The following is a 43,423-nucleotide window of genomic DNA, read 5'->3' as shown; positions in this document are numbered from 1 at the left end:
GGGAGCGTCGTGTGCCGGGTGAAGCCGCGCCGGAAGGCAGTGGTGGACGGTTCACGAGTGAGAATGCAGGCATGAGTAGCGATACACACGTGGGAAACGTGTGCGCCGATTGACTAAGGGTTCCTGGGTCAAGCTGATCTGCCCAGGGTAAGTCGGGACCTAAGGCGAGGCCGACAGGCGTAGTCGATGGATAACCGGTTGATATTCCGGTACCCGCTGTGAAGCGTCAAACACCGAACCTATTGATGCTAAGGCCGTGAAGCCGTTCCGGACCCTTCGGGGAATGGAAAGTGGTGGAGCCGCCGAACCAAGGTGGTAGTAGGTGAGTGATGGGGTGACGCAGGAAGGTAGTCCAGCCCGGGCGGTGGTTGTCCCGGGGTAAGGGTGTAGGCCGTGCGGTAGGTAAATCCGTCGCACACAAGGCTGAGACCTGATGCCGAGCCGATTGTGGTGAAGTGGATGATCCTATGCTGTCGAGAAAAGCCTCTAGCGAGTTTCATGGCGGCCCGTACCCTAAACCGACTCAGGTGGTCAGGTAGAGAATACCGAGGCGTTCGGGTGAACTATGGTTAAGGAACTCGGCAAAATGCCCCCGTAACTTCGGGAGAAGGGGGGCCATCACTGGTGAGAGGACTTGCTCCTCGAGCTGGGGGTGGCCGCAGAGACCAGCGAGAAGCGACTGTTTACTAAAAACACAGGTCCGTGCGAAGCCGTAAGGCGATGTATACGGACTGACGCCTGCCCGGTGCTGGAACGTTAAGGGGACCGGTTAGTCCGACTTCGGTCGGGCGAAGCTGAGAACTTAAGCGCCAGTAAACGGCGGTGGTAACTATAACCATCCTAAGGTAGCGAAATTCCTTGTCGGGTAAGTTCCGACCTGCACGAATGGCGTAACGACTTCTCGACTGTCTCAACCATAGGCCCGGTGAAATTGCACTACGAGTAAAGATGCTCGTTTCGCGCAGCAGGACGGAAAGACCCCGGGACCTTTACTACAGTTTGATATTGGTGTTCGGTTCGGCTTGTGTAGGATAGCTGGGAGACTGTGAACTCCGGACGCCAGTTCGGGGGGAGTCGTCGTTGAAATACCAGTCTGGTCGTGCTGGATGTCTAACCTGGGTCCGTGATCCGGATCAGGGACAGTGTCTGATGGGTAGTTTAACTGGGGCGGTTGCCTCCTAAAGAGTAACGGAGGCGCCCAAAGGTTCCCTCAGCCTGGTTGGCAATCAGGTGTTGAGTGTAAGTGCACAAGGGAGCTTGACTGTGAGACCGACGGGTCGAGCAGGGACGAAAGTCGGGACTAGTGATCCGGCGGTGGCTTGTGGAAGCGCCGTCGCTCAACGGATAAAAGGTACCCCGGGGATAACAGGCTGATCTTCCCCAAGAGTCCATATCGACGGGATGGTTTGGCACCTCGATGTCGGCTCGTCGCATCCTGGGGCTGGAGTCGGTCCCAAGGGTTGGGCTGTTCGCCCATTAAAGCGGTACGCGAGCTGGGTTTAGAACGTCGTGAGACAGTTCGGTCCCTATCCGCTGCGCGCGCAGGAATATTGAGAAGGGCTGTCCCTAGTACGAGAGGACCGGGACGGACGAACCTCTGGTGTGCCAGTTGTTCTGCCAAGGGCATGGCTGGTTGGCTACGTTCGGGAGGGATAACCGCTGAAAGCATCTAAGCGGGAAGCCTGCTTCGAGATGAGTATTCCCACCCCCTTTGAGGGGTTAAGGCTCCCAGTAGACGACTGGGTTGATAGGCCGGATCTGGAAGCCCAGTAATGGGTGGAGGTGACCGGTACTAATAGGCCGAGGGCTTGTCCATATTTGCTCGCGTCCACTGTGTTAGTTCTGAGGCAACGACCGTTGTCGGCTTTGAGCTGGAACGCATAACAGAAAAGTGTGCTTGTTCGCTCGAAACCATTAGGGTTTCGGTGGCCATAGCGTGAGGGAAACGCCCGGTTACATTCCGAACCCGGAAGCTAAGCCTTACAGCGCCGATGGTACTGCAGGGGGGACCCTGTGGGAGAGTAGGACGCCGCCGAACAATATTTGGAGGACCCCTGGTCCCAGCGTTCAGCTGGGACCAGGGGTCCTTTTGTTTTTAGAATGCTTGCAGTACCGAAGACAGGAGTCACCATGTCCACCAACTCTCCCGACGACCGACCGGAGCGCGACCAGCGGCGACGGGACAGTGGTGACCGTGGCGGTTTCCGCCGCGACGACAACCGCGGTGCCGGCGACCGTGGCGGCAGTGAGCGCGGCGCCAATCGCGGTGGCGGCTACGGACGCCGTGACGACAGCCGCAGTGGTGGCTATGCCCGGCGGGATGACCGCCGTGACGACCGCCGGAGCGATGACCGCGGTGATCGTGGTGGTTTCCGCCGTGACGACAACCGCAGTGGCGACAGCCGTGGTGGGGACAGCCGTGGTGGGGACAGCCGTGGTGGGGACAACCGTGGTGGCGGCTACGGCCGGCGTGACGATCGCGACCGCGGCCCTCGTGGGGACGATCGTGGGCCTCGCCCCGCGTTCCGTCGCGACGACCGGCCGACCGGTCCGCGCCGCGACGACCGCGACCGCGACCGTGGGTTCCGACGCGATGGTGACCGGCCTGCCTTCCGCCGTGACGACCGAGGCGACCGTGGTGACCGAGGCGAGCGCATAGAGCGCCGCGACAACGACCGTGGTGGCTTCCGCCGCGACGACAACCGCGGCGGCGGGCACGCGGGCCGAGACGACCGCGGTGATCGTGGTGGTTTCCGCCGTGACGACAACCGCAGTGGCGACAACCGTGGTGGGGACAACCGTGGTGGCGGCTACGGCCGGCGTGACGATCGCGACCGCGGCCCTCGTGGGGACGATCGTGGGCCTCGCCCCGCGTTCCGTCGCGACGACCGGCCGACCGGTCCGCGCCGCGACGACCGCGACCGTGGGTTCCGACGCGATGGTGACCGGCCTGCCTTCCGCCGTGACGACCGAGGCGACCGTGGTGACCGAGGCGAGCGCATAGAGCGCCGCGACAACGACCGTGGTGGCTTCCGCCGCGACGACAACCGCGGCAGCTACGAGCGCCGTGACGATCGGCGGGATGACCGCCGGAGCGATGACCGCGGTGATCGTGGTGGCTTCCGCCGCGACAACGACCGGCGTGACAACGACCGGCGTGACGACAACCGAGGCGACCGCGGTGGCTTCCGGCGTGACGACAACCGGGACGACCGGGGCGGCTTCCGGCGTGACGACAACCGGAGCGACCGGGGCGGCTTCCGCCGGGACAACGACCGGCGTGACGACCGTGGCGGGCGCGGTGGGCCCCGTAGGGACGACCGTGGTGGGCGCCCCGGCGGGTTCCGTGGGCGGGACGACCGGCGCGGTGGCGACGATCGGCGCGGCGGCGGGCGTTTCCGCGACGAACGGGAGCGCGATCGTGAGCCGATCAAGCGGCTGCCGATCCCCGAGGATGTCACGGGCGACGAGATCGACAAGGACGTACGGCAGGAGCTCCAGAGCCTGCCGAAGGGGCTCGCGGAGGATGTCGCCAAGAACCTGGTGATGGTCGCCAGGCTCATCGACGAGGACCCCGAGGGTGCCTACGGCTACTCCAAGGTGGCCCTGCGGCTGGCGTCTCGTGTCGCCGCCGTACGAGAGGCGGCCGGGTTCGCGGCGTACGCCAACCAGAAGTACAGCGAGGCGCTCGCCGAGTTCCGGGCCGCACGGCGGATGACCGGGAACGTGGAGCTGTGGCCGGTCATGGCCGACTGCGAGCGTGGGCTCGGGCGGCCGGAGAAGGCGCTGGACATGGCCGGGGCGCCCGAGGTGCACAAGCTCGACAAGGCCGGACAGGTGGAGATGCGGCTCGTCGTCGCCGGTGCCCGGCGGGACATGGGGCAGCTGGACGCGGCCATCGTGACGCTGCAGAGTCCCGAGCTGGCTTCCAACTCGGTGCAGCCGTGGACCGCGCGGCTGCGGTACGCGTACGCCGACGCGCTGCTCGCGGCCGGTCGGGAGAGTGAGGCGCGGGAGTGGTTCGCCAAGGCCGTGGAGTCCGACAAGGACGGCAGCACGGACGCCTCCGACCGGCTCGCCGAGCTGGACGGGGTCGAGTTCGTGGACGCCTTCGACGAGTCTGAGGAGCAGGCCGACAGCGAGGCCGCCGAGAAGGTCGTAGAAGTGGACGACGAAGAGGGCGAAGTCGCCGAAGACGGCGACCTCAAGGACTGATACGCGCGGTCAGTGAAGCAGTGAAGCAGTGAACAAGGGGCGGGATCCCGGGATCCCGCCCCTTCGTGCGTCATACGTCCAGTGCGCGCAGGACCAGCCCCGACGCCGGCTTCGGGCCGAACGACGTCGACTTTCGGGGCATCGTGACGCCCTGGCGGGCGAGGTCGCGTACGACCTCCTCGCGGACCGGGTGCATCAGGACGGCTGTTCCGCCGTCGCGTTCCGCCTTCTCGACCGTCGCGGCCGTGTCGTGGATGTAGGCGATGCGGGCGGGGTCGTCCTCGGGGACGTGCCAGACGTGGGCGAGGAGTGTGGCGTGCAGGACCGTGGCGTCCAGGGTGCGCCAGGCGGTGGGGCGGTCCGTGGGGACCGTGCGGGACAGGAGGCCCGGGTCGGGGCGGTCCACGAGGTGGAAGGCGCCGTCTCCGGCGAGGAGGAAGGCGTTGCCCGCGCAGGCCGAGTCGGCGAGGGCGTCCAGGCCCTCGTCCAGGGCCACGTCGAGGCGCCGTACGCGGAAGAGGCCGTCGAGGAGCGCCAGAGACCGGGCCACCGGGATGCCGTGCAGCAGGCGATGGATGGCTCGGACGCGGAGAGGGTAGCGGGCCGTGTCGACGAGGAGGACAAGGCCGTGGTCCCAGGGGCTGGGTGAGGGGTGCTCCGCGCGTAGACGGCGGTAGGTCGCCCAGCGGTGGTGGCCGTCGGCGATGAGGGCCTGGTGCTGGGCCAGGTCCGAGCGGATGCCGGCCACTTCGGCAGGGTCGGTGATCGACCACAGGCGGTGGCGGTAGCCGTCCTCGGTGGTGGTGGCCAGGAGCGGGGGCTGGTCGACCACGCGTTCGATTGCGGTCGTCGTGACGGACTCCGCGCCGTTGCCGCGGTAGGTGAGGAGCAGGGGCTCCAGATTTGCCGAGGTGGCGCGCATCAGGGCCGCGCGGTCGGCGACGACGTGCGGCATGACGTCCTCGTGCGGCAGGACCACGCCCTCCGACGGCTCCGACAGGAGCAGGGTGCCGATGATCCCGCGCTGAAGCAGACCGGCTCCGTCGCGCTGTTCGTACACGTACAGGCCGGGCTCGGGGTCAGCGGTCAGGATGCCCTCGGAGAGCCAGCCGCGCAGGGTGCGGGCCGCCTGCTCGTTGCGTTCGGCGGGTGTCGTCGCCTGCGGGAGAATCAGCCGGACGATGTTGTACGGGTCGTTGGACTGGAGTTGGTGCAGCCCGTCGGGGCGGACCACGACGTCGTACGGCGGTGATGTCACGGCGGCCAGGCTGCCGACCCGGTCGGGGTCGTAGCGCAGGCCGCGGAACGGGGTGAGTTCCAGGCCTCGGCGCGCCGTTGCTTCCGGGTGACCTGCTGTGTTCATCCCGGCATCGTACGGGTGTCAGTGGCATGGGGGATGATCGGGGGAAAGCCGTCGAACGAGGAGCGATGCGGAATGAGCCAGGGCGCGAGGACGAGGCCCGAGGGCAGTGGGCAGGCGCTGAGCAAGGCGTACGACACCGCGCTGCTCGACCTCGACGGAGTGGTGTACGCGGGCGGGAACGCGATCGCGCACGCCGTCGACTCGCTCGCCACCGCGCGCGAGGGAGGTATGCACCTCGCCTACGTCACCAACAACGCGCTGCGCACGCCCGACACCGTGGCCGAGCACCTCACCGAACTGGGGATACCGACGGGCGCCGATGACGTCATCACCTCCGCCCAGGCGGTCGCGCGGCTGATCAGCGAGCAGGTGCCGGCCGGTTCCCGGGTGCTCGTCATCGGTGGCGAGGGGCTGCGGGTCGCGCTGCGCGAGCGGGGCCTTGAGCCCGTGGAGTCGGCGGACGACGATCCGGCGGCGGTCGTGCAGGGTTTCGGTGGGCCGGACCTGCCCTGGGGGCGGTTCGCAGAGGCCAGTTATGCCGTTGCGCGTGGGGTGCCCTGGTTCGCGTCCAACACCGACCTGACGATTCCGAGCGGGCGGGGGATCGCACCGGGCAACGGAGCCGCGGTGGAGGTCGTGCGGATAGCGACCGGTGCCGAGCCGCAGGTCGCGGGCAAGCCGTTGCCTCCCATGCACCGCGAGACGATCCTGCGGACCGGTGCGAATCGGCCGTTGGTGGTCGGGGACCGGCTGGACACGGACATCGAGGGCGCGTTCAACGGCGAGGTGGACTCGCTCCTCGTGCTCACCGGCGTCACCGACGGCGCCCAGTTGCTGGCCGCGCCGCCGCAGCACCGGCCGACCTATGTGGACGCCGATCTGCGGGGGATGCTCACCGGGCAGCCCGAGGTCACCGAGGCGGGAGAAGGCTTCCGGTGCGGTGGCTGGAGTGCGAGGGCCGACGAGGAGCGACTGGAACTCGACGGTGACGGCGAGGCCCTGGACGGGCTGCGGGCGCTGTGCGCGGCGGCCTGGACGGCGGCCGGAGACGGTGTGTGCGAGCTGGACGGGGGCAAGGCGCTCGCCAGGCTGGGGTTGTGAGTCGTAGGGGGCGGGCAGGCGTTCCTGTGAGTCCGGGGACGTTCGGCCCTCGGGATCGTGGCTGGTTGGCAGGGTAGGCTAACCTAACTGCGTGTTGGTCGACAGTCCTCCCGAACAGCGCGCGGAGACCGCCCCCGCGCCCCCAACCCGCCGGGCGATACGAGTCGTTGGACTCCTCGTGTCCGTCGTGATCCTGGTGTTCGTCGCCACGGCGAGCATCGCGGTCGGGGCGAAAGGGCTGTCCGTGGAACAGGTCTGGCACGGCCTGTTCCAGGACACGGGGACCTATGGCGACGTCGTGGTGGCCGACCGGCTGTCGCGGACCGTCCTCGGCCTGCTGGCCGGTGCCGCTCTCGGTCTGTCCGGAGCGGTGCTGCAGGCGCTCACCCGTAATCCGCTGGCCGACCCCGGGCTGCTCGGCATCAACGCGGGCGCGTCCGCCGCGGTCGTCACCGCGATCACCTTCTTCGGTGTCACCTCGCTCAGCGGCTACGTCTGGTTCGCCTTTCTCGGTGCGGCCGCGGTGGGCGCCCTGGTCTGGTTCCTGGGCGGGAGCCGTGGCGCCACCCCGGTCAGGCTCGCGCTGGCCGGTACGGCGATCAGCGCGGCGCTGTACGGCTATCTCCAGGCCGTGATGATCACCGACGACCAGGCGCTCAACAAGATGCGGTTCTGGACGGTCGGTTCGCTGTCCTCGGCGAACAACTCGACCATCCTGCAGGTGCTGCCGTTCCTCGCGGCCGGCTCGCTCCTCGCCCTCGCGCTGGCCCGGCCGCTCAACGCGATGGAGATGGGCGACGACACGGCCAAGGCACTCGGCGCCAACCTCAACCGCACCCGGGCGCTGGCCATGCTCTCCGCGACCGTGCTGTGCGGGGCCGCGACCGCCGCCTGCGGACCGATCGTGTTCGTCGGCCTGATGGTGCCGCACATCGTGCGCTCCTTCACCGGCCCCGACCTGCGCTGGATCCTGCCGTACGCGACCATCCTGTCGCCCGTGCTGCTGCTGGGCTCCGACGTCATCGGGCGTCTCGTCGCGCGGCCCGCGGAGCTCCAGGTCGGCATCGTCACCGCGCTCGTCGGCGGTCCGGTCTTCATCTTTCTCGTACGACGGCGGAGGACGGCGCAGCTGTGAGGACCAACCGAGCCATCAGGACCCCCGGCGGGCTTTCCCTGCGGCTGGACGTCCGGGCCACTGTCGTCGTCGGCCTGATCCTCCTGGCCGCGCTCACCGCGAGCGTCGTGCTGATCGGCACCGGCGACTTCCCGATCCCGGCCGGGGACGTGCTGAGGACGCTGCTCGGGAACGGCAACGCGGGGCAGGAGTTCATCATCAACGAGCTGCGGCTGCCGCGGGTCTTCGTCGGGCTCCTGGTCGGCGCCTCGCTCGGGCTCGGGGGCGCGCTCTTCCAGGCCATCTCCCGCAATCCGCTGGGCAGTCCGGACGTGCTCGGGCTCAGCCAGGGGGCGACGGCCGGGGCGCTCACGATGATCGTGCTGTTCTCCGGGAGCGCGACCCAGGTCACCCTGGGCGCGCTCGTGGGCGGACTCGTGACCGGGTTCGCCATCTATCTCCTCGCCTGGAAGCAGGGCGTGCACGGATACCGGCTGGTCCTGGTCGGTATCGGTGTCTCCGCGATCGTCACGGCGGTCAACGGCTATCTGCTGACCCGGTCCACCCTCACCGAGGCGGCCCAGGCGGTCGTCTGGATGACCGGCTCCCTCAGCGGCCGGGACTGGACGCAGGTCTGGCCGCTGCTGTGGCTGTGCGCCGTCCTCGTCCCGCTCGTCCTCGCCAACGCGCGCGGGCTGCGGATGATGGAGATGGGCGACGACGTGTCGAACGCCCTCGGGGTGCGTGTCGAACGCGTAAGGCTGCTGCTGTTGGTCGCCGCCGTCCTGCTCACCGCCGCCGCCACCGCGGCCGCCGGACCGGTCAGCTTCGTCGCGCTCACCGCTCCGCAGCTGGCCCGCCGTCTCACCCGCTCGCCCGGCCCCAACCTGGTGCCGTCCCTGTGCATGGGCGCCACCCTCCTGGTCACCGCCGACTGGGTCTCGCAGAAGGTCTTCGGCGCGGACCAGCTGCCCGTCGGCGTGGTCACCGGAGTCCTCGGCGGCGTCTATCTGCTGTGGCTCCTGGTCACCGAGCGCAGGGCGGGCCGGATATGAGCGCCGAGACCATCCTCACCAGCGGACTGAACAACCCAAGGAGCACCGTGAACCGCCTGTCCGCCGACACCGTCACCCTCGCCTACGACCAGCGGGTCATCGCCGAGCAGCTGTCGGTGGAGATACCCGACAACTCCTTCACGGTGATCGTCGGCCCCAACGCGTGCGGTAAGTCCACGCTTCTGCGGGCCCTCTCGCGGATGCTCAAGCCCAGCCAGGGCAAGGTGCTGCTCGACGGGCAGGTCATCCAGTCGATGCCGGCGAAGAAGGTCGCCCGCACTCTGGGTCTGCTCCCGCAGTCGTCGATCGCGCCGGACGGGATCACCGTCGCCGACCTGGTCGGCCGCGGCCGCTACCCCCACCAGGGCATCCTGCGCCAGTGGTCCACCGAGGACGAGCGGGTCGTACAGGAGTCCATGCGGCAGACCGGGGTCGCGGAACTCGCCGAGCGGTACGTCGACGAGCTGTCCGGCGGTCAGCGGCAGCGGGTGTGGATCGCGATGGCGCTCGCCCAGCAGACCCCGCTGCTGCTCCTCGACGAGCCGACGACCTACCTCGACATCCAGCACCAGATCGACGTCCTCGACCTCTGCGCCGAGTTGCACGAGGAGCAGGGCCGCACGCTGGTGGCGGTTCTGCACGACCTCAACCACGCCGCCCGGTACGCCACGCATCTCATCGCACTGAAGAGCGGGAAGATCATCGCCGAGGGGCGCCCGAACGACATCGTCACGGCCGAGCTGGTCGAGGAGGTCTTCGGGCTGCGCTGCCAGGTGATCGACGACCCGGAGACGGGGACGCCGTTGGTGGTGCCGGCAGCGCGCAAGGCACGCGCGCGCGTGGAGGCCGCTACAGAAGCTTCCTGAGCTGGAACAGGTCCCTCAGGCCCGCCTCCAGCTTCACCCGGCCCGAGCCCCAGGCCTTGGCGAAGTTCAGCTCGCCGTTCACCAGGGCCACCAGGTCGTCACCGGACATGGTGAGCCTGATCTGGGCCTTCTCCTTCGGAGGGCCCTGCAGGGTGTCGTGCACCACGATCCGGCCGCCGGTCATCCGGCCGACGAAGGTGACGTCGAGATCGGTGATACGGCAGCTCACCGAGCGGTCCATGGACGCCGCCGTGGCGGTGTCCCCCTCGGCGTTCCGCATGTTGTCGGAGAGCTTTTCGAGTGCTGCGCGGCACTCCTCGATCGTGGCCATCGCGATCGACGGTACCCCAGCGGTTCGGGGTAGCGTCTGGGCATGAGCGACGCAGTTCCAGAGCCTTCACAAGAGGTCCCGGTCGAAGCCGGGTACGACCCGGCTGCCCCCGCCCCTCTGAACGTCCCTCGCACCCCCACCGGCAACGCCGAGGTGGACGCGCAGCTGGAGCGGCTGGGCGACGCCGACCACCTCGCCACGGACGGACACATCGAGGTGTACGAGGATGTACACCGGGGGCTGCGCGACGCGCTCACCGCGCTCGACGCCCGCCCGGGACCTCCGGCGCCCTCACCGTCGTATGACCAGAGGGCGCCCTCACCCTCGTATGGCACTAGGAGCTGAACCGAACGTGGCAGGAGTCGCACGCAACCGTCTGGACGCGGAGCTGGTCCGCCGGAAGCTGGCGCGCTCGCGCGAGCATGCCGGCCAGCTGATCGCGGCCGGGCGGGTCACCGTCGGCAAGACCGTCGCGACCAAGTCCGCCACCCAGGTGGAGACCGCGGCCGCGATCGTGGTGCAGAGCGACGACAGCGATCCCGGCTACGTGTCCCGGGGTGGGCACAAGCTCGCGGGCGCCCTTCAGGTGTTCGTGCCGCAGGGGCTTGTGGTGGAGGGGCGGCGGGCACTGGACGCCGGGGCCTCCACCGGCGGTTTCACCGATGTGTTGCTGCGGGCGGGGGTGGCGCACGTGGTCGCCGTCGACGTCGGCTACGGACAACTCGCGTGGTCTCTTCAGAGCGATGAACGCGTCACCGTCAAGGACCGTACGAACGTACGCGAGTTGACGCTCGAAGCGATCGATGGGGAACCAGTGGATCTTGTCGTGGGGGATCTGTCCTTCATCCCGCTCGGACTGGTACTGCCCGCCCTGGTGCGGTGCGTGAAGCCGGACGCCGATCTGGTGATGATGGTGAAGCCGCAGTTCGAGGTGGGTAAGGAACGGCTGGGCAGTGGGGGAGTCGTACGCAGCACGCAGCTGCGGGCCGAGGCCGTGCGCGGTGTCGCCGCGAAGGCGGCGGAACTCGGGCTCGGGGTGAACGGGGTCACGGCCAGTCCGTTGCCCGGCCCCTCGGGAAATGTCGAATACTTTCTGTGGCTGCGTGCCGGGGCGCCCGTCCTGGACCCGGCCGATGTCGACCGTGCAGTTGCGGAGGGGCCGCGTTGAGCCAGAACCGAGCTCGTACTGTTTTCCTGCTCGCCCACACCGGGCGGCCCGCGGCCATTCGCAGTGCCGAGCTGGTCGTCAAGGGGCTGATGCAGTCGGAGATCGGCGTGCGCGTCCTGGAGTACGAGGCGGCCGACCTGCCGCTGCCGCCCGAGGTGGAACTCGTCAAGGAGGCGACTCCGCAGTGCCTCGAAGGGTGCGAGCTGCTCATCGTGCTCGGCGGCGACGGGACGCTGCTGCGCGGCGCCGAGTTCGCCCGGGCGTCCGGGGTGCCGATGCTGGGCGTCAACCTGGGCAGCGTGGGGTTCCTCGCGGAGGCCGAGCGGGACGATCTCGACAAGGTCGTCGATCGGGTGGTGACCAAGGCGTACGAGGTCGAGGAGCGGATGACCGTCGATGTCGTCGTTCACCGCAACGGGGACATCGTTCACACGGACTGGGCGCTGAACGAGGCGGCCGTGCAGAAGGCCGGCGCGGAGAAGTTGCTCGAGGTCGTGCTGGAGATCGACGGGCGGCCGGTGACGGGCTTCGGGTGTGACGGGATCGTGCTGTCCACGCCTACCGGGTCCACGGCCTACGCGTTCTCCGCGGGTGGGCCTGTGGTGTGGCCCGAGGTGGAGGCGCTGCTGATGGTGCCGATCTCCGCGCATGCGTTGTTCGCGAAGCCGTTGGTGACCTCGCCGAACTCGGTGCTGGCCGTGGAGTTGTTGCCTCACATTCCGCCGGGTGTCTTGTGGTGTGACGGGCGGCGGACCTTCGAGTTGCCGCCGGGGGCACGCGTCGAGGTACGGCGGGGGGCCGTGCCGGTGCGGTTGGCTCGGCTGCATCATGCGTCCTTCACCGACCGGCTCGTGGCGAAGTTCGCGTTGCCCGTTTCCGGATGGCGGGGGGCGCCGCACTAACCGTCCGTGGGGGCTGGTTGCGGAGCGTGCGCGGGTGCACGTTGTTCGTGGTTGCTCGCGCCCGCGCGGCGGAGCCGCAAATCGATACAGCCCCGCGCCCCTTGAAAACCTCCACTCGCCCGAGTGACAGGGGGCCTCGCATCTCGTCCTCCCGACCTCGTAAGGTCTTCACCGTGCTGGAAGAGATGCGGATACGATCGCTCGGAGTCATCGATGACGCCGTCGTCGAGTTGTCGCCCGGGTTCACCGCTGTCACCGGTGAGACGGGTGCGGGCAAGACCATGGTGGTCACCAGCCTGGGGCTGCTGCTCGGCGGGCGGGCCGACGCGGCGCTCGTGCGGATCGGGGCCGAGAAGGCGGTGGTGGAGGGACGGATCACTGTGTCCGCCGGCGACTCCGTCGTCGTACGGGCCGAGGAGGCCGGGGCGGAGCTCGACGACGGGGCGCTGTTGATCAGCCGTACCGTTTCCGCCGAAGGACGGTCCCGGGCGCACCTGGGTGGGCGGTCCGTGCCCGTGGGGGTGCTCGCCGAGCTCGCCGACGAGCTGGTCGCCGTGCACGGGCAGACCGATCAGCAGGGGCTGCTCAAGCTGACCCGGCAGCGGCAGGCGCTCGACCGGTACGCGGGTGATGCCGTCGCCGTGCCGCTGGCCAAGTACACCGAGGCCTACCGGCGGCTGCGGGCCGTCTCCGTCGAACTGGACGAGATCGTCACGCGTGCGCGTGAGCGGGCCCAGGAAGCCGACATGCTGCGGTACGGGCTCGACGAGATCGCCGGCGTGGAGCCTCGGGCAGGGGAGGACGTCGAGCTGGCCGAGGAGGCCGAGCGACTCGGGCACGCCGAGGCGCTGTCGTCGGCCGCCACGGCCGCCCATGCCGCCCTCGCCGGGAACCCCGAGGACCCCGAGGGCATCGATGCCGCGACGCTCGTGGCGGGCGCTCAGCGGGCTCTGGAAGCCGTACGGTCGCACGATCCCGCGCTGGCGGCGCTCGCCGACCGGATCGGGGAGATCGGGATCCTGCTGGGCGATGTGGCCGGGGAGCTGGCGGGGTACGCCGACGACCTGGACGCCGATCCGCTACGGCTGTCGGCCGTCGAGGAGCGGCGGGCCGCTCTCACCGCGCTGACGCGGAAGTACGGCGCGGACGTCGCCACCGTGCTCACCTGGGCCGAGCAGAGTGCCGCGAGGCTCACCGAACTGGACGGCGACGACGAGCGCATCGACGAGCTGACCGCCGAGCGCAACGCGCTCAGGACCGAACTGGGCGGGCTGGCACAGGCGCTGACAGATGCGCGTACGGATGCCGCGGAGAGGTTTGCCGCCGCGGTGACCGCAGAGCTGGCCTCGCTGGCGATGCCCCACGCGCGCGTGTCCTTCGCCATCCGGCAGACCGAGGACCCCGAGGGTGTCGAGGTCGGCGGTCGCGCGGTCGCGTACGGGCCTGCTGGTGTCGACGAGGTCGAGCTGCTGCTCGCCCCGCATCCGGGGGCGCCGGCGCGGCCCATCGCCAAGGGCGCGTCCGGCGGTGAGCTCTCGCGCGTGATGCTGGCCGTCGAGGTCGTGTTCGCGGGAACGGACCCTGTGCCGACATATCTCTTCGACGAGGTGGACGCCGGGGTCGGCGGCAAGGCGGCGGTCGAGATCGGGCGGCGGCTCGCGCGGCTCGCGAAGACCGCGCAGGTCGTGGTCGTGACCCATCTGCCTCAGGTCGCCGCCTTCGCCGACCGGCAGTTGCTGGTCGAGAAGACGAACGACGGGTCCGTCACCCGGTCCGGTGTGAAGGTCCTGGAGGGCGAGGAACGGGTTCGGGAGCTGTCCCGGATGCTCGCCGGACAGGAGGACTCGGAGACGGCCCGCGCGCATGCGGAGGAGTTGCTGGCCACGGCTCGGGCGGACGCGTGACGGGTACGTCCCTGGGACTCACCGCTGCTCTGACTCGCGTCGGCATGGCCGCCCTTCGGGCGACAGCGCCGGGTGGCCGGGAGCGGTGGGAGCGGACGAACTACGCCGGTCGGACGGTCGAGTTGTACGCCGGGCCTGCGACCGCGCTGGCCGCTGCGATCGGGGTCGGGCGGATTCGGCCCGCCGCGGGGCTGGCGGTGGCCGTCGCGGGGCTCTGCGGGGCGTACGACGACGTCGCGGGGGACCATCGGCGGGGGCTCCGGGCGCATATGGCCGCGCTGCGGGACGGTGAAGTGACCAGCGGGGCCGTCAAGTTGTTCGGGATATCGGCGGCAGGGCTGGTCGCGGGGGCGCTGATGAAGGAGCGGGTCGTCGACAAGGCCCTCGCGGGTGTGGTGATCGCCGGGGCCGCGCATGTCGTCAACCTCGTGGACGTACGGCCCGGTCGGGCGGCCGGTGCGGTGGTGGCGCTCGGGGTGCCGGGGATGGTGCGGTCGGAGCTGGCGGCCGTTGCCGTGGGCGCGGCGGGCGCCGTATTGCCGGACGACCTCGGTGAGCGCGTGATGATCGGGGATGCGGGGGCGCATGCGTTGGGGGCGGCCCTGGGGGCCGCGGTGGTCGAGGGCAACGGGCGGCTGGGGTTGGTTGCGCATGCGGCCGCGGTTGTGGCTGCTGCTGCATGTGGGGGTGCGGTGAGTCGTGTGACAGCTGCGGCCACCTTCAGGTCAGACGAGGCTTGCCGTCACTCTTGTGAGTGACCCCGACTCGCCGCACACGCCGTTCCCCCGTTCTCCGCATTCACGGAACACCCGTACGTCCTGGCATCCTTGGCAGAGAACCCATCACGCGTAGGAAGCGCGCGGTACACCCCTCCGCTCGACACCTTCTGTACGTTTCCTCGTGACCGTCCGACCCGAACCAGGAGCCCCGGCCACGTGACCCCCGTGAGCAGCCACTCACCACACGGCCAGTCGCCGCTGCGCACCGTGCAGGTGCTGGGCGGAGGCAATGCCGGCAGCAGCGCGCATGTGCGCTCCCTGACGGCGGGGCTCGTCGCGCGGGGCGTGCGGGTCACGGTGTGCGCCCCCGCCGAGGCGGATCGGGCCTACGACTTCTCCGGGGCCGGTGCCGAGCATGTGCACGTGCCGCGCAGCAGCGACCCCACTTCCGTGGCCGTGCTGCGGGCGGCATGCGCGGACGCCGATCTCGTGCACGCGCACGGGCTGCACGCCTCGTTCCGCGCGGTGCTGGCGCTCAGCGGGCGGCGCACCCCCCTCGTCGTCACCTGGCACGACCGGGCGTACGCCGAGGGCGCGCGGGCCCATTTCGTGCGGCTTCTCGAACGCCGGGTCGTGAGGGCCGCCTCCGTGGTGCTCGGGTCCACCTCGGCGCTCGTGGACCGGGCACGCAGGACCGGTGCCCGGGACGCGCGACTTGCCGCCGTCGCCCTGCCCGGGCCACGCGCAGTCGCCGAGCAGGAGGATCCCGACCGGCTGCGTCCCAAGGTGCGGGCCGAACTCGGCGCTACCGGGCGCCCGTTGCTGATGGCGGTCGGCTCCCTGGACCGGCATCGAGGCTACGAGACCCTGCTGGACGCCACACGCGCGTGGCGCCTTCTCGACCCCGTGCCGCTGGTCGTCATCGCGGGGGAGGGGCCGCTGCGGGCGGTCCTTCAGGGCCGTATCGAGGACGAGGGGCTGCCCGTGCGGCTGATCGGACGGCGCGACGACATCTCCGAACTGCTCGCCGCCGCCGATCTCGCGCTCCTGCCCAGCCGCTGGGAGGCGCGCTCGCTCCTGGCCCAGGAGGCCTTCCACGCGCGCGTGCCGCTCGTCGCGACCGAGGTCGGCGGCATTCCCGAACTCGTCGGCGACGCGGCCGAACTCGTCCCGTACGGCGACCCGGAGGCCCTCGCCGAGGCCGTCGTACGGCTGCTCGGGGATCCCGAGCGCCGGGAGCTGCTCAAGGAGCGGGGGGCGCGGCAGGCGGCGACCTGGCCGACCGAGGACGAGACCGTCGCGCAAGTGTTGAGTGTCTACGACGAGTTGACCCAGCCCCGGCTGCTCATCTGACAGCCCGCCCGAACCGGGCTAGGGCACGTGCCGGCGTGCCCGTAGGGCCAGGCTCAACGCCAGTACCGTCTGCGGGTCGTCGAGGTCCGTGCCGAGCAACTCCCCGATGCGGGCGAGGCGGTTGTAGAGCGTCTGCCGGTTGAGGTGGAGTTCACGGGCCGTCTCCGCCTTGCGGCCCGCGTGCGCCAGATAGGTCTGCAAGGTGGGCAGCAGCGGCGGCTTGGAGCGGTCGTCGTGGGCGCGCAGCGGGCCGATGGCGCGGTCCACGAAGGCTGCCAGGTCCGGGTGGTCGCGCAGCCGCCACAGGAGCAGGTCGATGTCGAGGCGGCGGGCGTCGTACCAGGGGCGGTCCGAAAGACCCTGCGCCGCGGTCGCCGTCTCGGCCGCGTGCCGCAGACCGGCGGAGGCCGCCGCCCAGCTACCGGCGACTGCGACGACCACGACCGGCGGCTGGGCGCCCGGGCGTTGCGTCCCGGCCCGCTCCACTCCCGCCCGCAGCGCTGCCGCGACCCGGTCCGCCACCGCCGACCGCTCCGACTCCGAGCGCAGACCGAGCAGGACGAGCACACGGCCCTCGACGGGGCGTACGCCGAGCAGGACGGGCACGCCGAGCGAGGCCAGCTCCTCGGAGACCGCCCGGGCAAGCACCGCCCAGCCTCCCCCGGCGGTGGAGAGCGTGTCGCCCAGTCGCATCACCACAGGCAGCAGCGGGCCGGTGCCCGGCCGGAAGCCCAGCACGCGGGCCTGTGCCGGCGCGTCCTGCGCGGTGATGCGCCCCTCGGCGAGGTCGGTCAGGAAGTCGCCGCGTCCGCGTGCCGCGAGCTCCTCCTCCTGGCGTGCCTGCATCAGGACGACAGCCAGGATGCCCGCCGCGCGCTCGGCCGCCATGCGGTGCACGGGTGCCAGCGGGGCCCGTACGGGAAGCAGGACCAGCCGCGCCCGTACCGAACCCGCGCCGGGCCCGCCCCCGGGCACGTCCACGAGGACCGAGCCGGACGTCGGCGTGTCCTTGTGCTGGCCGCGCAGTCCCTCCCAGACCTGGAGTGGGTCGGCGCCCTCGGGGCCCTCCCCGGCGGCGTACAGGAGCCGTCCGTCCGTCGTCTCCAGGAAGACCGGGTTGCCGCTGAAGTCGGCCAGGATGCCGAGGGCCTGCGGGACACCGCCGCCGCCCAGCAGGGCCTCCGTGCAGCGGCGGTGCACCTCCTCCGCGCGCTGGAGCAGCGCGTAGTGCCCGTTGACGATCTCGGTGTGGATCTCCTCGGTGACCGCCACGAACGGCACCTCGCGGTGCAGCTGGACGAGCGGAAGGCCGGTCGCGCGGGCGGTGTCGACCAGGGCGGCGGGGAGACGGGTGAAACGCGGGCCCAGCTCGACGACCAGGGCCGCGATGCCGCGCTCGGCCAGGGTGCGGACGAACGCGCGCTGTTCGGCCGGCCGGGTGCCGAGCCCGTAGCCCGTGGTCAGCAGCAGCTCGCCGCCCTTCAGCAGAGAAGCGATGTTCGGGACCTCGCCCGCGTGCACCCAGCGCACGGTCCGGTCCAGCCGGTCCGCACCCGCGAGAACCTCCGGGAGCCCGCTGCGCAGACCGGGCAGCTCCAGCGCGCGCTGCACGGTGATCCCGGCGCCCTGGGTGTCGAAACCGCTGTTCGTAGCGCTGTCCATGAGCCGGACGCTACCCGAGGCGTGCCCGGTGCCGCGGCGGGGCAGCGGCCGGTGCATGGACTTCAGCGTGGTTGCCGTGGCACGGGAGGACGACAGTCCGGTCGAGGAGCCGCTCAGGGTGGCGACGGCCGCCGACCGGCTCGGATACCGGGAGGTGTGGGCCGGGGAAGGGCCGACGTGGGACGCGTTCGTGCTGGCCACGGCGATCGGGCGGGCCACCGAGCGGGTCGCGCTGACCGCGGGCCCGGTCCCGGTGTCGGTACGCGACCCGTACACCTCGGCCCGGGGCGCCGCCTCGGTCGCGGCACTCGTCGGCCGCCCGGTCGGGGTGGCGCTGGGCACGTCCAGCAAGCGGGTGGTCGAGGGCGTGCACGACCGGCCCCGGGTGCGGCCCGCCGCCGTACTGGAAGAGCAGGCGGCAGCCGTACGACGCTTTCTGCACGCTTCTCCGGGCGAACCGGTCGTGCCCGGCAGCCCCTTCCGCCGGCGTCTGCCGCCGCCCGGCGGGCCGCTGACGGTGGCCGCGTTCGGGCCCCGCGCGATCGCCACGGCCGCCGCGCACGCCGACCGCATGCTGCTGGACGTGGTCTCCCCGGAGCAGGTGCGGGCGTTGCGCGCGGAGCTGGACGCGGCGGCCCGGAAGGCAGGCCGTACGCGGCCCATGCTCGCCGCCTGGCTGCCGACGGCCGTCGACCCCGACCCGCGGTCGCTCGCGCAGGTGCTGGGCAGCATCGCCGGATACCTGACCGTGCCGGGTTACAGCGAGGTGTTCGCCGAGGCAGGGTTCGGGGAGGCGGTGAAGCTCGCCGCGAGCGGGGCGGACCGGGAGACCCTGGTGCGGGCCCTGCCGGCGGCGGCCGCGGGCACGGTCGGACTGGTGGGCGACCTGGACGCCGTACGGGCCCGGGTCGACGCCTATACGGAGGCAGGGCTCGACGAGATCGCCCTGGTGCCGGCCACGGCGGGGGACCCGGGTGGCGAGCGCACGCTGACGGCGCTCAGGCCGGCCTGATGTTGTGGTTGAAGCGGAACACGTTGTCCGGGTCGTACCGGCGCTTGACCTCGGACAACCGCCGGGTGTTCTCGGTGCCGACACCGGCCACCACCCGGTCCGCGCCCTCGTCGCCGATGAAGTTGAGATAGACCGCGCCGGTGCTCCACGGCCGGACGTCGGCGCGCACGTCCCGGACCCACTGGACGCAGCGCTCGTCGTCCGCCGGGTCCTCCCAGATCCCGAAGGGGTGCACGACCCACTGCGCGTCCCGGTACGGCACCGGGAACTCGCGGGGCCCGTCGGCGATCGCCCCGCCGAGCGGGAAGAGGACGTGCTGGGTGCCGGTCGGCACCGGCAGGGCCTCCGCGCGGGCGCAGAACGCGTCCACGAAGTCGTCGGGCGCGCCGGTGAGGTACTCCGCCGACCAGTAGTTCCGCATCCCGGGCGGATCGTCGATCATGCACTGGACATCGGCGTACGGCATCGTCCCGACGATCTCCGTCACGTGGGGCAGCGCCAGCAGAGGCTCGGCCGTCTTGCGCAGATCCGACTCGCCGCCGGCGTACGTCAGCAGGGCGCCGCACAGGAGGGTGCCGACCAGGTGCGGCGGTACGAACTCCTCGGGCGGGCCGGTGATGTAGAGCACACCGCCGGACGCCTCGTCCGGTCCTGCCGCGATGACGTCGCGGAAGGTGCGCGTGACCTCGGGGCCGAGCTCCGGGAGGTACAGCAGCAGGGCGATGGAGAACTCGGGCAGTGCGTGGAGCTTCAGCGTCAGGGCGGTGGCGATGCCGAAGTTGCCGCCACCGCCGTGCAGGGCCCAGAACAGGTCCGGGTGGTCGTCGGCGCTCGCGTAGACGCGCTCGCCGTCCGCGGTGACCAGTTCCACACCGAGCAGATTGTCGACGGCCAGTCCGCACCACCGGTCGAGCCAGCCGCTGCCGCCGCCCAGGACGAAGCCGCCGACGCCGGTGGTCGAGGCCCGGCCGCCGGTGGTGGCGAGGCCGTGCGGCTGGCAGGCGCGGTCCAGGTCGCTCATCGTGGCGCCGCCGGCGACGCGCACCGCCTCGGCCGCGGGATCGATGGTGACCGCCCGCATGTGGCGCAGGTCGACGACCAGTCCGCCGTCGTTGAGCGCCATGCCCGCCACGCTGTGACCACCGCCGCGCACCGCGACCGGCAGGTCGACGTCGCGGGCGAAGTGGACGGCCCGGACGACGTCGTCCTCGTTCAAGCACTGTGCGATCACCGCGGGCCGGCGGTCGATCATCGCGTTGAAGACGGTCCGGGCCTCGTCGTAGCCCGGATCGTCCGGGGCGAACACGTCGCCGGCCAGATCCTCGCGCAGCGCGGAGAGTGCCGCGCCCGCCTTCGACGGGGATGCCATGAGGCGCCCCCTTTCGCGCAGGGGCTGATGGATCCCAGCCTAGGCGGGCCCGGCGCTCAGGTCCTGTTCAGCCGCCGGACGTCACCGGTCTGTAAGGGTCAGCCGCCGTACGCGCCCGACGCCGTCAGGCGCAGGGCCGTGTCGATGAGCGGGACGTGGCTGAAGGCCTGGGGGAAGTTGCCCACCTGGCGCTTCTGGCGCGGGTCCCACTCCTCGGCGAGCAGACCGAGGTCGTTGCGGAGCGAGAGGAGCTTTTCGAAGAGCTTCCTCGCCTCGTCCACGCGGCCGATCATCGCGAGGTCGTCCGCCATCCAGAACGAGCAGGCCAGGAAGGCCCCTTCGTCGCCGGGGAGACCGTCGACGTTCTCGTCGCCGCTCGAGGTCGGGTAGCGCAGGATGAATCCGTCCGGCGTGGACAGCTCGCGCTGGATCGCCTCGATGGTGCCGATCACGCGCTTGTCGTCCGGGGGCAGGAAGCCCATCTGCGGGATGAGGAGCAGGCTCGCGTCCAGTTCCTTCGAGCCATAGGACTGCGTGAAGGTGTTGCGCTCCTTGTCGTAGCCCTTCTCGCACACGTCCCGGTGGATGTCGTCGCGCAGTTCGCGCCACTTCTCCAGCGGGCCGTCCGCGTCACCGGACTCGATGAGCTTGATGGTGCGGTCGACGGCGACCCAGGCCATGACCTTGGAGTGCACGAAGTGCCGGCGCGGGCCGCGCACCTCCCAGATGCCCTCGTCCGGCTCGTCCCAGTGCTGCTCCAGGTAGCGGATCAGTTTGAGCTGGAGCAGGGAGGCGTAGTCGTTGCGGGCCAGGCCCGTCATGTGACCGAGATGCAGGGCCTCGGTGACCTCGCCGTACACGTCGAGCTGGAGCTGGTTCGCGGCGCCGTTGCCGACCCGGACCGGGGCGGAGTTCTCGTAGCCGGGCAGCCAGTCGAGCTCGGCCTCGCCCAACTCCCGTTCGCCCGCGATGCCGTACATGATCTGCAGGTTCTCGGGGTCGCCGGCCACTGCCCTGAGGAGCCACTCGCGCCAGGCGCGGGCCTCCTCCCGGTAGCCGGTGCGCAGCAGCGAGGACAGGGTGATGGCCGCGTCGCGCAGCCAGGTGTAGCGGTAGTCCCAGTTGCGGACGCCGCCGACGTCCTCGGGCAGCGAGGTGGTCGGCGCGGCCACGATGCCGCCGGTGGGGGCGTAGGTCAGCGCCTTGAGGGTGATCAGTGAGCGGATGACGGCCTCGCGGTAGGGGCCGTGGTACGTGCAGTGCTCGACCCACTCACGCCAGAAGTCCTCGGTGGCCTCCAGCGACTGCTCCGGCTCTGGCAGCGGCGGCGGCTGCTTGTGCGAGGGCTCCCAGGAGATGGTGAACGCGATCCGGTCACCCGGGGCGACCGTGAAGTCCGAGTACGTCGTCAGGGACTTGCCGTAGGTCTCGCAGTCGGTGTCGAACCACACCGAGTCCGGGCCCGCCACGGCGACCGTGCGCCCCTCGTGCTTGTGGACCCAGGGGACGACCCGGCCGTAGGAGAACCGCATGCGCAGGGCCGAGCGCATCGGGACGCGGCCCGAGACGCCTTCCACGATCCGGATGAGCTGCGGGGCGCCGTCACGCGGGGGCATGAAATCGGTCACTCTGACCGTGCCGCGGGGGGTGTCCCACTCGGATTCGAGGATGAGGGAGTCGCCGCGGTAGCTTCGCCGGGCCGCCGTGGGGGGCTCGGCGTCGGCCGCGTGCGCGGGTCCGAGCCGCCAGAATCCGTGTTCCTCGGTGCCCAGCAGGCCGGCGAAGATGGCATGCGAGTCGAAGCGGGGCAGGCACAGCCAGTCCACCGTGCCGTCCCGGCAGACCAGGGCTGCGGTCTGCATGTCTCCGATGAGTGCGTAATCTTCGATGCGCCCGGCCACGTGCAACTCCAGTCGAACGGCCACGTCACCCCCTCAAGGAAAGAGGGGGCTGTCGCTTGGTGCGGTCAAGGGGGTCGTTGTAATGCGTCGTTGAGCGGTGAAGCAAAACAGTCCTGCCGCTGTGAGGCAAAACGACAACTGTTGCTCAACGAACTGACGAGCTCTCGTTGTTCCGGCGCTTACGGGTGGGGTGGTCCCGAGTTTCCGGCCGGGCTCGGCAGTGAGTGTCCGAGCAGGATACGACGCACGTAGATGATCTGCGTGCCGCTCCGGGCAACGCGGCTGCGCCGAACGGGTGAGCAACGGGTGAGAAACGGGTGTGTTGGTGCGGGTCCGTGTCGGCGTGTGCGCGGAGCGTGGCCGGAAGCCATCTCCCCGAGGCGCTGATACCCTGGTAGCCCGTGGACCGGTGGGCGCCTGACCCCCGAACCGCACCTCCAGATCGCGACCACGGGAGCCCCCTCTTGGCCATGACCGCTGCTTTTCGAAACAGCACAGCCACGACGACCAAGCACATCTTCGTCACTGGGGGTGTCGCCTCCTCGCTCGGCAAGGGTCTGACGGCCTCCAGCCTCGGCATGCTGCTCAAGGCGCGGGGCCTGCGCGTCGTGATGCAGAAGCTCGACCCGTACCTCAACGTCGACCCGGGCACGATGAACCCCTTCCAGCACGGTGAGGTGTTCGTCACCAACGACGGCGCCGAGACCGACCTGGACATCGGCCACTACGAGCGCTTCCTCGACCGTGACCTCGACGGCTCCGCCAACGTCACCACCGGCCAGGTGTACAACACGGTGATCGCCAAGGAGCGGCGCGGTGAGTACCTGGGCGACACCGTGCAGGTCATCCCGCACATCACCAACGAGATCAAGCACCGCATCCGCCGCATGGCGACGGACGAGGTGGACGTCGTGATCACGGAGGTCGGCGGCACCGTCGGCGACATCGAGTCGCTGCCCTTCCTGGAGACCGTCCGCCAGGTCCGGCACGAGGTCGGCCGTGACAACGTCTTCGTCGTCCACATCTCGCTCCTGCCGTACATCGGTCCCTCGGGGGAGCTGAAGACGAAGCCCACCCAGCACTCGGTTGCGGCCCTCAGGAACATCGGTATCCAGCCGGACGCGATCGTCCTGCGGTCCGACCGCGAGGTGCCGGCCGCGATCAAGCGCAAGATCTCGCTGATGTGCGACGTCGACGAGGCCGCCGTGGTCGCCTGCCCCGACGCCCGTTCGATCTACGACATCCCGAAGACCGTGCACGGCGAGGGTCTGGACGCCTATGTGGTCCGCAAGCTGGACCTGCCGTTCCGGGACGTGGACTGGACGACCTGGGACGACCTGCTCGACCGCGTCCACAACCCCGACCACGAGGTCACCCTCGCCCTGGTCGGCAAGTACATCGACCTGCCCGACGCCTATCTCTCGGTCACCGAGGCGCTGCGCGCGGGCGGCTTCGCCAACAAGGCCCGCGTGAAGATCAAGTGGGTCACCTCCGACGACTGCAAGACCCCGGCCGGCGCCGCCGCGCAGCTCGGTGACGTCGACGGCGTCTGCATCCCGGGCGGCTTCGGCGACCGCGGTGTGCTCGGCAAGGTCGGCGCGATCCAGTACGCCCGCGAGAACCGGATCCCGCTGCTGGGTCTCTGTCTGGGTCTGCAGTGCATCGTGATCGAGGCCGCGCGCAACCTCGCCGACATCCCGGACGCCAACTCCACCGAGTTCGACTCGGCCACCGGCCACCCGGTCATCTCCACCATGGCCGAGCAGCTCGACATCGTCGCCGGTGAGGGCGACATGGGCGGCACCATGCGGCTCGGCATGTACCCGGCCAAGCTCGCCGAGGGCTCCATCGTCCGTGAGGTGTACGACGGCAAGGAGTACGTCGAGGAGCGGCACCGTCACCGCTACGAGGTGAACAACGCCTACCGAGCCGAGCTCGAGAAGAAGGCGGGCATCCTGTTCTCGGGCACCTCGCCGGACGGCAAGCTCGTCGAGTACGTCGAGTACCCGCGCGACGTCCACCCGTATCTGGTCGCCACGCAGGCCCACCCCGAGCTGCGCTCGCGTCCCACCAGGCCGCACCCGCTGTTCGCCGGCCTGGTGAAGGCCGCGGTCGAGCGGCAGAGTTCCAAGTAGCACGACAGTTGTACGGTGGCCGGGGCACACGCATTCAAAGGCGAGTGCCCCGGCTTCTTTTGCGCACGTGGGGAAGGACAGGGAATGACGATCAAGGATGCCCCGGAGGAGTGGGAGATCCGGGCGACGGAGACCCCCTTCGTGGGCAACAAGACCTCCGTCCGCACGGACGAGGTGGTCATGCCCGACGGATCGGTGGTCCGCAGGGACTACCAGGTCCACCCGGGTTCCGTGGCCGTCCTCGCCCTCGACGACGAGGACCGGGTCCTGCTCATCCGGCAGTACCGGCACCCCGTACGGCAGAAGCTGTGGGAGATCCCCGCGGGGCTGTTGGACGTGCCCGGTGAGAATCCGCTGCATGCGGCCCAGCGGGAGCTGTATGAGGAGGCGCACGTCAAGGCGGAGGACTGGCGGGTGCTGACGGATGTCTACACCTCGCCCGGGGGGTGCGACGAGGCGATCCGGATCTTCCTGGCCCGGGGGCTGTCCGAGGCCGAGGAGGAGCGGTTCGCGGTCGAGGACGAGGAGATCGATCTGGAGTACGCGCGCGTGCCGGTGTCCGAGCTGGTGCGGGGGGTGCTTGCCGGGGAGCTGCACAACAACTGCCTGGTGGTGGGGGTGCTTTCACTCGTCGCCGCGCGGGCCTCCGGCGGGTTGGACGGGTTGCGGGCGGCTGAGGCGCAGTGGCCTGCGCGGCCGTTCGAGGCGTGAGGTTTTCCGGGATTCGCCGTTCGGGCGCGGTTCGTTGCGGAGTGTCGGCTGCGTTGTGGCTGGTCGCGCCCACGCGGCGGAGCCGCATATCGATACAGCCCCGCGCCCCTGGCGGTACTGCCGAGACCGGCGATCCTATGATCCGTTGATCCGATCGAGGGACTCCCGCGGCCCCGCCGCCCCGCTCTGCCGGGACCGTTGCACAGCGTGAACTAGGCTCTGAAAAGCCCGAACCGGGGTCACCGGCGGGCTTTGCGCGTGCGGTGGGACGGGAGTGTGGCCCGTGACGGATCAGGCGGTGGACACAGGCGGTGTACGGCTGTCGGGCGAGGGCCAATTCCTTGGGCGGACGCGAGAGTTGAAGGAGCTGCTCGCCGACATCGAGCGGGCGGGACTCGACACGCTGTCCGGCAAGAAGGCACCCCGCGCGCGCGTGCTGCTCATCGCGGGGCGCCCCGGATCCGGCCGTACCGCACTCGCCGAGGAACTCGTCCGGGCGGTAGCTGACCGTTACGACGACGGGTTGCTGCGCGCCCGGCTGAGCGAGCCGGACGGCACCCCCGTGCCGGTCGGGAACTCCGCCCGTGAACTGCTCACCGCGCTCGACGTGGCGGCGCCCGCCGGGGCCGCCGAGGACGACCTCACGGCGGTGCTGCGCGAGGCGCTCGCCGACCGGCGCTCGCTGCTCCTGCTCGACGACGCGGTGGCCGCGGAACAGGTGGACGCCCTGCTTCCGGATGCTCCGGAATGCCTGGTCGTGGCCGTCTCAGGAGGTCCGCTGACCGGGATCGCGGACGTTCGCCCGTGCACCCTCGGCGGCCTCGACACCAAGGCCGCGCTGGAGTTGCTGTCCCGGCACACCGGGTCGGTCCGCATCACCGTCGACCCGCGCGCCGCCGAGGGCCTGGTCGAGGAGTGCCAGGGCCACCCCGCCGCGCTGATGCTGGCGGGAGGCTGGCTCGCCGCCCGCCCTACGGCGGCCGTCGCCGATCTGGCCAAACATCTGCACACGGAGAGTGACGAAGGGAGTCCCCTCAGCCGGGTCTTCAAGCTCGTCTACACGTCCCTTCCCGCCCCGGCCGCGCGGATACTGCGACTGCTCTCCCTGGCCCCCGCAGGCCTCGTCGATCCGCACACCGCCTCCGCGCTCGCCGGCTGCTCGGTGAGCGGCGCCCGCTCCACCCTGGACGACTTCGTCGCCCTCGGTCTGCTGCACGCCGTGGAGTCACCGCTGCCGCAGTACGAGGTCCCCGGCTGCCTGTACCCCCTGCTCAAGGCCCTTGCCGACACTCAGGACCGCCCGGCCGAGCTGCAGCTGGCCCGGGCTCGCATGCTGGAGCGGACCGTACGGCTGCTCCAGTCCTCCCGCGCGATCACCGAGACCGACAGCCCCGACTCCCGCGAGAAGCTCCAGGGCATGCCGCCCTCGGTGCGCTTCCCTAACCCCAGGGCGGCCGAGGACTGGCTGCGCGCCCGCAGGCCGGCCCTGCTCGCCGCGGCCCGCCACGCGGTCGCCGACGGGGAGCTGGACACCCTGGCCCGGCGCTTGATGTCGCAGCTCGTGCGCGCGATGGTGGCCCACTTCGGCATGAAGGCCGCCGCCCCCGACCTCTACGGCATCCACGGCCTGGTCCTCGACGTGGCCGAGCGGCGTGCCCTGCCGCGTGAGAAGGCCGCCGCCCTGCTGAACCTCGCCGACCTGGACGCCCAGACCGGCCGGACCCGGGAGGCACTGGCGCGCTATCGGGCGGCCCTGGACGCCGGACGGGAGGCAAATGACCCGTACGCGACCGGCCGCGCGATGGAATCCGTAGGCGGCGCGCACCTGGAGCTCGGGGACTACGACCGGGCCGCCGACTGGTTCGGCCGGGCCCTCGCCCAGCGACTGGCCCGGGACGAGCGCGCGGAGGCCGCCCGGCTGTACGGCCGTATCGCCGCCGCGCACACCTACGCGGGCCGCTACGGCGAGGCGGTCAGGAACTGGCGGGCCGCGCTCGCCGGACACCGCAAGAACGGCGATGTGGCCGCGCACGCACGGGCGTTGAGCGAACTCGCCCGCGTCCAGGAGTATGCCGGACACCCAGAGGAGTGCCTGCGCACCTGCCAGGAGGCCGTGGAGTGGGCGCGGCGCGCCGAGGACGTCCGGCTGCAGGCCGCGCTCCAGCTGCGGCTCGCCGACACGCTGGACCGTCTCGGCGATCCCGCCGCCGCCCAGCTGCACCGCGGCGCGGCCGAACGGCTGCTGGGCGAGGAGCTTTCCGAGGAGGAACCAGGGTCTCAGCAGGTCGACGAGCCGAAACAAGACGCTGATGCCTGCGAAATCCGTAGTACATCCGCAGAGGATTGATGCAATGAAAGGCTAGACAGCGGGAACACCTTCATTAGACTGGCTCTGCCGCACCTTCTCCTGCGGTGTCTCCTGGTGTGCTCACGCATGCCCGGGTATGTGTTGTATTGCCCCACACACTCTGAGCCAAGGACCGTGATCCACGTGAAGGTCGGCATCCCCCGCGAGGTCAAGAACAACGAGTTCCGGGTGGCCATCACCCCCGCCGGTGTGCACGAGCTGGTGCGCCACGGCCACCAGGTTGTCATCGAGCGGGGCGCCGGCGTCGGTTCCTCCATCCCGGACGAGGAGTACGTCGCCGAGGGCGCCCGGATCCTGGACACCGCCGACGAGGTGTGGGCCGACGCCGACCTGCTGCTGAAGGTCAAGGAGCCCGTCGCCGAGGAGTACCACCGCCTCCGCAAGGACCAGACGCTCTTCACCTACCTGCACCTGGCCGCCTCCAAGGAGTGCACCGACGCGCTGATCGAGTCCGGCACCACGGCGATCGCCTACGAGACCGTCGAACTGCCCTCGCGTGCGCTCCCGCTGCTCGCCCCGATGTCCGAGGTCGCGGGCCGGCTCGCCCCACAGGTCGGCGCCTACCACCTCATGCGCTCGGTCGGCGGCCGCGGTGTCCTCCCGGGCGGCGTCCCCGGCACCCAGCCCGCCCGGGCCGTCGTCATCGGCGGCGGTGTCTCCGGCTGGAACGCCACCCAGATCGCCGTCGGCATGGGCTTCCACGTCACGCTGCTCGACCGCGACATCAACAAGCTCCGCGAGGCCGACAAGGTGTTCGGCACCAAGGTCCGGGCGATCATGTCCAACGCCTTCGAGCTGGAGAAGGCCGTCCTGGACGCCGACCTCGTCATCGGCGCGGTTCTCATCCCGGGCGCCAAGGCCCCGAAGCTGGTCACCAACGAGCTCGTCGCGCGGATGAAGCCCGGAAGTGTCCTTGTCGACATCGCGATCGACCAGGGCGGCTGCTTCGAGGACTCGCGTCCCACCACCCACGCCGAGCCGACCTTCCAGGTCCACGACTCGGTCTTCTACTGCGTCGCCAACATGCCCGGCGCGGTGCCCAACACCTCCACCTACGCGCTCACCAACGCGACGCTGCCCTACATCGTCGAACTCGCCGACCGGGGCTGGGTGGAGGCCCTGCGCCGCGACCCGGCGTTGGCCAAGGGGCTCAACACCCATGACGGCAAGGTCGCTTACCGAGAGGTCGCGGAGGCGCACGGCCTGGAGCACGTGGAGCTCGAGACGCTGCTCGGCTGAGGCTGTGACCTGCCTGGATAGCTAAGTCACCTTTTCGTGAAGGCGATACGTCAACAAGGCGCGTCAACGAGGCACATGCGGCCGGACCTTGCCCCACAAGGTCCGGCCGGATGTGTGTATGGTCACTTTGCGACTCTCGGTCAACTCGCGTCGAACGTAACCCTTGAACCGATTCGTACACCGGCGAAACCTGCCGTGCGACTGCCGTACGCCCTTGACAGCGGGATGTTTCATTGCCGACACATCCTGCCGGGTCCGGTGGATTGTGTTGCTGTGAACACCCGACACGCCATAGAGTCGCCAACCGTCGGCATGGTGCCACGCTGACCTTGTCTAGAAGTTTCCTGGTCTCCAAGGAGGTAAGACGACTTGTGAATGAGTCGACATTTTCTCCCGGGGGTGGTCAACCAGGAATGCCTGCCGGGGCCCAGAGCCCCGCGGGGTTCGAGGCTGTCGGCTCCGTCGCGGTGCGCACCTTCGCAGCCCGTCAGAGTCCGCCGACCGTGCGGACAGCACACCAGAGCATGGATGGCCATCACGTGAACGCCATGGCCGGCGACGGAAGTGGCGCGCCCCACAACCACTTCGCCGACTACGACGAACTGCCCGAGGGGCACTTCTACGACCCCGACGCCGAGTACGAGCCGGATCCGGAGTACGCGGCCACGCTCGCGCCCGACGCGGCCCGACAGCGCCGTGAGCGCGTGGGACCGACGGGGCGGCCGCTGCCGTACTTCCCGATCCCGGGCCCGCTGACCGACCACGGCCCCGCGAAGATCATCGCGATGTGCAACCAGAAGGGCGGCGTCGGCAAGACGACGTCGACCATCAACCTGGGTGCCGCGCTCGCGGAGTACGGCCGGCGTGTGCTGCTCGTGGACTTCGACCCGCAGGGCGCGCTGTCGGTGGGTCTCGGTGTCAACCCGATGGAGCTCGACCTCACCGTCTACAACCTGCTCATGGAGCGGGGCATGGCGGCCGACGAGGTCCTGCTGAAGACCGCGGTCCCCAACATGGACCTGCTGCCGAGCAATATCGACTTGTCGGCGGCGGAGGTCCAGCTGGTCTCCGAGGTCGCCCGCGAGTCGACATTGCAGCGTGCCCTGAAGCCGCTCATGGCCGACTACGACTACATCGTGATCGACTGTCAGCCCTCGCTCGGCCTCCTCACGGTCAACGCCCTGACGGCCGCGCACAAGGTGATAGTCCCTCTGGAGTGCGAGTTCTTCGCCCTGCGTGGTGTCGCACTGCTGACGGAGACCATCGAGAAGGTCCAGGAGCGGCTCAACCCGGACCTGGAGCTCGACGGGATCCTCGCCACGATGTACGACTCGCGCACCGTGCACAGCCGTGAAGTGCTCGCGCGCGTAGTCGAGGCGTTCGACGATCACGTCTACCACACGGTCATCGGGCGCACGGTCCGCTTCCCGGAGACCACGGTCGCCGGTGAGCCGATCACCACCTACGCCTCCAACTCCGTCGGTGCCGCCGCCTATCGCCAGCTCGCCAGGGAGGTGCTCGCCCGGTGTCACGCCGAGTGAGTCTGCCGGGGGCCGACGAACTGTTCCGTACGACAGGGGGGATGGCGCTCCAGGCGTCCACTCCCCGGCGGGGGACCAACGGCGAGGCCCGGGTGCCGGCTCCCGCGGGGGAGCCGGACGGGGCGGCGGCCGAGGACGCGCCGCAGTCCGTGCCCGCGCAGGGCGGGGACGGCGACGGGGCGGAGCACGTCGCGGCCGACGCCGAGGCGGGCGAGTCCCGTAGCCGGGCCGCCACCGCGGAGCGCTCCGGGCCACGTCAGGAGGCGCAGGAAGGTTCTGCCCAGGCCTCCGGTGGCCAGCAGCGCGGCAAGCGCGGTCGCTCTCCCTCCCGGCGTCCCAGCGGGCGGGAACGGCACGACGAGAAGATCACCGTGTACGTGTCCGCCGAGGAGCTCATGGATCTGGAGCACGCGCGTCTGGTGCTCCGGGGTGAGCACGGGCTCGCGGTGGACCGCGGTCGGATCGTGCGGGAGGCGGTCGCCGTGGTGCTGGCGGATCTGGAGTCCCGTGGGGACGCGAGTATTCTCGTCCGCCGGCTGCGTGGGCGGTAGCGGTAGCCTGCGGGGGCTATGACCTCGAACGACGTTCCCGTGCCCGGCGGCTCCGCCGGCCGTCGGCGTGTGCTCGGCCGGGGGCCGGGAGCCGAGCCGGTCGCCTCACCGGTTGAGGTGGACAGCGAGCCGGCTGAGGTGGACAGCGAGCCGGTCGAGGCGGAGAGTGAGCAGGTCGCCGAGGCCGAGGCTCCGGCCGGGACCGGCGAGCGGGAAGAGGCCTTTGACGGTGTCTTCAAAGTTCGGCTGGCCAACTTCGAGGGGCCCTTCGATCTGCTGCTCCAGCTGATCTCGAAGCACAAGCTCGACGTCACCGAGGTGGCGCTCTCCAAGGTCACCGACGAGTTCATGGCGTACATCCGCGCCATGGGTCCGGACTGGGATCTCGACGAGACGACCGAGTTCCTCGTCGTCGCCGCCACTCTCCTCGACCTCAAGGCGGCTCGGCTGCTGCCGGCCGCGCAGGTGGAGGACGAGGCCGACCTGGCACTCCTCGAAGCGCGGGACCTGCTCTTCGCACGGCTGCTGCAGTACCGCGCGTACAAGCAGATCGCCGACATCTTCAACCGGCGTCTCGACGAGGAGGCCCGGCGTTACCCCCGTACCGTCGGACTGGAACCGCACCACGCCGAGCTGCTGCCCGAGGTCGTCATCAGCATCGGGGCGGAGGGATTCGCGAAGCTCGCCGTGAAGGCGATGCAGCCCAGGCCCAAGCCCCAGGTGTACGTCGATCACATCCACGCGCCCCTGGTGAGCGTCCAGGAGCAGGCGGGGATCGTGGTCGCGCGGCTCAGGGAGCTCGGTGAGGCCAGCTTCCGTCTGCTGGTGGAGGATGCCGACGGCACCCTGACCGTCGTGGCGCGCTTTCTGGCGCTGCTGGAGCTGTATCGCGAGAAGGCCGTGGCGCTGGACCAGGAGACCGCGCTCGGGGAGCTGGTCGTGCGGTGGACCGGCGGTGCGGGGGAGACCGAACCGGTGGTGACGGACGAGTTCGACCGACCGCCCGAGCCGCCCAAGGAGGACAAGGCGTGAGCGAGGAGACCACCGAGCTGCCGGCGGGGCCGCCGGGCGTCGCCGACCTCGATCTGAAGCCGGCGCTGGAGGCCGTCCTGATGGTCGTGGACGAGCCCGCGACCGAGGAGCACCTGTCGAAGATCCTGGAGCGGCCCAAGCGGCAGATCGCCAAGGCGCTCAGGGAGCTGGCCGACGACTACACCGTGCAGCGGCGCGGTTTCGAGTTGCGGTACGTCGCCGGCGGCTGGCGTTTCTACACCCGCGCCGAGTACGCCGCGGCCGTGGAGCGGTTCGTCCTGGACGGCCAGCAGGCCCGGCTCACCCAGGCGGCGCTGGAGACGCTGGCGGTGGTCGCGTACCGCCAGCCGGTCAGCCGCAGCCGGGTCTCCGCGGTGCGCGGAGTGAACTGTGACGGGGTGATGCGCACCCTGCTCCAGCGGGGTCTGGTCGCGGAGGCGGGCACGGAACCCGAAACAGGTGCGATCCTGTACGTGACGACGAACTACTTTCTGGAGCGGATGGGCCTGCGCGGTCTGGACGAGCTCCCGGAGCTCGCGCCCTTCCTCCCGGAGGCGGAGGCGATCGAGGCCGAGACACAGGAAGCCGTACCGTCGTTCGATCCGGACGCCCCGGATTCCGAGGACGCAGACGACAAGACGGAACTTTGATGCGAAGCAGCAGCGGCAGGAACAGCAGCGGAAACAACGGCGGGAGCCGTGGTGGCAACAGCGGCGGCCGCGGCGGGAGCAGCGGTGGCCGCGGGGGGAGCGGCGGTGGCCGCGGTAACTTCCGCGGGGCCGGGAACGACCGCGACGACAAGCAGGGCGGCCGGCCGAAGAACCCCCGCCCCGAGGAGCGGCGCTACGACGTGGGCCCCGGCGGCACCCACGACGGACCGAAGACCGGGCGCGGTGCCTCCGCGCGCGGCGGTGCCAAGGGCGGGCCGAAGCAGGGCCAGAACACCGGGCGCGGCCGTTCGGTGCCGGCGACCTCCCGCGAGTACGAGGCGCGGGCCGAGGAGCGCAACCGTGAGCGGTACGCCGGCAAGAAGGACGTGAAGCCGCCGAAGACCTTCCCGGGCGCCGAGCAGGAGGGCGAGCGGCTGCAGAAGATCCTCGCGCGCGCGGGCTACGGCTCCCGCCGGGCCTGCGAGGAGCTCATCGAGCAGGCGCGGGTCGAGGTCAACGGCGAGATCGTCCTGGAGCAGGGCAAGCGGGTCGACCCGGAGAAGGACGAGGTCAGGGTCGACGGCCTGACGGTGGCGACGCAGTCGTACCAGTTCTTCTCGCTGAACAAGCCCGCAGGTGTCGTCTCGACGATGGAGGACAACGAGGGCCGGCAGTGCCTCGGGGACTACGTCACCAACCGTGAGACGCGGCTCTTCCACGTGGGGCGGCTCGACACCGAGACCGAGGGCGTCATCCTGCTCACCAACCACGGCGAGCTGGCCCACCGGCTGACCCACCCCAAGTACGGCGTGAAGAAGGTCTACCTCGCGCACATCGTGGGCCCGATCCCGCGCGACCTGGGCAAGCAGCTCAAGGACGGCATCCAGCTGGAGGACGGGTACGCGAAGGCGGACCACTTCCGGGTCGTGGAGCAGACCGGCAAGAACTACCTCGTCGAGGTCACCCTCCACGAGGGCCGCAAGCACATCGTCCGCCGTATGCTCGCCGAGGCGGGCTTCCCGGTCGACAAGCTGGTGCGGGTCGCCTTCGGCCCCATCACCCTGGGCGACCAGAAGTCGGGCTGGCTGCGGCGGCTGTCCAACACCGAGGTCGGCATGCTGATGAAGGAAGTCGACCTGTAGTCCCCACGGACACACACGCGCGTGCGGCCGGTTCCGGAAGTCTCCCGGGCCGGCCGATGCGTTTTCGCCCTCCCCGCGGTCTGTATCCGTGACGGAGGGAGCGGGGATGGACGGAGTGGGCATGGACGCGAGGACCGGGATCCGCGATGAGGCGTGTCAGGCAGTGCTGGAGGGCTCTGTGCGGCCTTCGCGGCCCGGCGGGTCCCGGCGGGCCCAGGAGACCCCTGTGGGGCCGCTGAGGGGCTGCTGGGGCGTTCTGGCGGAGGTGTTGTCATGAGCGCGGGGGAGCTGCTGGAGCGCTCGCTCGCCTATTCGCTGGGCAGCGTGGCGGGGACGAAGGCCGTGAGCCTCGGCAGGGCCACACCGTGTGCCGGGTGGAATCTCGAGGAGTTGCTGGGTCATCTGGACGACTCCCTGGACGCGCTGTACGAGGGGCTGACCGGCGGGCGGATCGGGCTGATCCCGTACGCCGACCGGGCCTGCGGCTTCCGCACGCGCGCGTGTGCCGTGCTCGGCGCCTGGGCCGCCGGTCCACCGGAGGACGTGCTGGTGGGTGAACGGCCGCTGGACGTGCAGGTGATGGCCGCCGTCGGCGCCGTCGAGATCACCGTGCACGGGTGGGACGTGGCCCGGGCCTGCGGACGGCAGTGGCCCATTCCGGACGGCCTCGCGGCCGAACTGCTGTCCGTCGCCCAGTGCGTGGTGGGGGAGGAGGACCGGGGTGTGCGGTTCGCCGAACCGGTCGCCGTGCCGACCCGCGCGCGGCCCGAGACACGGCTTCTCGCCTTCCTGGGGCGGCGCCTCTAGGGGCTTGTGGAACACGCTCGCGCTCTTTATAGTCGTAAGGACTATTAGTCATGCTGACCATAAAGGGGGCGAGCGCGAGTGGACTACGACAAGTACGCCTACGAGCCCTTCGCCGTCACCGTCGACCTCGCCGTCCTCACCGTCGCGGAAGGCGCCCTGCACGCGCTGCTCGTCGAGCGGGGGCAGGAGCCGTACGCCGGACACTGGGCGCTGCCCGGCGGGTTCGTGCACCCGGACGAGTCCGCGGAGGCGGCGGCCCGGCGCGAACTTGCCGAGGAGACAGGGCTGTCGGACGTCTCCGGGCCGCATCTGGAGCAGCTGCGGACCTACAGCGAGCCCGACCGCGACCCCCGGATGCGGGTCGTCTCCGTCGCGTTCGCCGCGCTGCTCCCCGACCCTCCCCCAGACACCGTCCGGGGATACCCCCATCTCGCTCCGCTCAAGCCGCACGGCGACAGCGACGCGGCCGAGGCCCGCTGGGTGCCGTACGACAAGGCGGGGCCGCTCGCCTTCGACCACGACCGCATCCTGGCCGACGCCCACGAACTCGTGGGGGCCAAGCTCGAGTACACCTGCCTCGCCACCGCCTTCTGCCCGCCCGAGTTCACCCTCGGCGAGCTCCAGCAGGTGTACGAGGCCGTGTGGGGCACCACCCTCGACCGGCCCAACTTCCGCCGCAAGGTGCTTGCCACGCCCGGCTTCGTCGAGGCCGTCCCCGGTGCCGCACGTCTGACCGGCGGCCGCGGCAAACCGGCCGCGCTCTACCGCGCGGGACCGGCCACCGCCCTGCACCCCCCTCTCCTCCGCCCGTCCCCGGAAGGACGCCCCGCATGACCACGATCCTGACCAAACGCGCCGCCACCGGAACACTCGTCGGCCTCGCCCTCGGGGACGCCCTCGGCTTCCCGACCGAGTTCAACGACGTGCCGTCGATCCTCGCCAAGTGCGGGCCCTGGCGGGAGATGGAGCTGCGGACCCCGGCGATCGTCAGCGACGACACGCAGATGACGCTGGCGCTGGGGAGGGGAATGCGGGCGGCGATGGACCGGGGAGTGCTCGGGCCCGAGCACCTGGAGCGGCCGCTGAGGGAGGAGTTCGTCGACTGGTATCAGTCACCGGAGAACAACAGGGCGCCGGGAAACACCTGCCTGCGGGCCTGTTCTCTGCTCAAGAACGAGCAACTGCCCTGGCAGGAAGCGAGCCAGATCAACTCCAAGGGCTGCGGCGCCAACATGCGCGTGGCACCCGTCGGACTCGTCCCCGGGCTCAGTGACGAACAGCGCGCGGGCGCCGCCCAGTTGCAGTCCGCGCTCACCCATGGGCACCCGACCGCGCTCGCCGCGTCCGACCTCACCGCGCGTGCCGTACGGCTGCTCACACAGGGAGCCGAGCCGGACGAACTGGTCGGGCTGCTGCGGTCGTACGCCCTGGTGAACCGGGGGCAGTACCACGAGCGCTGGCTCGGCGACCTGTGGACCCGCGGCCAGGACCGGACGCCTGGGCAGTTCATCGCGCGTGGCTGGGACGAGTGCTTGGCGATCCTGGACCGGCTCGACGACGCCGTGCGCACCGCCTCGCCCGAGGATGACCCGTGTCTGGCCACCGGGGCGGGCTGGATCGCCGAAGAAGCCCTGGCGACCGGACTGTTGTGCTTCCTGCAGTTCCCCGACGAGCCGCTGACGGCTCTGCGGCGGGCCGCGTGCAGCTCCGGCGACTCCGACTCGATCGCCTGCCTGACGGGCGCCTTCGCAGGCGCCCACCTCGGGGCGGACGCCTGGCCTGTCGAGTGGGCCGACCGGATCGAATACGGCAGCGAGCTGGTGACGCTCGGCGCGCTCTGGGACGCCTAGCCGAGCTGGATCGAGTCCCCACTGACCTTGATCTGCTTCTCGGGCAGCGGCTTGTTGGCCGGCGGGTTGGCCACCGAGCCGTCCGTGATGTTGAACTTGCTGCCGTGGCAGGGGCAGTTGATGGTGCCGCCGGACACGCTGGTCACCTGGCAGCCCTGGTGGGTGCAGATGTCCGAGAAGGCTTTGAACTCACCCTCCTTCGGCTGGGTGACGACGACCTTCTCGTCCTTGAAGATCTTCCCGCCGCCGACCGGGATCTCACTGGTCTTCGCCAGTTCGGTGCCGGCCTCCACCGAACTGGACCCGGAGTCGCTGTTCTCGTTGCCGTACTCGCCGCAGCCGACGGTCAGCGCGGCCGCGCCCGTCGTGAGAAGGATCGTGCGCCGCGTCGGGCTGTGCGTCATGTCGTGACTCCGAAGGTGCGGAAGAACCAGAGGGCCGAGGTCAGCCAGAGGATCGTGAGCGCGGTGAAGACGAGCCCGCCGACGATCGGCAGCAGCCAGCCGGGAAGTCGCTCCGAGCGGAGCAGCAGCATCTTGGCACTGAACACACCGAAGAAGAAGCAACCCAGCACGGAGTGCCACAGAACGCGTGATTCGTACGACTGGAAGCCCAGCGCGTACAGGCAGTGCACCGCGACCGGCACCGCGACCAGGAAGGCCACGCGGCCGGACCAGCGGTGCAGGGTGGCGGACCAGCTCGGGCCGGGCAGCTTGCCGTACAGCATCAGGGCCGAGACGAGCTGCACGATCGCGAAGAAGAACGCGACCGTCGCGAGCCACGACTTCACCGCGCCCGTGCTGCTGAAGCCGGCGAGGTTGAAGGCCGTCCCCGTCGGGTCGTGGACCTTGCCGTACGCGCCCAGGGCGACCGCCACCGCGGCGGCCACGAGGGCGGGGGTCAGGTAGCGGGCCGGGCCGGGGCGGCGCTCGGGTTCGGGCGAGGGCCAGCTCTGGGTGGCCGCGTTCGGGTCGACGGTCATGATCGACTCCTTCGGGTTTGGGTCCTTCTGATGGATCTCCGTGGAAGAAGGAGCGGCGTTCGGTGCGTGCGGTGAGCGTGCGTGCCGGGCGTCGCGACGCCGCGGAGATCCATCAGAAGGGCCCTGGGTCAGGGGGTTACCGGACGGGCCGTGAGCTGCTGTCCGTCGACCGTCACCGCACCGGTCTCCGGGTCGATCCCCGGCGCCGGGGAGGGCTTGCCGTCGCGCTTGAGAATGCCGACCTGCTCGCCGTCCGGAAGGACGATCCAGCCGCCTTCGATCTTCGCGCCGGCCACCGTGCTGTTCGCTCGGTAGAGCCCGGACGACTTCTTCGCCTTCCCGATGGTGAAGGCGTAGCTCCCGCTGCCGACGTGGGCCGTGCCGCGGATCTCCTTGGCCCCCTTCACCTTGCCGTCCAGGCTCGCGCCGCCCTTGCCGGTCAACCGCAGGCTGCCGTCGTCCTTCACGTCACCCTGCAGCCACGACTCGATGTTGTGGCCGTCGCAGACGTACGCGATCGCCTTGTCGTCGCGCACGGTGATCGCGACCGCGGAGGAGTCGTCGTCGGTACGGCCCGTGTAGACGCCCTCGGGCACGGGGGTCCGCGACGGGGACGGGCTGGGCAGCGCGGACGTCTGTGCCGGTGCGGTGCTCGGTGACGCCTTGACGCTGGGCGACGGCTTCACGTACGACGACGTGGTCTTCTCTCCCGTCGTGGCGTTGAGCGAGAGCATGAACAGGCCGACCAGCAATCCCGCGAACAGTGTCAGCAACGGTCCGGAACGCTTCATGTAAGGGGCCTCCCCCGAGGCGGGTTTCCTGCCATCAGAGCGGACCCGGGGCCCCGAGTCCAGAGGCGCACAGGTGTGTTTTCCCCCCAAGTAGCGGAACTGGGACATTCGGGTGACATTGGCACGGTCCGGGAAGCCATCTCAGGGTGCGGGCGCCGCGCACCCGCCCCGCGCGGGCTGACTAGGCTGGACGGCCAAGAGCCGAACGCACATCAGCAAGGAGCAACACCGTGGCGGTACGAGCGGTCCGGGGCGCCGTCCAACTCGAAAAGGACGAGGCCGGCCACATGGACGAGCAGGTCGGGGCGCTGCTCACCGCCATCATGGAGCGGAACGAGCTGACCGCGGACGACCTGATCAGCATCTGGTTCACGGCCACGCCCGACCTGCACAGCGACTTCCCCGCGGCCGCGGCCCGCAAGCTCGGCACCGGCTTCGCCGATGTACCGCTGATCTGCGCCCAGGAACTCGACATCGAGGGAGCCATGCCCCGCGTCGTCCGTGTTCTCGCGCACATAGAGTCCGACCGGCCCCGCGCCGACATCGCGCACGTCTACCTCGGCGCCGCGGCCGCCCTGCGCAAGGACATCGCACAGTGAGGACCGCACTCGTCGTCGGGACCGGGCTGATCGGGACGTCCGCCGCGCTGGCGCTGGCGGGGCGGGGCGTCACCGTCCATCTCGCCGACCACGATCCCGAGCAGGCCCGTACGGCCGCCGCGCTCGGAGCGGGTACGGACGAGGCGCCCGAGGGGCCCGTCGACCTCGCGATCGTCGCCGCGCCGCCCGCGCATGTGGCCGGAGTGCTCGCCGACGCGATGCGGCGCGGGGTCGCTCGCGGGTACATCGACGTGGCCAGCGTGAAGGGCGGGCCGCGGCGGGAGCTGGAGGGGCTGGGGCTCGACCTCTCCTCGTACATCGGTACGCATCCGATGTCCGGACGGGAGAAGTCCGGACCGCTGGCCGCCTCCGGGGATCTCTTCGAGGGGCGGCCCTGGGTGCTGACCCCCACCCGCGACACCGACACCGAGGTGCTCAATCTCGCGCTGGAGCTGGTCTCGCACTGTCGCGCGGTGCCGGTGGTCATGGACGCCGACGCCCACGACCGTGCTGTGGCGCTTGTCTCGCACATGCCGCATCTGGTGTCCAGCATGGTCGCCGCGCGGCTCCAGCACGCCGAGGAGGCCGCCGTACGCCTGTGTGGGCAGGGGATTCGGGATGTGACCCGGATCGCCGCGTCGGATCCCGGGATGTGGATCGACATCCTCTCCGCGAATCCGGGACCGGTGGCCGATCTGCTCACCGATGTCGCCGGGGACCTGGAGGAGACGGTGCGGGCGCTGCGGGCGTTGCAGTCCGCGGACGAGGCGAAGCGGCTCGAGGGCACGTCCGGGATCGAGGACATGCTGCGGCGGGGGAACGCCGGGCAGGTCCGGGTGCCCGGGAAACACGGGTCCGCTCCTCGGGTGTACGAGGTCGTGGCCGTGCTCATCGACGACCAGCCGGGGCAGCTGGCCCGGATCTTCGCGGACGCCGGGCGGGCCGGGGTCAATATCGAGGACGTGCGGATCGAGCATGCGACAGGGCAGCAGGCGGGGCTGGTGCAGCTGATGGTCGAGCCGTCGGCGGCGCCGGTACTGGCGGCGTCGTTGCGGGAGCGTGGCTGGGCCATTCGGCAGTAGGGCCGGCCTCGAGACGACGGCGTCCGGACGAGTGACGCGCACCCAGTAACCTTGTGCGGGGCACAGTCGCGTCCCCACACCACTCGCCAGACCGCACCCGAAAGGTGTCCCCCCGTGGAAAACGGCGCCGCCCAGCCCGTGATTGTCGCCATAGACGGCCCCTCCGGCACGGGCAAGTCGAGCACCTCGAAGGCTGTCGCCGCGCAGCTGGGTCTGAGCTACCTGGACACCGGGGCCCAGTACCGGGCGATCACCTGGTGGATGGTGACCAACGGGATCGACATCGACGACCCGTCCGCGATCGCCGCCGTGGCGGGGAAGGCGGAGATCGTCTCCGGCACCGATCCGGAGAACCCGACGATCACGGTCGACGGGACCGATGTGGCCGGTCCGATCCGGACCCAGGAAGTCACCTCCAAGGTCAGCGCGGTGAGCGCGGTGCCCGAGGTGCGGGCCCGGATCACCGAGCTGCAGCGGTCGCTGGCGACCTCGGCCGAGAAGGGCATCGTCGTCGAGGGACGGGACATCGGTACGACCGTGCTGCCCGACGCCGACCTCAAGGTCTTCCTCACCGCTTCGCCCGAGGCCCGCGCCGCGCGCCGTAGCGGGGAGCTCAAGGGTGCCGACGTCAACGCCACCCGTGAGGCGCTGATCAAGCGGGACGCGGCCGACTCCAGCCGGAAGACCTCGCCGCTCGCCAAGGCGGACGACGCGGTCGAGGTGGACACCACCGAGCTCACCCTCGCGCAGGTCATCGAGTGTGTCGTCACCCTCGTCGAGGAGAAGCGGGCGGGGAAGTGAGTACGGACTCTTCCGGCACGGTTCCTTCGCGGAAGGGCGCCGAGGTCGGGCGGCGGATCGGCGTCGGGCTGATGTACGGGCTGTGGAAGCCGCGTGTGCTCGGCGCCTGGAGGATGCCCGCGACCGGGCCCGCGATCCTCGCCGTCAACCACTCCCACATCATCGACGGCCCGATGGTCATGGGCGTGTCACCCCGGCCGACGCACTTCCTGATCAAGAAGGAAGCGTTCATCGGCCCGCTGGACCCGTTCCTGACGGCCATCGGACAGGTCAAGGTGGACCGCTCGGTGGCCGACCGCGGGGCGATCACCCGGGCGCTCGATGTCCTCAAGGCCGGCGGGGTGCTCGGTATCTTCCCGGAGGGCACCCGGGGCGAGGGCGACTTCGCCTCCCTGCGGGCCGGGCTCGCGTACTTCGCGGTGCGCAGCGGGGCACCGGTCGTTCCGGTCGCCGTGCTGGGAAGCTCCGAGAAGCCGGGACGGTTGATAAAGGGGCTGCCTCCGCTGCGCAGCCGCGTCGACGTCGTCTTCGGCGACCCCTTCGAGGCGGGCGACGGCAGCGGACGGCGTACGCGCAAGGCGCTCGACGAGGCGACCGAGCGCATCCAGAAGCAGCTCAGCGCCCACCTGGAAAACGCCAGGCGCCTGACCGGGCGCTAGGCGACACTGAGTAGTGGATCAATCCGGCGGAACAACCGGGGGTCCACCGATCACCACGATGAACGAGGTACGGACTTCATGAACGACCACATCCACTCCGAGGGCTCTTCCGAAGAGCACGACCACGGAGCGCTTGGCGATGCCGAGTACGCGGAGTTCATGGAGCTCGCCGCGGAAGAGGGCTTCGACCCCGAGGACGTCGAGGGTGCCATCGAGGCGGCCGGGCACGGACCGCTGCCCGTGCTCGCGGTCGTCGGCCGCCCCAATGTCGGCAAGTCGACTCTGGTGAACCGCATCATCGGGCGCCGCGAGGCCGTCGTGGAGGACAAGCCCGGAGTCACCCGCGACCGTGTCACCTACGAGGCCGAGTGGGCGGGGCGCCGCTTCAAGGTCGTCGACACCGGCGGCTGGGAGCAGGACGTCCTCGGCATCGACGCCTCCGTGGCCGCGCAGGCCGAGTACGCGATCGAGGCCGCCGACGCCGTCGTGTTCGTCGTCGACGCCAAGGTCGGCGCGACCGACACCGACGAGGCGGTCGTACGACTGCTGCGCAAGGCCGGTAAGCCCGTGGTGCTGTGTGCCAACAAGGTCGACGGGCCGAGCGGCGAGGCCGACGCCTCCTACCTCTGGTCCCTCGGGCTCGGCGAGCCGCACCCCGTCTCGGCGCTGCACGGCCGGGGCACCGGCGACATGCTCGACGCGGTTCTGGAGGCGCTGCCGGAGGCGCCCGAGCAGAGCTTCGGCACCGCGATCGGCGGGCCGCGCCGCATCGCCCTGATCGGCCGCCCGAACGTCGGCAAGTCCTCGCTGCTGAACAAGGTCGCCGGCGAGGAGCGGGTCGTCGTCAACGAGGTGGCCGGCACCACCCGTGACCCGGTCGACGAGCTGATCGAACTCGGCGGTGTCACCTGGAAGTTCGTCGACACCGCCGGTATCCGCAAGAGGGTCCACCTCCAGCAGGGCGCCGACTACTACGCCTCGCTGCGCACCGCCGCCGCCGTCGAGAAGGCCGAGGTGGCGGTCATCCTGATCGACGGCTCCGAGTCCATCTCGGTCCAGGACCAGCGGATCGTCACCATGGCCGTCGAGGCGGGCCGCGCGATCGTCCTCGCCTACAACAAGTGGGACACCCTCGACGAGGAGCGCCGCTACTACCTGGAGCGGGAGATCGAGACCGAGCTCGGCCAGGTCGCCTGGGCGCCGCGCGTCAACGTCTCGGCGCGCACGGGCCGCCACATGGAGAAGCTGGTCCCCGCGATTGAGACGGCTCTGGCGGGCTGGGAGACGCGTGTCCCGACCGGCCGCCTCAACGCCTTCCTCGGTGAGCTGGTGGCCGCCCATCCGCACCCGATCCGGGGCGGCAAGCAGCCGCGCATCCTCTTCGGCACTCAGGCCGGCACCAAGCCGCCGCGGTTCGTGCTCTTCGCCTCCGGGTTCATCGAGGCGGGCTACCGGCGTTTCATCGAGCGCCGGCTGCGTGAGGAGTTCGGCTTCGAGGGCACTCCGATCCACATTTCGGTGCGGGTGCGCGAGAAGCGCGGCGCGAAGAAGAAGTGACGTAGACATGAGGGAGGGCGGCCCCACCGGGGCCGCCCTCCCTCATGTCTCAGTTCCCTCGGCGTGGACCGGGTGGCAGCGCTGCCGGGATGTGATGCATCCCGGTGTGCTGCTGCCCGATGCGACCCACCGGCTGCCACTGAGACTGCTGGCGGGCGCTGTACGCCCCCGCGCCGTAGGCGCTGTACGAGCCCGAGGCGTGCGGGATGTTCTCGAACGCGGTGAAGTCCAGCTCCTCCTCGCCGCTGCGGTCACCCGGCAGCGAACGGAAGGCCTTGACGTACTCGGAGTAGAGCGCGTCGTAGATCGGCGTGGCCGATGGTCCGCCGGAGAACCGGCGCGGAGCGTCGTATGGGTGCACGTCTGTCCAAACGACACCGAGACCTCCGGGATGCGGTTCGGCGTGATCGTTCAGCCGGTCCTCACGTCCCCGCGAGAGGCATCGCGGCCGCGACCAACTTGCCGTTCGCCGCGGCCTTCTCCAGTGCGTCCCGCAGCAGGTCCTCGCGAGGCTGCCGTCCGATGGACCCCACCGGCGCGGCGAACATCAGCACCTGTTGGTGCTTGTTGGCGGCGGCCCGCCATGCCTCGGTGACCTGGAGCGGCTGGTGCGCCTGCCACCAGGCCACCGGCTGCCCGCCGATGGGCGACGGCTGGAGCACCGCGTGCAGCTGGCCCACCGCCAGCAGTACCGACCACCCGTGCAGAACGGACGGCACCGCCTGGATCGCCGTCAGAGGCATGAACCCCTGCTCGATCAGCAGCGGCAGGAAGTCGTCGCCGAGCCCCGTCGCGCCCGGCCGCACGATCGGCCCGGTCGGCTCCACGACAAGGGCCGGGTGCAGCTCCCCCGCGATCAGGATCAGCCCACTGGTCACCCCGAGCACCGCC

39 protein-coding genes, 2 rRNA genes and 1 pseudogene (2 of these 42 running past the window's edge) are annotated in these 43,423 nt (G+C 70.4%); 32 read left to right on the top strand and 10 right to left on the bottom strand.

Annotated features, from left to right (window positions below):
- From QF027_RS11375 to QF027_RS11365, 4 genes and pseudogenes are all read left to right on the top strand, one after another.
- A 23S ribosomal RNA gene (locus tag QF027_RS11375) occupies positions 1–1,816 on the top strand (it extends 1,305 nt beyond the left edge of the window).
- A 105-nt stretch (positions 1,817–1,921) separates the two neighbouring features.
- Positions 1,922–2,038, top strand: a 5S ribosomal RNA gene (gene rrf, locus QF027_RS11370).
- 62 nt (positions 2,039–2,100) lie between these two features.
- Positions 2,101–3,420, top strand: a pseudogene (locus QF027_RS49580) (hypothetical protein); the annotation flags it as partial.
- Between the two features lie 18 nt (positions 3,421–3,438).
- Entirely contained in the window at positions 3,439–4,215 is a 777-nt protein-coding gene (locus QF027_RS11365) for a tetratricopeptide repeat protein (RefSeq protein WP_306986745.1), read from the top strand.
- A 70-nt stretch (positions 4,216–4,285) separates the two neighbouring features.
- Here QF027_RS11365 and QF027_RS11360 read toward each other — a convergent pair whose 3' ends face one another.
- Positions 4,286–5,578, bottom strand: coding sequence for a DUF1015 domain-containing protein (locus QF027_RS11360; RefSeq protein ID WP_307074280.1), 1,293 nt, complete (start codon positions 5,576–5,578; stop codon positions 4,286–4,288).
- Positions 5,579–5,650: 72 nt separating this feature from the next.
- Between QF027_RS11360 and QF027_RS11355 the strand changes: the two genes are divergently transcribed.
- From QF027_RS11355 to QF027_RS11340, 4 genes are all read left to right on the top strand, one after another.
- Positions 5,651–6,679 (top strand): HAD hydrolase-like protein, encoded by a 1,029-nt coding sequence (locus tag QF027_RS11355; protein WP_307074278.1) that lies wholly within the window; start codon positions 5,651–5,653, stop codon positions 6,677–6,679.
- A 91-nt stretch (positions 6,680–6,770) separates the two neighbouring features.
- A complete protein-coding gene (locus tag QF027_RS11350) occupies positions 6,771–7,814 on the top strand; it encodes a FecCD family ABC transporter permease (RefSeq protein WP_307074276.1) in 1,044 nt (347 codons plus the stop codon).
- Positions 7,811–8,848, top strand: coding sequence for a FecCD family ABC transporter permease (locus QF027_RS11345; RefSeq protein ID WP_307074275.1), 1,038 nt, complete (start codon positions 7,811–7,813; stop codon positions 8,846–8,848). The genes QF027_RS11350 and QF027_RS11345 overlap by 4 nt, the downstream gene beginning before the upstream one ends.
- Entirely contained in the window at positions 8,845–9,714 is an 870-nt protein-coding gene (locus QF027_RS11340) for an ABC transporter ATP-binding protein (RefSeq protein ID WP_307074274.1), read from the top strand. The genes QF027_RS11345 and QF027_RS11340 overlap by 4 nt, the downstream gene beginning before the upstream one ends.
- Here QF027_RS11340 and QF027_RS11335 read toward each other — a convergent pair.
- A complete protein-coding gene (locus QF027_RS11335) occupies positions 9,698–10,045 on the bottom strand; it encodes an SCP2 sterol-binding domain-containing protein (RefSeq protein ID WP_306983540.1) in 348 nt (115 codons plus the stop codon). The two genes, QF027_RS11340 and QF027_RS11335, sit on opposite strands and share 17 nt — an antisense overlap.
- Before the next feature lie 42 nt (positions 10,046–10,087).
- Here QF027_RS11335 and QF027_RS11330 point away from each other — a divergent pair, with 42 nt between their 5' ends.
- The 6 genes from QF027_RS11330 to QF027_RS11305 all read left to right on the top strand — a co-directional run bounded on the left by QF027_RS11330 (position 10,088) and on the right by QF027_RS11305 (position 16,091).
- Complete coding sequence (locus QF027_RS11330; protein ID WP_307074272.1) at positions 10,088–10,390, top strand: hypothetical protein; 303 nt, start codon at positions 10,088–10,090, stop codon at positions 10,388–10,390.
- A 7-nt stretch (positions 10,391–10,397) separates the two neighbouring features.
- Positions 10,398–11,213, top strand: a complete 816-nt coding sequence (locus QF027_RS11325) for a TlyA family RNA methyltransferase (RefSeq protein WP_306983545.1) — start codon at positions 10,398–10,400, stop codon at positions 11,211–11,213.
- Positions 11,210–12,115 carry an NAD kinase gene (locus QF027_RS11320; protein WP_057614516.1) on the top strand — a complete coding sequence of 302 codons (906 nt, stop codon included), beginning with the start codon at positions 11,210–11,212 and terminating at the stop codon, positions 12,113–12,115. The genes QF027_RS11325 and QF027_RS11320 overlap by 4 nt, the downstream gene beginning before the upstream one ends.
- A gap of 185 nt (positions 12,116–12,300) precedes the next feature.
- On the top strand, positions 12,301–14,019 hold the full coding sequence (gene recN / locus QF027_RS11315) for a DNA repair protein RecN (RefSeq protein ID WP_307074270.1): 1,719 nt from the start codon (positions 12,301–12,303) through the stop codon (positions 14,017–14,019).
- 44 nt (positions 14,020–14,063) lie between these two features.
- Positions 14,064–14,777: a hypothetical protein gene (locus tag QF027_RS11310; RefSeq protein ID WP_307074269.1), complete on the top strand. Its 714-nt coding sequence runs from the start codon at positions 14,064–14,066 to the stop codon at positions 14,775–14,777.
- A gap of 177 nt (positions 14,778–14,954) precedes the next feature.
- Positions 14,955–16,091: a glycosyltransferase family 4 protein gene (locus QF027_RS11305; protein ID WP_306983552.1), complete on the top strand. Its 1,137-nt coding sequence runs from the start codon at positions 14,955–14,957 to the stop codon at positions 16,089–16,091.
- Between the two features lie 18 nt (positions 16,092–16,109).
- Here the strand turns inward: QF027_RS11305 and QF027_RS11300 are convergent, their stop codons facing one another.
- Positions 16,110–17,753, bottom strand: coding sequence for a PucR family transcriptional regulator (locus QF027_RS11300; RefSeq protein WP_307074267.1), 1,644 nt, complete (start codon positions 17,751–17,753; stop codon positions 16,110–16,112).
- A gap of 55 nt (positions 17,754–17,808) precedes the next feature.
- On the opposite strand from QF027_RS11300, the gene QF027_RS11295 reads away from it, so the two are divergent.
- On the top strand, positions 17,809–18,765 hold the full coding sequence (locus tag QF027_RS11295) for an LLM class F420-dependent oxidoreductase (protein WP_307074265.1): 957 nt from the start codon (positions 17,809–17,811) through the stop codon (positions 18,763–18,765).
- On the opposite strand, the gene QF027_RS11290 is transcribed toward QF027_RS11295, so the two are convergent.
- Together QF027_RS11290 and QF027_RS11285 are read right to left on the bottom strand one after the other, a co-directional pair.
- Positions 18,752–20,134, bottom strand: a complete 1,383-nt coding sequence (locus QF027_RS11290) for an FAD-binding oxidoreductase (protein ID WP_307074263.1) — start codon at positions 20,132–20,134, stop codon at positions 18,752–18,754. The two genes, QF027_RS11295 and QF027_RS11290, sit on opposite strands and share 14 nt — an antisense overlap.
- A 98-nt stretch (positions 20,135–20,232) precedes the next feature.
- The gene (locus QF027_RS11285; protein WP_306986748.1) at positions 20,233–22,035 is read right to left on the bottom strand and encodes a glycoside hydrolase family 15 protein; all 1,803 of its coding nucleotides are present in this window, start codon (positions 22,033–22,035) and stop codon (positions 20,233–20,235) included.
- Between the two features lie 470 nt (positions 22,036–22,505).
- Between QF027_RS11285 and QF027_RS11280 the strand changes: the two genes are divergently transcribed.
- The 12 genes from QF027_RS11280 to QF027_RS11225 all read left to right on the top strand — a co-directional run bounded on the left by QF027_RS11280 (position 22,506) and on the right by QF027_RS11225 (position 36,061).
- Positions 22,506–24,170: a CTP synthase gene (locus tag QF027_RS11280; RefSeq protein WP_306983561.1), complete on the top strand. Its 1,665-nt coding sequence runs from the start codon at positions 22,506–22,508 to the stop codon at positions 24,168–24,170.
- 84 nt (positions 24,171–24,254) lie between these two features.
- Positions 24,255–24,881: an NUDIX domain-containing protein gene (locus QF027_RS11275; RefSeq protein WP_306983562.1), complete on the top strand. Its 627-nt coding sequence runs from the start codon at positions 24,255–24,257 to the stop codon at positions 24,879–24,881.
- Between the two features lie 283 nt (positions 24,882–25,164).
- The gene (locus QF027_RS11270; RefSeq protein WP_307074261.1) at positions 25,165–27,228 is read left to right on the top strand and encodes a tetratricopeptide repeat protein; all 2,064 of its coding nucleotides are present in this window, start codon (positions 25,165–25,167) and stop codon (positions 27,226–27,228) included.
- Between the two features lie 144 nt (positions 27,229–27,372).
- Positions 27,373–28,488, top strand: coding sequence for an alanine dehydrogenase (gene ald, locus QF027_RS11265; RefSeq protein ID WP_306986749.1), 1,116 nt, complete (start codon positions 27,373–27,375; stop codon positions 28,486–28,488).
- A gap of 413 nt (positions 28,489–28,901) precedes the next feature.
- Positions 28,902–30,029, top strand: a complete 1,128-nt coding sequence (locus QF027_RS11260) for a ParA family protein (protein WP_306983567.1) — start codon at positions 28,902–28,904, stop codon at positions 30,027–30,029.
- Entirely contained in the window at positions 30,014–30,580 is a 567-nt protein-coding gene (locus tag QF027_RS11255; RefSeq protein ID WP_306983569.1) for a hypothetical protein, read from the top strand. Before QF027_RS11260 ends, QF027_RS11255 begins: the two co-directional genes overlap by 16 nt.
- An 18-nt stretch (positions 30,581–30,598) precedes the next feature.
- Positions 30,599–31,612 (top strand): segregation and condensation protein A, encoded by a 1,014-nt coding sequence (locus tag QF027_RS11250; protein WP_306983571.1) that lies wholly within the window; start codon positions 30,599–30,601, stop codon positions 31,610–31,612.
- Positions 31,609–32,262, top strand: a complete 654-nt coding sequence (scpB, locus tag QF027_RS11245; RefSeq protein ID WP_306983573.1) for an SMC-Scp complex subunit ScpB — start codon at positions 31,609–31,611, stop codon at positions 32,260–32,262. The genes QF027_RS11250 and scpB overlap by 4 nt, the downstream gene beginning before the upstream one ends.
- Positions 32,262–33,404 carry a pseudouridine synthase gene (locus QF027_RS11240; RefSeq protein WP_306983575.1) on the top strand — a complete coding sequence of 381 codons (1,143 nt, stop codon included), beginning with the start codon at positions 32,262–32,264 and terminating at the stop codon, positions 33,402–33,404. Before scpB ends, QF027_RS11240 begins: the two co-directional genes overlap by 1 nt.
- 273 nt (positions 33,405–33,677) lie before the next feature.
- A complete protein-coding gene (locus QF027_RS11235; RefSeq protein WP_306983577.1) occupies positions 33,678–34,211 on the top strand; it encodes a TIGR03086 family metal-binding protein in 534 nt (177 codons plus the stop codon).
- A 78-nt stretch (positions 34,212–34,289) separates the two neighbouring features.
- Positions 34,290–35,045 carry an NUDIX hydrolase gene (locus QF027_RS11230; protein ID WP_306983579.1) on the top strand — a complete coding sequence of 252 codons (756 nt, stop codon included), beginning with the start codon at positions 34,290–34,292 and terminating at the stop codon, positions 35,043–35,045.
- Positions 35,042–36,061 carry an ADP-ribosylglycohydrolase family protein gene (locus tag QF027_RS11225; protein ID WP_307074259.1) on the top strand — a complete coding sequence of 340 codons (1,020 nt, stop codon included), beginning with the start codon at positions 35,042–35,044 and terminating at the stop codon, positions 36,059–36,061. The genes QF027_RS11230 and QF027_RS11225 overlap by 4 nt, the downstream gene beginning before the upstream one ends.
- Here the strand turns inward: QF027_RS11225 and QF027_RS11220 are convergent.
- The 3 genes from QF027_RS11220 to QF027_RS11210 all read right to left on the bottom strand — a co-directional run bounded on the left by QF027_RS11220 (position 36,058) and on the right by QF027_RS11210 (position 37,834).
- The gene (locus QF027_RS11220; RefSeq protein WP_306983584.1) at positions 36,058–36,465 is read right to left on the bottom strand and encodes a Rieske (2Fe-2S) protein; all 408 of its coding nucleotides are present in this window, start codon (positions 36,463–36,465) and stop codon (positions 36,058–36,060) included. The two genes, QF027_RS11225 and QF027_RS11220, sit on opposite strands and share 4 nt — an antisense overlap.
- Positions 36,462–37,043 (bottom strand): DUF6529 family protein, encoded by a 582-nt coding sequence (locus tag QF027_RS11215; protein ID WP_307074258.1) that lies wholly within the window; start codon positions 37,041–37,043, stop codon positions 36,462–36,464. The genes QF027_RS11220 and QF027_RS11215 overlap by 4 nt, the downstream gene beginning before the upstream one ends.
- Positions 37,044–37,171: 128 nt before the next feature.
- Positions 37,172–37,834, bottom strand: a complete 663-nt coding sequence (locus QF027_RS11210; RefSeq protein WP_307074256.1) for a hypothetical protein — start codon at positions 37,832–37,834, stop codon at positions 37,172–37,174.
- 230 nt (positions 37,835–38,064) lie between these two features.
- On the opposite strand from QF027_RS11210, the gene aroH reads away from it, so the two are divergent.
- The 5 genes from aroH (at position 38,065) to der (ending at position 42,532) form a co-directional block, all read left to right on the top strand.
- A complete protein-coding gene (gene aroH / locus QF027_RS11205; protein WP_062052069.1) occupies positions 38,065–38,433 on the top strand; it encodes a chorismate mutase in 369 nt (122 codons plus the stop codon).
- Positions 38,430–39,515, top strand: a complete 1,086-nt coding sequence (locus tag QF027_RS11200) for a prephenate dehydrogenase (protein ID WP_057614494.1) — start codon at positions 38,430–38,432, stop codon at positions 39,513–39,515. The genes aroH and QF027_RS11200 overlap by 4 nt, the downstream gene beginning before the upstream one ends.
- Positions 39,516–39,629: 114 nt before the next feature.
- Complete coding sequence (gene cmk, locus QF027_RS11195) at positions 39,630–40,316, top strand: (d)CMP kinase (RefSeq protein WP_306983593.1); 687 nt, start codon at positions 39,630–39,632, stop codon at positions 40,314–40,316.
- Entirely contained in the window at positions 40,274–40,975 is a 702-nt protein-coding gene (locus QF027_RS11190) for a lysophospholipid acyltransferase family protein (RefSeq protein WP_373431013.1), read from the top strand. Before cmk ends, QF027_RS11190 begins: the two co-directional genes overlap by 43 nt.
- Before the next feature lie 78 nt (positions 40,976–41,053).
- Positions 41,054–42,532 (top strand): ribosome biogenesis GTPase Der, encoded by a 1,479-nt coding sequence (gene der / locus QF027_RS11185; protein WP_306983595.1) that lies wholly within the window; start codon positions 41,054–41,056, stop codon positions 42,530–42,532.
- Between the two features lie 49 nt (positions 42,533–42,581).
- Here der and QF027_RS11180 read toward each other — a convergent pair whose 3' ends face one another.
- Positions 42,582–42,893, bottom strand: coding sequence for a hypothetical protein (locus tag QF027_RS11180; RefSeq protein ID WP_306983597.1), 312 nt, complete (start codon positions 42,891–42,893; stop codon positions 42,582–42,584).
- 61 nt (positions 42,894–42,954) lie between these two features.
- Positions 42,955–43,423, bottom strand: the 3' portion of a protein-coding gene (locus QF027_RS11175) for a hypothetical protein (protein ID WP_306983600.1). Its footprint extends 314 nt past the window's final position; 469 of the gene's 783 nt are visible here — the last part of the coding sequence; its start codon lies off the right edge, out of view; the stop codon is at positions 42,955–42,957.

It is taken from the genome of Streptomyces canus (genome assembly GCF_030816965.1).
GTDB classification, from domain to species: domain Bacteria; phylum Actinomycetota; class Actinomycetes; order Streptomycetales; family Streptomycetaceae; genus Streptomyces; species Streptomyces canus_E.
Note: the sequence above shows the minus strand (reverse complement) of the source record. Positions and strands in the feature narration are given on the sequence as shown.

What these genes read in the sequence shown, in the direction of transcription:
- QF027_RS11360 (WP_307074280.1), bottom strand. Translation starts at nt 5,578, where the DNA reads ATGAACACAGCAGGTCACCCGGAAGCAACGGCGCGCCGAGGCCTGGAA.
- QF027_RS11355 (WP_307074278.1), top strand. Translation starts at nt 5,651, where the DNA reads ATGAGCCAGGGCGCGAGGACGAGGCCCGAGGGCAGTGGGCAGGCGCTG.
- QF027_RS11340 (WP_307074274.1), top strand. Translation starts at nt 8,845, where the DNA reads ATGAGCGCCGAGACCATCCTCACCAGCGGACTGAACAACCCAAGGAGC.
- QF027_RS11335 (WP_306983540.1), bottom strand. Translation starts at nt 10,045, where the DNA reads ATGGCCACGATCGAGGAGTGCCGCGCAGCACTCGAAAAGCTCTCCGAC.
- QF027_RS11330 (WP_307074272.1), top strand. Translation starts at nt 10,088, where the DNA reads ATGAGCGACGCAGTTCCAGAGCCTTCACAAGAGGTCCCGGTCGAAGCC.
- recN (WP_307074270.1), top strand. Translation starts at nt 12,301, where the DNA reads ATGCGGATACGATCGCTCGGAGTCATCGATGACGCCGTCGTCGAGTTG.
- QF027_RS11310 (WP_307074269.1), top strand. Translation starts at nt 14,064, where the DNA reads ATGGCCGCCCTTCGGGCGACAGCGCCGGGTGGCCGGGAGCGGTGGGAG.
- QF027_RS11300 (WP_307074267.1), bottom strand. Translation starts at nt 17,753, where the DNA reads ATGGACAGCGCTACGAACAGCGGTTTCGACACCCAGGGCGCCGGGATC.
- QF027_RS11295 (WP_307074265.1), top strand. Translation starts at nt 17,809, where the DNA reads ATGGACTTCAGCGTGGTTGCCGTGGCACGGGAGGACGACAGTCCGGTC.
- QF027_RS11290 (WP_307074263.1), bottom strand. Translation starts at nt 20,134, where the DNA reads ATGGCATCCCCGTCGAAGGCGGGCGCGGCACTCTCCGCGCTGCGCGAG.
- QF027_RS11280 (WP_306983561.1), top strand. Translation starts at nt 22,506, where the DNA reads ATGACCGCTGCTTTTCGAAACAGCACAGCCACGACGACCAAGCACATC.
- QF027_RS11275 (WP_306983562.1), top strand. Translation starts at nt 24,255, where the DNA reads ATGACGATCAAGGATGCCCCGGAGGAGTGGGAGATCCGGGCGACGGAG.
- QF027_RS11260 (WP_306983567.1), top strand. Translation starts at nt 28,902, where the DNA reads ATGCCTGCCGGGGCCCAGAGCCCCGCGGGGTTCGAGGCTGTCGGCTCC.
- QF027_RS11250 (WP_306983571.1), top strand. Translation starts at nt 30,599, where the DNA reads ATGACCTCGAACGACGTTCCCGTGCCCGGCGGCTCCGCCGGCCGTCGG.
- QF027_RS11240 (WP_306983575.1), top strand. Translation starts at nt 32,262, where the DNA reads ATGCGAAGCAGCAGCGGCAGGAACAGCAGCGGAAACAACGGCGGGAGC.
- QF027_RS11235 (WP_306983577.1), top strand. Translation starts at nt 33,678, where the DNA reads ATGAGCGCGGGGGAGCTGCTGGAGCGCTCGCTCGCCTATTCGCTGGGC.
- QF027_RS11225 (WP_307074259.1), top strand. Translation starts at nt 35,042, where the DNA reads ATGACCACGATCCTGACCAAACGCGCCGCCACCGGAACACTCGTCGGC.
- QF027_RS11220 (WP_306983584.1), bottom strand. Translation starts at nt 36,465, where the DNA reads ATGACGCACAGCCCGACGCGGCGCACGATCCTTCTCACGACGGGCGCG.
- QF027_RS11215 (WP_307074258.1), bottom strand. Translation starts at nt 37,043, where the DNA reads ATGACCGTCGACCCGAACGCGGCCACCCAGAGCTGGCCCTCGCCCGAA.
- QF027_RS11210 (WP_307074256.1), bottom strand. Translation starts at nt 37,834, where the DNA reads ATGAAGCGTTCCGGACCGTTGCTGACACTGTTCGCGGGATTGCTGGTC.
- der (WP_306983595.1), top strand. Translation starts at nt 41,054, where the DNA reads ATGAACGACCACATCCACTCCGAGGGCTCTTCCGAAGAGCACGACCAC.